A 50,396-nucleotide genomic window follows, 5' to 3' on the forward strand; every position below is an offset into this window, starting at 1 on the left:
CGGTGGCGCCATCAACTCGCCCCAGCTTCTTCTGCTGTCGGGCGTCGGCGATCCCGCCCATCTGTCCGAGCACGGCATCGCCGTCAACGCCGCGGTGCCAGCGGTCGGCCGCCATCTGGAAGACCACCTGATCGTGCCGATTCAGTTCTCGACACCGCCCGGCGTCTCTCCCGCCGGCAAGTTCAAGGGGCTCGGACGCTATCGCATCGGCGCGCAGTGGCTGTTCTTCAAATCTGGCCTCGGCGCGTCGACATTCTGCGAGTCCGGCTGTTTCTTCAAAAGCTCCGACGACGTCGACTACGCGGATATCCAGCACGAGTTCTATCCGGTCTGCGCCCAGATGGGTGAGGCCGAGAGCAATGTCGCCGAGGGCTTCATGTTCTCCATGGGCATCATGCGGCCGAAGAGTCAGGGACGCGTCTGGCTCAAATCCGTCGACCCCCGCGCCCACCCGGCGATCCTCTTCAACTATCTGGACGACGAGGACGATCGGCGCGTCATGATCCATGGTCTGCAGCGCACGCGCGAGATGGCCGCCCAGTCCGCGTTCGATCCCGTGCGCCGTGCCGAGATGTCGCCCGGGCCGGATGTGCAAAGCGATGCGGAGATCCTCGCCTGGCTCGCCGCCGAAGGCTCGACCGAATACCACCCCTGCTCGACCTGCCGCATGGGCACCGGCGACGACAGCGTCACCAATGGCGAGGGCCAGGTGCACGAGACCGAAGCGTTGCGCGTGATCGACGCCTCAATCATGCCCGGCAACGTCACCGCCAACCTGAACGCGCCGGTCATCATGATCGCCGAAAAACTCGCCGATGCCATCCGCGGCAAACCGCCGCTCTGACCTGTTCGCGAAGAGGCTAGATTTACCCTGTGACCGCCGTCACCGATCACGGCGCTTTCACGGGTATTTGCGCGCGCCCTGCCCATCTTGTTGGCATCAAGCCTGACTGCCTGGACATGGAGCGCCAACGATGACCAGCAAAACCGCCAACACGACGAACACCGCCTCGTTCAAACGTGTCGCCACGAGCGCCAAGACGCTCTATCGCGAGGTCATCATCAACGCGCCGGGACGGTCCCGCGGCTACTGGGAAGGCCCGCCCACCTACTAACCGGGCTCTCTCCACCCCCCATCATTCCTTCCAAAAACTGTCGCTATAGGCGGGCAGCGCCTCGACCATGCGGATCTCGTCGATCCGCCGTTCGTGCACGGTCATCAGGAACGCTGCGTGGTTATGCAGCGACCGCCCCTTGCGTTCGGCCTTGATCTCGACCATCGCCATGACCTGACGCAGCCCGACACGTGCCGTCTGGGTAATGGCGACACTGAGATTGACCTGCTCGATCTTCATCGCGCGCACGCTCTCCATGAGGGCGTCGCTACCCTCCAACCGGTTGACGCCACCGTCGGCGTTGGTGATGTAGCTCACCGCGTCCGCCGCCAGCAGCGCCTCCATGGACGCGAGATCGGCACGGTCGAACGCCGCGATGAACGCGGCGACGGTGCTCTCGGGCTCGGGGTCGGCAACGTCATCAAAAGGCTCGGCCGCTTCGGCCAGGATCGCTTCGATCTTGGGAATGCGGCATTGGAAGAAGCGGTGGACATCGAGTGCGGCGAGACCCGGCGCCAGATCCTTGATGGCCTGCATCGCGGCTGCTTTCTCGTCGGCCGAGCCTGACTCCAACATCGCCATGTTGCGCATGGATGCGGCAATACTGCCCTTGCGTACGCGCACGCCCTTGATCGTCGCGAAGTCGTCGCCATCCGGCAACACGTCTTCCGGCTTCACACCTTTATCGGTCATGGCTTCCTCCTTAATCGGGTTGCCGCGATAATGTGGCGGCGCAAGGCTACTTGTGGCCGACTTCATCACGAGACGGGGAGATTTGCCATGCCGCAGAACGCGCTGGTCGGCTTTGTCGGCCTGGGCAACATGGGCTGGCCCATGGCGGGCAACCTGTGCAAAGCGGGTTTCAGGCTGATCGGCATGGACGCCGATGCCGAACGGCAGGCCGCGTTCGCCGCCACGTTCGGCGCCGAGATCGCGGACGGGCCGGACGCCTTCGCCCGGACGGACCGCCTTATCACCATGCTGCCGGATGGCCGCATTGTCGCCGACGTGCTGGTCGGCGCGGGCGACCTGCTGCGCCACCTGCCGCCGAACAGCCTCATCATCGACATGAGCTCCGGCGACCCCTCGGCCTACGACGCGATCACACCGGAGGTCGATCGCTTGGGCCACGCCATGATCGACGCGCCGGTCTCCGGCGGCACCGGCGGCGCGGAGGCAGGCACGCTGACCATCATGACCGGTGGTGGTGACGCGGCCATCGACCGCGCCATACCGTTGTTCGAGGTGATGGGCGGCAAGATCTTCCGCACCGGCGGCCTCGGCAGCGGCCAGGCCATGAAGGCACTCAACAATTTGGCCTCGGCGACCGCGTTGATGGTGACCATCGAGGTCCTGATCACCGCCCAGCGCTTCGGCCTCGACCCCGCCATGGTCAACAGCATCCTCAACGTCTCGACCGGCCGCAACAATTCGACCGACAAGAAGATCGCGCCACATGTCTTGAGCCGCACCTTCGACTCCGGTTTCGGGTTATCGTTGATGGCAAAGGACCTGCGCACCGCCCATGCTATCGCCGAGCGCACGAAAACACCCGTGCCGCTCAGCGATCTCGCTGTACAGATGGCGCAGCAGGCGTCCCAAGCGCTCGGTCCCGACGCCGACCACACCGCAGTTGCGCTGTGGATCGAGGAACGCGTCGGCGAGGCGCTCAAGGCAAGCTGATCGCAAGCCCCTAAAGACGCCTGTCCAACACGGCCTGCAGGGCGGTGATCAGTTGCAGCTTGCCATCAAGGCCCATGCCTGAGCGGTCGATGTGCGAAAAGCCATCGATCACAAAGACCTCGCTGCCGGCGACCGCGTCGCCCAGGGCGATGCTTTGCGTATAGGGGATCAACGTGTCCTCGCGGCCGTGGATCAGGATCAGGCGGCCTTCCAGATGGCTGAGGTCGTAGTTTGACGGCGACAATGTCTCGAGTTGGCCGCGAATCGCCGGCGGCAGGTCCTGCAACAGGTCGCCAACCGCTTCGGGATCGTCGTTGATCATGACGTCCAACAACGCCCGTCCCTCCGGCCCCAAGCCGGCGACGAGGTCATCGATCGGCACGTTCTCCGCCCGACTGCGGCGTTCCGCGATGGCCTGCAACAGGGCGCGGTCCTGCGCATCGTCCAAGAGTTCGGTATTGCTCGACAACAGACGCCACTTGGCGGCGGGCACGGGATCCTTTGTCGACCAGCTCTCACGTGTTTCCAGCCGATAGTGACCGGTGGTCGCGAAGGTAACCACGGCCTGCGTGTCGTGGTAACCACCAAGCCCGACCAGAAAGTCGATCTTGTCGCCGGCGTCCGGCTCCAGACTCGCCAGGAGCGCCAAACCCACCGCATAGGAAATCGCCGCGACGCCGACATCGTGACCCGCCGGCAAGAGATCGCTCTCGGCCAGGAAGACGGCACCGTCGGCAATGGTGCGCGCGTCATCCAGTTGGATCTCCTCCGCGCGCGAGCCCGCGAGATCGGGCACCAGAACCAGAAACCGCGCACGCGCCAGCGACATCGCCAGGTCGATCACACGGATGTCGTCCTTGCCGTCCTCCGTGAAACCCGGCACCAGAACAAGACCGGCGCCGATCGGCTGCAAGGGCTCGTAGATATCGGCCACCAACGACCGGCCGTCGATGGCATAGGTGACCAGACTGCGCCGCGGCTGAGGCGTTGTTTCCTTAAGCCTGCTCGGGCCGCCGCCGGCATCGATATCCTGCAACACCCGCGTCGCTTCCCAACTTTGCTTTGAAACGCAGGCCGCCGCACCGAAGGCCAGGACGAGCGCCGCCACGACGGCGATGACGGCCGTGGTGCGGCGGGCTATCCAGGGTTCTCTCAACACGTGGCCGTTAGTTTAGAACGAACCCGGGGGCATTCGCACGACCGTTGGCTGTTTGTACAGGCAATGCAGACCCGCTACGCTCCACATTGGGATTACGGCATCGGCTTTGCGCGGCAAAGCCGCCCTCTTTTTTGGGCCAGGGTGCGGCCTCGCATTTGAATGAACATGAATGGGAGAGCATGTCATGGAGAGCAAAGCGCTTATTGAACGTTTGCAGGATAAGTCGCTTACCCGACGCGAGTTTAAACAGATTCTCGCAAGTGCCGGCGTCGGCCTGTTGACCCTACCAGTTCTGCGCCGGCCCGCACGGGCCGCCGGCGAGGTGATGTATTTCGGATGGGCAGGCTACGAGACGCCGGAGTTTCATCCGTCCTATACGGAGAAGTACGGCGGTTCGCCGGAAGCGACCTTCTGGGCCGCCGAGGACGAAGGATTCCAGAAAATGCGTCAAGGCTTCACGCCGGACGTCATGCACCCGTGTACCTATGAGCTTGTGAAATGGCGCGAGGCCGGCCTGATCGCCCCGCTCGATCCGGACCGCCTGGAGTGGCTGCCCGACATGTTCGAGGGCCTGACCGACATCGAAGGCTCGCTTCACGACGGCAAGCGCTACTACATGCCGATGGACTGGGGCAACTCGACCGTGCTCTACCGCAAAGACCTGGTGGCGCCAGAGCATGCCGGCGACAACCTGAGCTGGGCGATCATCTTTGAAGACTGGTACTCCGGCCGCATCGCTTCCTACGACTCCACCGCAAACGTGCAGATTGCCGGCCTGTTGGCGGGCGTCGACGATATCTTCGCAATGAACGAAGAACAGCTGACGGAGATTCGCCCGCTTCTGGAAATGCAGCGACAAAACCTACGTTTCTATTGGGGCGACGTCTCCGAGATCGATCAGGCCTTGGCCTCTGGAGAACTGGTCGCGGCCTATGGTTGGAACGACTCCTATGTCCGCCTGCGCGATCAGGGCGTGGATATCGAGCTGGGCGTGCCAAAGGAAGGCATCTTCACATGGTGCTGCGGTCTGACCATCCATCCCGAGACCAAGAACCTCGATGCCTCCTATGACTTGATCAATGCCATGACCAGTCCGGAGGCTGGAGCCTATGAGATCGAGAGCTGGGGTTTTGGCCATGCCAACAAGAAGGCCTTCGATCTGGTGCCCGAAGACGTGCTGGTCGCACTGGGTCTTTCCACGCCGGAGGCCCTGCTCAACAACGGCATCTACTTCGCCGCCATGCAGGCCAATGTGGAAGAGAGCTACATCCGCCTCTTCGATGAGGTGAAGGCCGGTTTCTAGTTTGGCCTGGATTGGTTCCATTCAACGCCCCGGCGCGAAACCGCCGGGGCGTTTGATTTCGTGAAATTGACCTCACGATGCGCAGCTGTGCATCGATCGCGCATTCCCAACCGCGCACGCTCTCTTCGGGCGCGGCGAAGATCCGGTCGGCGACCGCTTCGAACGTTTCGGACGGAAGAAAGCCGGTCGCCGAGCGGTCGTTTTCATGCATGGCCTCGCGTACCTCGATAGCAAGACCCGACATACGCGCGATGACGTCGGCGGTTTCGACCGCCTTCACCTCACCGCTCGCGACGATGCGCGTTGTATTGCGCAGGCAGGGGTATCCGGCGAAGGTTTCGGCGCGCGCTCGGCCCACTTCGTTCAACGACCACAGGGGCACCGGAACGGCGGGATCGATCGTGACCTGCGGGTGCGTCAGATAGCGGACGATGACGGCCATGACGTCCGGTTGGTTAGCGGAAACGTTGGCGGTTGATCCCCACATTGCACGCGGGATTCGGGGTGACCTGGAACGTGGTCGTGTCGTTGAAGATGCCTTCGGTCTTGATCGAGGTGCATACCGTTGTCGTGTGAACGTTCAGCCGCCGTTCCAACCGATAACCCTAGGTGGATAGCAGCGACGCGTTCGTGACAGTCTCGCCGTTGGTCGGCGACCAGGCTACGGCCCGCTCGTCCAACGGCACCCATGCGACATCTGCCCGGGAAGTCGATTGCCCAAGATGCCCATGGTGGCCACTCTCGCGCCCGGCGTGGCTGTACCGGCGAGCGAAGAGGCCCCAATAGTAGTCGCGTGGATACATCGCGACCAAAGACGTGTTGCGAACGCGCCAAATTACTCTCTATACTTGTATGAGAAAGAGCTAAAGATCTACGTGAAGTTGTAAGACAAGTTTCCATCAAGCCAAAAAGTACTTCGACCTAAGCCGCCGCGCCCCATGGATTCGAACATGTGGACGACGTCGGTTCGGCGGCCATCCACGGGATCGGCAAGGCTCGGGCGCGGTTCTAACGACGCAGTGTGGCGACCATGATCGATTTGCGTATTGTTCCCGAGATCACGCTCACGCCGGCTTTGCGCGACGGCGTCCGACAGCTCATCGATGTCAGTTTCGACAGCGCTACGTTCCATGACGTCTCCGAGATCGAAACACCGGTGTTCCGCGTTCTCGGGCTGACCGACGGTCGGGATGTGGCCGCCCATGTCGCGGTCTATGAGCGCGACGTCACCATCGGTGGCGACCCCAACCGTATCGCCATGCTGGGCGATGTCGCCGTCGCGCCTGCCCTGCGCCGCCAGGGCATTGCGCGGCGCGCCATCGACATCGCGCACCGCGAGCTTAAGCAGCGCGCGATCGAGTTTTGCGTTCTCTTTGCTTACGAACCGGCGGTCTACCACGCCAACGGTTACCGCGAGATGACGAACGAGATCCGCCTGCTCGACCGCGACAGCATGTGGCGAACCCTGGTCTATCGCGGCAGCATGGTCTGCGCACTCGGCAACCGTCCCTGGCCCGACGATCTCCTTGATCTCAAGGGCATCGTCGTTTGATGCAGCCTCCCCTGCACCTCGACCAGGCGTTCACAGAGGCAACCACTTTCGATGTCTAACGCGTGAAGCCGCCGGCGCTTTCCATGAACACGGGATCGGCCCCGGCTAAAGTCTCTCTCAAGGCTTCATCGGGGTTGCCGTAGACGGTCATGCGCTGCGGCTCGACCAGAGCCATCAGGCGGTCGGCGTAGTTCTGATTGAACGACTCAAGGTGGGTCAGCGCTGCCTGCGAATGGGCATAGCGCTCGTGGACTTGCGCCGTGGCACCGTCCGCGCTGATCGACCACTGGAACGACAACGTGTCGGGCTCGTTCGCTTCCGCCCGCTCGGCCATTTCGGCGATCAACTTTTTGAGGTTGTCGGCCTCGCCCGCCTTGACGGCAACCTCAAACACCCACGATACACTCGACGTCATTGCCCACCCTCTGTTGTCACCACGTCAGCACAGCCTACCAGCTCACCGTCGCGCGACAAGCGCGTCGGTATGCAATCGTGGACTAACGCGGCAAACACGGCATCGCTCAAGATCGTCCATGTGTACGATAACAGGCCCGAACGCGGCGTCGGGCGTTAGACGCGGAAGAGCGCCAATGCGAGCTCGTCGAGCGTTGCGATATCGCGGAATGGATACCGCGCCGCGATCGGTTCGAACACGTCCATCGTGCGATGCTGAGCCAGACCGATTGCCTGTCGATAGAGTGCAAGACCCAGCGTTTGGTGCGGGAAGTGGGGCGTCACCGGCCAGTCACTGGCGTCCAGAAAGACCCGAAACAACGCCTTGTCGCAATCGAACATATCGCGATAGAGCTGGATCAACTCATAGTGACGATCGGTCACCAGCGCATCGCCCCAGTCAATGATGCCGGCAACGCGGCCGTCGTCGATGAAGACGTGGTTGGCGCAGAGATCGCCGTGCACGAAGGTACGGTCGAAGGGCGCCAAACGCGCGATGAAATCGTCGGCCTGCTGGACAAGGTGGTGTGGCAATGAACTCGCTTGCAAAGCCGATGTCATGTCGATGGGTAGCCAATCATCGTGCACAGCAACACCTTGCGGCGACAGCCGGTGCAGACACCGAACCTGCTCCCCCAACCGCATGGCAATGGCGCGTCTTTCTCGGAGCGTCAGCTCCACGTCACACGACGCACTTCCGGCCACGCGCGATGTGATCAGGTATGGCCATGGCTCGTCTGGGTCCTCAAACAGCCTACCATCGCCCAAAAGCGCCGGTGCGCTGACTTCAGGAACGGCGGCAAGCGCCATGTGTGCCGCGCGCTCGTTCGCGTGGCTTTGCGCTGCGCTATGCAGAAAACCAAAGAACTTTACGACGACATCGTCACATAGAAATGTTGGATATGTAGCATTGAACCCGGCGACCATCGCGGCATGACAATTGTCGAGGTCATGCCGTCGAAGGGCTTCTGCGACCCACGATGACCAATAGTCAACATTGCCGAGGTTGGCGTGATATTCACGATCAGAGGCGAACATTGGTCGGCTTATCTTGCACATTATCTGTCGCAGTTCTGCAGAATGCGGGCTGAAAGCGCGCGCCAGTTCAGCTTTGCCACGACGCGCAGGAGCCCAGCACCTATTCTAACGCCTCACACAAGCGTTGGAGATCATTCGATGCGCTTCCTCGTCACGTTGTTGATTGCCCTGTTCATTTCGACTGGCGGCGCGTCCGCGCAGTCGGTTCTGCCCACCAGCGCGCCGGACGGCGCCGAGCCACTGACAGGCGATCAGATCCGCGCTCTGCTAGGCAGCGGACAGAATTTCAGCTTCGTCGGCGTCGGCGCTCCGATCACCGGCACGACATACTGGGACCTCGCGACCGGCACCGCGTCCGGTAACTTCGCGATCGCCGACAGAGTAAAGGGCCATTGGGGCATGCCGTGGTCGATCGATGGCGACCGCAATTGTCTGACGTATTCGCCCACCAAGACGGTGTGTTCCCACATCTACGCTCACGGCGATGGCGGGTTCATGGAAGTGTATCCCAACGGCACCGTGCACACGGTGTACACGCCGATGGTCGTTCAACCACTGCCCGTTCCGCTTGAGCCAGACGAAGTGAAGGGTCTGCTCAGCCGCTTTCTTGACTGGAACCAGCAACCGGAGATTTCGGTCCAGGACGTGCGCGTGTCGGGCGACAGCCTGGTGGCCGACTTCGTGCACGAAGACGGGTCGCCCGCATGGTCGCTGCAACTCGACCGCGCAACAGGGTGGAGTCGCGTTCCCGACGCGTCGGGCAACTGAAACCCGACTGAAACACAATTCGGTCCGTCACCGCGGAAACGCGAGGTTGATCCGACACGGTCGGCCCCTATCTTTACGTCACATTTGCCGCCATCCATTCTAACCGGCGATCCGTCAGGCACAGAAAGCGTGGCGGCGCGAACGCAAAGGGGGCTTCCATGACCACATCAGGTATCCGTACGACCAACGGCCGCGGCCGCCGCTTCGACAGCGTGCTCGACACCATCGGCGACACGCCGGTGATCCGGGTCAACAACCTGGGGCCGGACAACGTGACGATGTATGTGAAGGCCGAGGCCTTCAACCCGGCCGCGTCGGTCAAGGACAGACTGGCCGTCAACATCATCGAGGCCGCCGAGCGCAACGGCACGCTGAAGCCCGGCCAGACCGTGGTCGAGGCGACCAGCGGCAACACCGGCATCGGTCTTGCCATGGTGTGCGCGCAGAAGGGCTATCCTCTCGTCGTCACCATGGCCGACAGTTTCTCGATCGAGCGGCGCAAGCTGATGCGTATGCTGGGCGCAAAGGTCGTCTTGACGCCGCGCGCGCAGAAAGGCTTCGGCATGTACCAGAAGGCAGCCGAGCTGGCGGAGGCCAACGGCTGGTTCCTGGCCCGTCAGTTTGAGACCGAGGCCAATGCCGATATCCACGAAGCGACCACCGCGCGCGAAATCCTGGCCGACTTCGACGGCGAACGGCTCGACTATTTCGTCACCGGCTACGGCACCGGCGGCACGCTAAGCGGCGTCGGCCGGGTGCTGCGCAAGGAGCGCCCAGAGACCAAGATCATCCTGACCGAACCGGCGAATGCTCAGCTCGTCGGCAGCGGTTACGTCAACAAGCGCGGCGCCGACGGCTCGCCAGCCGAAAGCCATCCCAATTTCGAACCCCATCCGATCCAGGGCTGGACGCCCGACTTTATCCCGCATGTGCTGCAGGAATCGCTCGACAGTGGATTCTACGACGAGCTGATCCCCGTCCCCGGTCCCGAAGGGATCAAGTGGGCACGTGATCTTGCGGCCAAGGAAGGCATCTTCACCGGCATCTCCGGCGGCTCGACCTTCGCCGTCGGCGTTCAGGTCGCCGAAAAGGCCGAACCCGGCTCCGTCATCCTCGTCATGCTGCCCGATACCGGCGAACGCTATATGTCGACGCCACTCTTCGAGGAGATCGGCGAGGACATGGACGAGGAAGAGCTGGCACTGTCGAAGTCGACTCCCGGCTTCCAGATGGAAGCGGCATAGCGCCAGTTATGGTCAGGTGAGGTGAGTATGCTCTCCATCTATGCGTAGAGCAGATTTGCCCACCTTGACGGAAAGGCGAGGCGTCAGTTCGACATGTGCTGGTGATAGAGGCGGCGGGCTTCGCCGATCTCGTCGATCGTCATGCGAAGCGACAGGTCGTCGCGGTATTGATCCGCCGCGCCGAAGCCGCTGGCCGCGGCCAGGTCGAACCACATGTGGGCGCGCACCAGATCCTGCGGCACGCCGTCACCACGTTCGTACATCATGGCCAGCATGTACTGGGCGCGCGCGTGGTCCTGTTCGGCGGCCAGTTGGAAAAGCCGCGCGGCCTCGGCGAAGTCATGCTGCGGGCTCGTGCTGTTCAGGTGATAGGCGCCAAGCCGGAACTGCGCGTCCGACACGCCGCCAGCCGCCGCGGCCTGAAACAGCGCGGCTGCCTTGGCATGATCGAATGGCATGCCATGACCGGTATAGTACTTCATGGCGAGGTCGTATTGGGTGCGCGGGTCGACGTCGTCGTGAACGACCGTATCGTTCACGGCTGCCTGCACCGTGCCGGTGCTCGCGCCGTCATAGCGCGTGCCCTGCGGATCGGCCATCGCCGGTGCCGCGAAACAAACAAGGAAAGCCATCAGAGCCAAGCGCTGCATGCCGGCCTCATGATTTCTGCGCAGCCCCAAAAGAGCCGCCTAGCGCCCGCGAACCATGACATACGCCCGGGCCCCCACCGTCTGTGACGGACCGCACGATCCCGTCGAAATGGCCTTCCTGTTGCCGGACCGCCGTTATGGCGCCAAACGCGCGGTCTGCCTTCGCCTAAGGGCCATTTTGACACCTTGGTGACGCGACGCTTTTTGTCACGCCGTCTCGCGTCGTGCTAGTTCTTCGGTCTGGCGATTCAACCGGAGGAACACGATGAAGGGGTCTATTCCTGTGCTCGGCGACCAGGGCCTTTCCGACAGCGATGTCGACGCCATCAAGCAGGCGGTCGAGACCTGGTCCAACGACCTTGTCGTCGGTGATATCGATACCTGGCAAACCTATTGGGACGCGAACGGCATGCTGATGCCGCCCGACCAGCCGCGCGTCGTCGGCCGCGACAACATCACCGCGTTCATCACCGCCAACTTTGGCGGCCTGAAGTCCCTGACTTTGACCGATTGGGTTGTCGCCGGCCGCGACGATCTGGCCGTTGCCGTCACGACCGTGTCGTGGGTCACGGCCGATGGTGAGGCGTCGGACCCCGCCAAGCAGGTCATCGTGCTGCGCCGCCACGACGGCGGCCGCTGGCTTGTGCAGACCGTTATGTTCAACAGCGACGGCAAGAGCTGAACACAGCCGGACCGGTCACATCGCGACGATGATCAGCGTGCCGATACCCCAAAGGGCGGTCAGGAAGTGAGTCATCTGGCCGTGGTTGCCGTGCCAGTATTGGAACCACTGGCCGCCGATCAGGAAGGCGGTCCAGATCATGATGAAGCCGAGCACGGCAAGGATGGCGAAGCCGCTTGCCAGATCGTGGCCGATGACACCGGTCGCCGCCAGCAAGAGACCCAGCCCGGCGAACCAGAGCGCCAGGGACACGACGCACTCCGCGGCAACGATCAGCGCGAAGACCACACGCACGGTCCGCGGACTGTGGATGCGACGCCAAGCCATCATCTCGTAGTACTTCGGTTCGTGCTCGGCCAGTGTATCCAGGCGCAACACACGGCCGACATCGTCACGGTTGATCGCGGGATAGCGCAGGTTATCGAGCGCGCCCATGCTCAGCCACGCCGCCTGCGCCGATATCAACACAATCTGCGCGATCTCAATCGCCAGACCCTGCATCGCCTTCCCCCGGATGCTCCAACAAAATGGTCCGGCGATGGTGCCCAACTCGGCCTTTGGGGACAACCGGCTTTGATCAGACGATCTTCTCCGGCAGTCCGCGTCCGTCGTTCCACCAGCGGTTCGGGTTGTCGCTGTTGGGGTCATAGGCCGCCCGGCTCGCCCAGTCCTCACGCACGAAAATGGCCGGCTGTTCGTAGTGATGGACGTCAAGGATCGCGTCCATCACCTGTTCCAGAGCTGTGCGGTCGCGCTCTATCGAGATTTTGAGCTCGACCATAGGGTAGGTCTCGGTCGCGCCCGCCTCGAACCCCGCGACATGGGTGGTCGTCGTCGAGTTCGCTTCCGGCTGCGTCGTCTCCTTGCCGACAGCCGAAATGCTGGCCGTACGCTGATAGCGCCCATAGCTCAGCGGGTGGACCGCCATGATCGCGTCCAGGATGCGGTCGGTGTCGTCGGGACGGGTCTGGATCTCCAGAGTCCAGACCGGCACCAGCGTTCCCGATTGGGCTTTGTAATCGACGAGGTCACTCATGGCGGTCGTCCTTTTCTTCTCAAGTCCTGACGAACACCCTGCCACACCACTCCTGACACCATCGTGTCAGGAGTCGATGTCAGCCCTTCGTGCCTAGCGGCGATCCGTCGCGATGGGTGAAGGCCGAGCCCTCCTTCGTCTTGGTCAGCAGCAGATCGACGTCGCTGTAATGACAGCGATCTTCTTGCGCGCGCGTGCCGACCACCAGATAGGTCGCCGGCTTGTCGCTCGTGTTCTTGAAGTGGTGACCGTTGGCGTCGCCCGCCTTGAACGCGGCGGCGTCGCCCGGCGCCATCACGTGCTCGCCATCGTCGTCGACCAGCACCAGCGCGCCTTCCAACAGATAAAGGAACTCGTCCTCTGTTTCATGCCAATGACGCAGCGATGACGTCGAGCCCGGAAACAGCGTCTCCAGGTTGACGCCGAACTGCGTCAGACCGCCCGCGTCGCCCAGCGGCCAATCCCTATAGCGGCCCAACTGGCCGTCAAACGGGGCGGGGTAATCGCCACCTTCGCGAGCCTCGACTTCGTCGCGTCGAATGACCGGCATCGTGTTCTCCAGGGCTGAGGTCGCGGCAGCACGACCATAACAGCGCCCCAGAGACGGCCGTGTCAACGCATGCGCCACGCGCGCCTGACAATCTCCGTTCACGGCAGCGCGCTTGTGACGAGCGGGCATTTGCGGTTAGCTCATTGTCTTCTTCAGGACTGGGGGCACCGTCATGAGCGAATCCCAACATTTCGACCAGGTGACCGGGTTCTACGACACCCATCCGATCAACGAACACCAGATCCTGGAGAAGCTGGAGCGCGACGGCGTCGATTTGGGCGCGCTCAGCGAAGACCAACTTCAGGCCTACGACCAAGACCACTATGGCGGTCTGGCGGCCAATGACAGATTGGCGGAACTCGCCGGCATCACGGCATCCTCGCATGTTCTGGACGTCTGCTGCGGCATGGGTGGGCCGGCGCGCTATCTCGCCCACAAGTACGGCTGCCGCGTCACGGGAAACGATCTGACCCAAAGCCGGATCGACGGTGCGGCCAAGCTGACCGAGCTAGCGGGGCTGGGCGATCGCGTTGGTTTTCGCCAAGGCAACGCGCTCGATCTGGCGTTCGACGACGGCACCTTCGACGTCGTGATCAGTCAGGAATCGTTCTGCCACATTCCCGACAAGGACCGGCTCATTGCCGAGTGCGTGCGGGTCATGAAACCCGGCGGCCGCATGGCCTTCACCGACATCATGACGACGGAACGCACCACGCCCGCGGCGCTGGAGCGCCTGTCGCGGGAAATGGCGTTGGCCGAACTCAGTTCGCCGGACACCTACCGCCGCCGCTTCACCGACAACGGCTGTGAGGTCGAGGTCTTTGAGGACCTCAGCCAAGAGTGGCATGACATTCTGGTCGAACGCCTGGCCATGTACCGCAGCCTGGAAGACCAGACCGTCGCCCGCTTCGGCCAGGCGCACTTTGACAAATGGGACAGCGCCTACGCCTTCTTTGTCGGCCTATATGAGACCGGAGAAATGGGCGGCGGCCGCATCCTCGCGCGGCGCGGCGACTAGATCAGCTGCCTGACGGTCGGCGCCTCAACATGATGAACGCGACCGCGCTCAAGTAGAGACCCGCCAGCAGGATCGCGACCGCGGTGCCCCAATACATCCCCATGGATTCGAACACGTAGCTTCCGGCGAGCGCGAAGATCAGCAGGCTGCCGATTCCAAACGGGAAGTTCTTGATGATGCCGTGCACCTGGCGCTCCGAATAGGTCACGTGCACGATCAGCAGGACGGGGTAGAGCGTGATTGGGAAACCGGACAGAAGGCCGGACCACGCCTCGCCGACCGCATCGGCAAGTCCGGTGATCACCAGAACGATGGCCGAGGCGATCGCCGCGCGGATCAACAGCGTCAAGGGCGTCACCGCGACAGCCTGGGTCGCGTCGGCTTCGACATCATCGATGCGGCGGAACACAACAATGGCGAGGCCCGTGATGACCAGCGTGATCACCGTCAAGAGCCAGCGCTCCTGAGGCAGGACCGCCAGGATCCCGGCTGCGATCACGAAGACGACGAACGACCCCAGCGAGGTCAGAAAGGCGCTCCACAACACCGGCGATCCACGGACCTTCCAGTACGAGAACCAGTGGACCAGCGAGCCGCCCAGGAACTTTGAGATCTGCCAATAGGCGAAGCAAAAGATCAGCGCCGCGCCCAGTCCCCCGATTGTCGAGGTCGACGCAACGGCGGCGAAGGCGGAGCCCTGCTCGACGCCGATGAAGAACAGGCTGACACCGATGCCCAGCGGGAAACCGGCCAGCACGCCGGCGGTCTTCGGCCCAGCACGCTCACTGAGCCACGCCAGGCCCAACACCATGACCGACGTCACGACTATCTTGATCACGACCATCAGCATCGCGACATGGCCCTCGCCCCCTCACCCGACAGCGCCCTCGTCCGAAGGCGCCATCATCCTAAAGCACTTTTGATCGGATGGGCGATTGGGTTGCGCGGCCTTCTATGCGATCACGCACCCTTGCCCAATGGAACCGGAGGACACACACGATGCAACTTGGAAACTTCTCCGTCAGCCTTGCCGTCAAGGACCTAGCGGCCTCACGCGCCTTCTATGAAAAACTCGGCTTTCAGGCGATAGGTGGCGATGCCAGCCAAGGCTGGCTGATCATGCGCTCTCCAAGCTGCGTGATCGGCCTGTTCCAGGGCATGTTCGAGAAGAACACGCTCACCTTCAATCCCGGCTGGGACGCGTCAGGTCAGCGTCTGGAAGGCTTCACCGATGTCCGTGATATCCAAAAGGCGCTGAAGGCCGACGGCATCGTCCCGATCAGCGAAGCCGACGAAACGACAACCGGCCCCGCCAGCTGCATGGTCATCGATCCCGACGGCAACCCCATCCTGATCGACCAGCACGTCTAGGAGACCTCAGTCGTCGGCGACACGAAAACAGCGAGAATGCGTTCTCGTCCGGGCCTTGCCGTCGGCGCTCACCTACCTTTGGTGACTAGGGGCAAGCAGAGGCAGCCACTCGTTCATGCGCTCTTTCAGCGTGTAGCTCTTGGCGCGAAACACAAACCATCCCATCAGCCGAACGGCCAGGTAGATGGGAACACGCGTCGAGGTCTTGGAGACTTTCAAGCCGGCAAGAAAGACCGAGTCGGCGAAATCCCAGTCACGCTTCCGCGCCTCATCGCGATAGTCTGTCCACGCCATGTAGAGGTAATCGTGGATAATGCTCGCTTCTAGGTGAGAGCCGATCGGCCCGATGAACAGCCAAAGCGCTTGCGGTACCGAAGCGAGATCGGTGTACATTCCACGCGGTGCCGTCAAGGTCAGATCATACGAGGTGCCATCTTTAAGATGGACCCGCATTCGAGCGCGAAAGTCACCGGCTAGCTGCCAAAGGGACTCCGGCGTTTTTTGAACATGGACCCTCGCATGCCTGACGAACTTCAGCTCGTCGAGATATTCGAAATCCGAGATACGTTTGACGTCACCCTTTGGGAAAGGGTCTTCGCCCGGCTCCCAAGTCATCGTCGCCCCCTATGCCCCTTAAGGCGAGCGCTGTGTCATCAATACACGTCAAAGATACTTTGTCATCGATGCGACGTCTACGTTTCTCGTTTGCCTCTAATGATCACCAATAGTTGATCGACCGGCTTCGACGTGACTCGTTTGGCTCGTCCATGGCGCGGTTCAATCGGCCGATAGGGACGCGCGAAAACCCGCGACAAACGCGTCGACATCGGGCTCGATGCAAACGATGACCCAGGCGCCTTTGGCCATGTCCCTGACCAGGCCGCCCGCATCCGCCGTCGCCAGATGGTGGCGCGGTTCGCCGCGCCAGTTCGTTGCGGGAAAGTCGTCCGCCGTGCCGGGATAGGACCAGCCGCTTGCCGCCGTTTCGGCCATGACATGCAGCGGCAGCAATGTGAACCGGCAGACCGACCCGTCGAACGCGATGCTCGCCGTCAACGGATCCCAGAAGTAGAACCCGCCGGATGCGATGGCGCCACTCAACACGTCATGGGCCCAGCGCGCCGGCGCCGTCTCGATGCCGTTGAAGATGCGGTCGGCGAGCGCGCTGTCGACCGGCGCGAGGTTGGTGGCGTCCAGGGGCACCAGGCGGATCGTCACGTCGGACGAAAACACCGCGTCCGCCGCCACGGGATCAAGGAACATGTTCCACTCAGCGACCGTGTTGGCCGGCATCGTGCTGTCGCTGGGATCACCAACATTGCCGGATACATAGACGGCGCCGCCCATGACGACGACCTCGCGCACGTTCTCGACGATGTCAGGTGCCTTGTCGAAGGCAAGTGCGATGTTGGTCAAAGGCCCGATGGCCAGGATCCCGATCGGTTCGTCGGCCGCGCGCACCGTTTCGATGATCAGATCGACACCGCCGCGCGGATCCGCCACCGCCTCAGCGACCGGCAGGGGTTTGAAGTTCTTCGGGTTCGCGGCGTCGCGCCAGGCCGGTGGCATGGCGTGAAACCCGTCGAGTGGACTGGTCGCCCCGCACGCGACAGGGATGGCGCCGTCCTCGCCGGTGGCGAACAGAGCAAGCGCCAGCGCCATCGCCTCGGACCCCGGGCACCGCCCGACGCCGTCACCGACGATGCTGATCGCCCGGACGTCGATATCGGACCGGCCGAGCGCATAGAGCAGCGCCATCCAGTCTTCCTGGCCCATATCGGTATCGATAATCCAGGCACGGGGAGCACCGGCATCGTCCGATTGCGCCTCCGCAAGGCCGCTTAACCCGGACAGCACCAACCAAACCCCTGCCCAAAGTGCGGCAATGCGACATCCCACCGACACTAGGGCGCGTCCCCCAGGCCCCAGCAGGGATTGCGGTGGGTCGCCTCGTGTTTGGCGATCCGATCGGCGGTCGCGTCGTCCAGACCCATCCACGCGGGCACGCACGGCAGCACCAGATAGAAGACGTTCTCTTCCTCCTTGGCGATGCGGATCTCGACGCCGTCGGGGATCGTCTGACCGGGCTTGGCCTTGGCCAGTTCCTCCGCATAGACCGCCCTTGGATCGTCCAGAAGGCGTTTTCGGAAGGCCTCGTCCATGATCGCGCGGGCGATCAGACCGTCATCGAACGTGTTGCGTTGAAAGTGTTTCTCCGTCATCGCGACCTCCTGCCATCATGCAATTCCATCCGCAAGACCCTGTTGCGATGCTGACGCACACGGTATCGTCATTCAACCGGCAGGAAGTTTGAAGGGGCTGAAGCGTGTAGGTCCTTGGACTTGCCAAGGAGCGCCCCCATTCTTCTGTTGCGCGGTGGTCAAGGCACGCGCCTGGGAACTGCCATGCCCGATACCGTCCCGTCACCCAAACCCAAACGCGGCGAGCGTTCGTCGCGGCGCAAGCACGCCGACAAAACGCCCGCGCCCGCCGTCATCGCCGGCGTCCGGCGCCAGATCCCGCCCTATGTGCTGATGGCCGAGGAAGGCCTCGACCTCATCGAGCGTCACACCGACAGAATCCTCAAGGAGGTCGGCATCGAGTTTCGTGGCGACGAAGACGCGCTCCGACTCTGGCGAGACGCCGGCGCATCGGTCGACGGCAACCGCGTGCGCTTCGACGAAGGCCATCTCAAAGCCATCATCACCGCGACCTCGCCCAAGTCGTTCACCCAGCACGCGCGCAACCCCGACCGTTCGGTCGTCATTGGCGGCGACAACGTCGTCTTCGCGCCGGCCTATGGCGCGCCCTTCGTGCACGACATGGATAACGGCCGGCGCTACGGCACGCTCAAGGATTTCCAGAACCTGATCACACTCGCCTACGCGTCGCCCTGGCTGCACCATTCCGGCGGCACGGTGTGCGAACCCGTCGATATTCCGGTCAACAAGCGCCACCTCGACATGGTCTACGCGCACCTGACCTGCGGCGATAAACCGTTCATGGGGTCGGTCACCATGCCCGAACGCGCCGAGGACTCGATCGATCTCGCGCGCATCGCCTTCGGCGAAGACTTCGTCGACAAGAACTGCGTCATCATGGGCAATATCAACATGAACTCGCCCTTGGTTTACGACGGCGCCATGTCCGGCTCGTTGCGCGCCTACGCCCGCGCCAACCAGTGTCCGGTGGTCGTGCCCTTCATCCTGGGCGGCGCGACCGGTCCCGTCACCATGGCCGGCATGATCGCGCAGTCGATGGCCGAGGTGATGGTCGGCATTGCGCTCGGCCAGCTCGAGCGGCCGGGCTCGCCAGCCGTTTTCGGCAACTTCCTGACCACCGTCGACTTAAAGACCGGCTCGCCCACCTTCGGCACGCCGGAGCCGGCGCTGGGGTCTTACGTCGCCGCGCAACTGGCCCGGCGCATCGGCCTGCCGCTACGCTGCAGCGGCGCGTTCTCCTCGTCCAAGCTGCCGGACGCCCAGGCGATGCAGGAAAGCGTCAACTCCATGAACACCGCCATCCTGTGCGGCGCCAACTTCGTCCTGCACGCCGCCGGCTGGCTCGAAGCCGCGCTCACCATCGGCTACGAAAAACTCATGCTCGACGCCGACTATCTGGGCGCCCTCCACACGTTCGTGCGGGGCCTTCCCACCGACGACAACGCGCTCGCCATGGATGCCTTCGCGGAAGTCGGCCCCGGCAACCACTTCTTCGGCTGTCAGCATACGCTGGCCAACTACGAGACCGCCTTCCACCGCTCCGACCTCGCCGACACCCAGGCCTATGAGAACTGGCTCGACAACGGCGCGATGGATGCCACCACCCGCGCCAACGCCGCCTGGAAAAAGGTGCTGAAGGAAACCGAACCGCCGCCGCTCGACTCCGGCATCGACGACGGGCTCAAAGACTATATCGCGCGCAAGAAGGAGACCCTGCCGGACATCTGGCACTGAGGGAGCTTCGTCACGCCACCACCGCCTCAATGTCGATCGGGTCGGCCCGGACGCCGGCGCGACGGAACGCGTCGGGGCCGTCGGCGCCTGGTTCGAGCGTCGAAAAATAGAGCTCAACCGTGTGACCGTCGGGGTCCAGCATATAGATGCCATAAGCAACGCCGTGATCGGCGGTCCCGGTCACCTCGACGCCGCGTTCCTTCAGCCGCCGGTAAGCTGCCTTGTAGTCGTCGAGGGAACCGTCAAACTCGAAGGCCAGGTGGTTGAGGTCCTGTGGCTCGCCGCCAGACGCATCCTGTTTCTCGAACAGAGCGAGATCATGGTCGCGCGTGCCAAATGACAGGAAATTCGCCCGAAATCCCTCTGCAACACCCACGAGGTCCATGTCGAAGAGATCGCGATACCAAGCGGTCGATGCATCGAGATCGCGGACGTAGAGGACGATGTGGGCCAATTGCTTGATCTTCATGGTTTTCTTCCTCTCCCCTGGATTGCGACAGCATAACCCCTCACCTTGGGTACGCCGCAAGAAGGGGGTGACATCGGCCCCTGATCTCTGTATCTACCCTGCCCCATGACCTCGACTGGCCGCCATACCGCGTACTTTTGGTACTTTGGCTATCCGACGCCCCTGGCGCCGGCAGAGGATCGTTCGGCTTAAATTCAAGCAGCAGCCGATCTCCCCGAACCGCCGCCAGGGTCCTTGGCGGCGTTTTTTGTGGCCGCCGGCACCCCAACACCCCGGAGCCATACGATGAAAACCGCCACCCAGTTGACCGACGACCTTCGCATCGAGCGCCTCGATACGCTGAGCACGCCCGCCGAGGTGATCGAGGAAGCGCCGTCCAACCCGGCCATCGCGCACACGGTGGATGGCGCCCACCGGGCGATCCACAGGATCCTGCATGGCGAGGACGACCGCCTGGTCGTCGTCATCGGCCCGTGTTCGATCCACGATCCCAAAGCGGCGATGGAGTACGCCAACCGCCTGATCGCCGAGCGCCGGCGCCATGCCGAGGATCTGGAGATCCTGATGCGCGTCTATTTCGAGAAGCCGCGCACCACGGTCGGCTGGAAGGGGCTGATCAACGATCCGCGCCTCGACGACAGCTTCCAGATCAACGAGGGCCTGCGCCTGGCGCGCCGCCTGCTGCTCGACGTCAATTCGCTCGGCCTGCCCGCGGCCTGCGAGTTTCTGGACGTCATGACGCCGCAATACATCGCCGACCTCGTCGCCTGGGGCGCGATCGGCGCGCGCACGACCGAAAGCCAGGTGCACCGCGAGATGGCGTCGGGCCTCTCCTGCCCGGTCGGCTTCAAGAACGGCACCAACGGTGACGTGAAGATCGCCGCCGACGCCGTCCAGGCGGCCACCAACCCGCATCACTTCCTGGCGATCACCAAGGAGGGCCGCGCCTCCATCGCGACAACCACTGGCAACGCCGACGCGCACGTCGTGCTGCGCGGTGGTGCGGCGCCCAACTATGACGCCGCCGGTATCGAGGCCGCCGCCACGCAATTGGTCAAGGCCGGCTTGCGGGAGGCCATCATGGTCGACGCCAGCCACGGCAATTCCGGCAAGGACCACACCAGGCAGCCCGGCGTCATCGCCGACATCGCGGGCCAACTCGCTGGCGGCGAGAAACGTATCATCGGCGTCATGATCGAAAGCCACCTGGTCGCCGGCCGCCAGGACATGAAACCGGGCGAGCCGCTCACCTACGGCCAGTCGATCACCGATGCCTGCATGGATTGGGAAACCTCGGTCGCGGTGCTGGACGACCTGGCGGCGGGCGTGCGCGCGCGGCGGGAGGCGTAGGCGCCGACCCCACCACGCCCTCTCACCCAGCTCCGGCTAGGACGCTGCCGCGCCCAAACCTGCGCAACCCTCTCCCCCACCGAAGCGGGGGCGAGGGGACGTGGCGACGGTCCTTCTTCCCCTCTCCCGTGAACGCGAGAGGGAGGGTGAGGGTCGGCCGGCCGCATCGACGACACCAGTCATGCCTTAGCCGCCCGCGTACTTCTCCAGGAACGCGCTCATACGCGCGTAGGCGTCATCGGCCGCGACCGGGTCATACGTCATACCCTGGATCGGCGGGCCGTCCAGCAGTTCTTCCAGGTCGAAGCCGTGGCTGGCGCCGGGATAGACGACGAGACCGTATTCGTGATCCAGCTTGCGTGGCATGAACATGGCGATGCAGCGTTGTGCGGGTGTCCAGACATCCGCGTCGCCGATCATGATCAGAAGCGGCGAGTCCAGGTCCAGCATGCTTGGCGCGCAACCGGGATAGATGGCAATTGCCGCGGCGAACGGACGCTGCCGGTCCGGCTGTTCGCTCTTGATGCTCTCGATCGCGGCCAGCACGGCCGAGCCGCCATGGGACCAGCCGATGATGGCGATGGCGTCCGGGTCGACATAGTCGAGACCCTCCAGGAACGTCTTGCCTGCATGGGCGTCGCGCGCGCGGATCGCCGGGCTGGCGACGGCGCGGTGCTCGCGGCACACCCCGTCGATGCCGCGCGGCCCGTAACTGTCGATCCTCAGCGCGACGTAGCCCAGCGCGCCAAAAAACCGCTCCGCCCACGCCGCGGTCGGATAGGTCCCGCCGCAGCCGTTCAACAGCACCACCGCCGGGAACGGCCCCTCGCCCGCGGGTCGCGCCAGTGCCGCCGACAGCACCGTCGTCTCGCCGGAGAACTCGGTCATCGGAAACTGGACGGTCTCGATCTCCGCACGCGCGTCGGGCACGAACGTCATCAGCAGACACAACGCCACAAGCGATCTACCGATCGCGGCGCCCGTCGTCCAACCATGTCGCGCTTTCGCCATGCCCCAGGCTCGGCTTATGTGGGGCTTTCCGCAAGCTTCTTCAGTCGCGCGAGATCCCGGTCCGGCTGATGCCAGATCAAAAGCCCGATGACCGACGAGGCGGCGAACGCCGCGATCAGCACGAACGCCGCGTCGAAACTGCCGGTCGCGTCCAGCGCGAAACCGGTCAGCGCCGGGGCAAGGAAACCGGAAATCGCCAGGCCGCTGTTCATCACACCCATGCATGTGCCGGCCGCGCGCGGCACGATGTCGGCGATCACGGCGTAGAAGACGGGGTTGGCGCCCAAGCCGGCCGCCACGGCAACCGTCATGCAGGCCAGGGCCACGGGCAGGCTGTCGGCAAAAAGCAGGGGCAGGACCGCAATCGCGATCAACGCGTGCGACCCGGCCATCAGGTAACTCCGCGCAACCCGGGTGCGCCCGGTCCTAACCAGCAGCCGGTCAGACCAACGCCCGACGAGATAAAGCGATACCGCGGCGGCGGCCCACGGCAGCGACGCCAGCCAGCCGATTTGCGTGAGATCCAGGTGATAGGTCGTGCGCAGAAAGTCCGGCAACCAGGTCATGACGAAGAACAACAGATAGCCGAAGACGAAGTAGGACCAATAGCCCGCCAGCAAGGTCGGCGTCGTCAGGATGATGCGCCAGTCAGCGCGCGACAGACCGCTGTTACCGGCGGGCGTGGCCTGCGCCTCACGGCCCTCGGCGATGTGGTCCCGCTCGGCGCCGTTCACGAAGCGCGACTGCGATGGAAAGTCGCGTCCCAGAAGATACCAGGCCGGCAGCCATGCCAGACCCGCCGCCGCCAGAATGAAGAACATTACCCGCCAGCCGAACGCGGTGATCAGATACGTCACCAAAGGCGCGCCGACGGCAAGCGCGACCGGGATCGCGACCAGCGCGATCGCGACGGCGGTCGCCCGTTCGTGCGGCGGCAGCCACCGCTCGACGATGCGCGAGTGCGCCGGGAACGACGGCCCTTCCGCCAGGCCCAGGACCATGCGCGCAAAATAGAGCATCAGAAAACCGGTCGCCACGCCTGTCCAGCCGATGGCGAGCGACCACAGCACGACGGCGATCAGAAACGTCACGCGCGCGCCGAAACGGTCGGCGACATAACCGCCTGGAAAGGTGGTGATGAGATAACCGATGCCGAAGGCGCCGAGGACCAGACCCAGCTCGGATGCCGACAGATCGAACTCCGCGCTGATCAGGTGGGCGGCGAACGCGATCGCCGAGCGATCGACATAGTTGACAGTATTGATCGCGAAGAGCAGCAGAATGATCGTCCAGCGGAACCGGCTGGCCGATGCGGACGCCGCGTTCACGACACGGTCCGGAGGAGCGTACACATGGCTGGGTTCGATGCCGCCAAAATCAACCTGCTTTGGGCAGCCTGCCGTTGATGGCGTAGTCCAGAATCTGCACGACCTGTTCGGGCTCCTCGGCGACGGCCAGCGCGGCGGCGTCAACCTCCTTCAGCGCGTGTTGATGTTCGGACGGATGCAAGACGATCAGGGGTTTGCCCAGCGCCGCCGCGTAACCGGCGTCGAATGCCGCGTTCCACTGTTTGTACTTCTCTCCGAAGCGCACCACGACCAGATCCGCGTCACCGATCATGGTGCGCGTGCGCAGCGCGTTCACCTTCGCACCCTTGTGATCGTGCCAGAACGCATCGTTCTCGGCGCCCAGGATGCGCACGCCGCAATCATCCGACGAATCGTGATCGGTCACCGGACTGGTCAGCCTGACCGGCAGGTCGGCCGCCTTCACCGCGGCGGCGATGCGCTCGCGCCAATCAGTGTGGATTTCACCCGACAGATAGACATTCCAGGTTTGGCTCATTGTGCGGATCCTCTTCCTTTCGTTCGCGCGCGCCCTTTATCGCGGCTGGCGGGTGGCGTCGCAATAGCGTGATTCGCCGTGGAATGAACAACCGAACTCGCCGGTCAGACAACCCAGGATCTGGTTCTGGCCGGGATCGGCAACATGGTAGTGATAGCCAAGCACGTCGTTATGGTGTCCGCGGCAGGCGTCCAGGCCCTGCGGCTCGCGCCCATTGGCATCCAGTTCGGCGAACAGCGCGTAGCCGTCCATGGCGATACCCAGCATCGGCGCATGGCCGTCTTCGACCGCGACCTCTTTCAGACAATCGGTCACGGCGTGGATGTGATAGCCGGCGTTCAGGTTCACATGACCGCCGCAGTCGTCGAACGGCGCCAGCGTGTGGGCCGAAAGAATCGCGTCGAGCGGCGCCGGCTTGTCCAGCCGCACGCCGTTGAAGGCAAGGCCGGCCCCCGGCCCGCCCAGCGGTGCGGGTTCGGATGCCTTGACCGGCTCGACGGGGATCACGACCGTGATCGTGAAATCGTCGGGCAGATAGGTAATCTCGCATTCCACGCAGTGGTTGTAGAGATCGGGGTCAACATCCGGGCGCGCCGCCGCCGCGCACGTCTCCCGCGTGTCGGTCACCTTGATGTCGCCAGTCGCGGGGTCGTAGAGCTGCCAGGTATCGTCGTCGTAGAACGTGGCGAGGTTGGCGATGAACGCGCCGTCGGCGTCATAGACGACACCCTGGTCGAGCCAGATGCCCGAGAGCTCCGGCCCGTCGGCGATGTTGCGCGGACACCACGGCCCCACGTCGTACCCGGTCGGGTACTTGCCGACAGTGATCGAGACGCAGGTCGTCTCGGTACCGCCCGACAACGTGCAGTCGACCAAGCCGGGTTCGCCGATGATCGCGCCCGGCTCGAAATGCGCCGTCAACCGTTCGATGATCTCGTCATGCTGGGACTGCGCCTGCGCGACGTCATGCGCCAGGGCGCCGCCGCCGGTCATGACTCCGACAAGAACCGCAAGCGCGCCCGCTACGCCAAACCGCATTGTCACACCCCCCGCCGGTCCACAGGATTGGGAGCGTACCATGTCGGGCGCACGTTGTGGCGGCGTCGCAACCCGGCGGCCCCGTGCTAGAGCAGCCCGGTGGTTAGAGCGGATAATCGCGCCCAGGATCGATGCCGGCGCTTTCCAGGAACTTTCTGATCTGCTGCACGTGGGCAGGCTTCAGCGAGTGGCTGTCGTGGGCGATCTCGACGAAGTGGCCGCTGAGATGCAGGCCGACCCGCCCGCCATGGCGTTGGTCGATTTCACCACCCAGCTCTTTGATGACCGACTCCACCGCGCGGGGCGCAATATTGGCGCTGACAGGATGGGCGAAGAGCGCGTGAAGAACTTTGCGATGTCTGTGGTTCATGGGTCCTTCGGCATTGTGTTGCTTTGACGTGCCGCCAGGGATGTACGACCTGGCGCCGGCACATGCAAAGCTTATTGCCGCCAGGCATCGCGTAATCACCGGTTTTCATGGCCTTGGCGCGAAGTCCGGGCATGATTGGCCGGACGGGCGGCAAACCGTGATCCATTGACACGGCGACCGGTCGTAGCAACTTGAAGCGGGAGGGCCATCAACGCGGAGACGGGCGGGATGATGCACGGCATGACGCAACAGGATTGGACGGTTCAGACCCTGCTCGCCGACATGGCCGGACGCGGCGATCATGCGGCGGTCATGGCGTTCCACGGTGGCGAGGTGACCACGGTCTCCTACGCCGCCTTGGCCGCCGACGCCCTGGCTTTCGCCCGCGGCCTGCGACACGCCGGCGCGCAATCCGGCGAGCGTGTGCTGCTGATCGGACCCAACGGCGCCGACCTGATCGCCGCGCGCCTGGCGCTTGGCGCTGCCGGCCTTATCAGCATGTCGGTCGATGATCTGTCACCGCCGACAGACATCCAGGTTCTGGCCGCCGCCGCGCCGCCCGACTGGGTGATCGGCGCCGCCAAGCATCTGGACACGTTAAGGCCGCTTGCGCCCGCCGGCCGCCTGGTGTGCCTTGATGCCGACGATCAAGACGGCGCGCCGTCCTGGCGCACGTTGCTGGCCGAGACCGGCGACCTGCCGCCGGTCGATCCGGCGGCGCCGACGGCGCTGTTGCAGACGTCCGGCACCACCGGCGCGCCCAAGCTCTTCAACCTTAATCACCGCCATATCGGCGCCAATGTGCTGGCGATCGCCGCCGAGGGCCTGATTTCCCAGGACGACCGTCTCGTCCTGCCGTTGCCGCTGCATCACGCCTATCCCCAAGTGGTCGGCCTGTTGACGCCGCTTGCCGCCGGCGCCGTGATCGTGCTGCCGGAATCCGTCACCGGCCCGTCGCTTGTCGAAGCGCTCAAGGGCAGCGAGGCGAGCGGGCTGATCGGCGTGCCGCGGCTTTATGACGCCATCATCTCCGCCATCGAGCAGAACGTCGCGGCCAAGGGCGGATTGGCGCGCACCGTCTTCAACACCATGATGTCGGCATCGATCGCCGCGCAGCGTCATCTCGGCATCAAGCTCGGCCGCGTCCTCTTCCGGCCGCTGCGCGGGCGCCTGTCGGCCAATCTCCGGCTGCTGGTCTCCGGCGGCGCCAAGCTCGATCCGCTGCTGACCTGGAAGCTGGCGGCGATCGGCTTCAACGTGCATTCCGGCTACGGCCTCGCCGAGACCGCCTCGACCACAACCGGCAACCTGCCCGGCCGCGACCGCCTGGGCAGCGAGGGCCGGCCGTTCCAGGGTGCGGAGGTCAGGATCTTCGAACCCAACGAGGAAGGCATCGGCGAGGTCCAGTTGCGCGGCCCCAACGTGTTCGACGGATATGTCGATCCGGAGGCCAACAAAACCGCGTTCACCGAGGACGGCTGGTACCGCACCGGCGATACCGGCTATCTGGACGCCGACAAGTTCCTTTTCATCACCGGGCGCATCAAGGAAGCGATCGTGCTCGGCGGTGGCAAGAAGGTAAGTCCGGAGGATCTTGAGAGAGTCTATGGCGAAAGCGCGCTGATCGCCGAGATCGCGGTCCTGGAGAAACAAGGCGGACTGGTCGCCCTTGTGCGCCCGGACGAGGCGGAGATCGCCAAGGGCAGCCACGCGAAACCCGATGACGCCATCCGCATCACGTTAAGCCAGGCGGGCGAGACGCTCGCGCCCTATCAGCGCCTGGCCGGCTACGCGCTGACCCGCGATGAGCTGCCGCGCACGCGGCTCGGAAAGTACCGCCGCTTTATGCTGCCCGAGCTCTATGACGAAGCCAAACGCGGCCCGGCGCGTCGCGCGGCATCCGCCGAGCCGGTCGTCGAGCCGCAATTCGACGACCCGCGCGACGCTGCGACCTGGCAGGTGCTGCGCGATCATTGCCGCGACCAGTTGCGCGGGCTCGACGACCACCTGGCGCTTGACCTTGGCATCGACTCGCTTGCCTGGATCACGCTTTCGCTGGAGATCCAGCAGAAGATCGGCGTCGATCTGAGCGACACCGACACTGCGCAACTGATCACCGTTCAGCATCTGCTGGATGCGGTGCGCGAAGCACCCGACGCCGCGCCCGCCTCCGGCGCCGAGGTCGCGGCCCGCTGGCTGCGTCCGCCCGCGCCACTTTACCGTACGCTAGCCGGCCTGCTCTATGGCGCCAACCGGCTGCTGATGCGCATGGTGTTCCAGCTCAAGGTCACGGGCACCGAACACCTGCCGGCCGCCGGCCCCTTCGTCATCGCCTGCAATCACTTGAGCGATCTCGATCCCCTGGTGGTCGCCGCCGCCCTGCCCGGCGCCACGCGCCGCCAAACGCGCTGGGGCGCGGAGATCACCCGGCTGTTCGAAGGACCGCGCTGGGACGCGCTCTATCTGGGCCTGCGTCTGTTTCCGATGTCGGACGTGCAGCCGGCCCAGGGTCTGGCCTGCGCCCGCGCGACGCTGGACAATGGCGACGTGCTCGTCTGGTTTCCGGAGTCCTGGCGCAGCCCCGACGGCAACTTGCAGGCTTTCCAGCCCGGTATCGGCCACCTGCTCGCCGGCACCGAAGTGCCGGTCGTGCCTGCCTGCATCAGGGGCACGTTCGAAGCCCTGCCCCGCACCCGGCGCTGGCCACGCCCCCATGCCGTCGCCATCCGCTTCGGCGCGCCGGTCATGCCGGGCGACCTGGCCACGCGTGGCGAGGGCAGCACCGATATCGAACGTGTCGTCAACGCGCTGCGCCCAGTGGTCGCCGAGGTCTGCACGACCGTCTAGAGCGGCACGATCGCGCGTCAGCGATGACGCTCATCGGGCGTGCGTGCGCGCCACGCAATGCCGTCATTGTCCTCACCCAGATTGGGCGCCGCCTTATCGGCCTCCGGCGCCGCGCCCTCAACCCGGAACGGCGAGCGCAAGGCGGTCAGATCGCCCTCGGTGGGATGGTCGTGATCGACGAAGAAGCCGACATCGCGCAGGTGCGCGTCGTCTTCCAGATCGGCCAGACCCTGGACCGGCGCGCAGGGCACATCGAGCTCGCGCAGAACCTTCAGCCACGCCTCGCTGGTCCGCTCCGGCATGACGTCGGCCACGACCTCATAGAGTTCGCCGACCCGTTGGCTGCGTTCGACCATATCCAGGACCCATTCGGCCTCGGCCAGATCGCTTCGGCCGATATGATTCAGGAACCGTGTCCACTGTCCGGCGCTATAGGGCACGACGCAGATGAACCCATCCTTTGTCTTGTAGGGCCGACGGTGGGGCGACAGCAGCCGCTCATACCCAATGCCGCCCAGCGGCGGCTGGAACGTCCGTCCGGCGAGTTGTTCGACCATCAGGAACGACACCATGCTCTCGAACATCGGCGCTTCGATCAGGCAGCCCTTGCCCGTCGTGCGCTGGTGGATGGCGCCGGCCAAGACGGCGAGCGCCAGATGCAGGCCGCTTACCTTGTCGCCGACGATGGTCGAGAGAAAGCGCGGCTCGCCCTTGTCGTTGGTGTTGAGCGCGGCAAGACCCGACACTGCCTGGATGACATCGTCATAGGCCGGCCAGTCGGCGTAGGGCCCGTCGCTGCCGAAACCGGGCGCGGCGCAACAGACGAGCCTGGGATAACGCTTGGTGAGATCGGCATAGTCCAGGCCCAGCCGCGCCGCCGCCGGCATGCGCATGTTGTGGACCAGAACATCAGCGTCCTCCAGCAGCCCCGCTAGAACCGCCCTACCCTCATCCGTCTTCAGATCAATCGTCACCGAGCGCTTGTTGCGGTTGAGGTTCAGATACCCCGCGCCCATGGTCTCCGAATGGCCTGGCCTGACGTAACGATAGATGTCGCCGCCGGGCGGCTCGACCTTGATGACATCGGCGCCTAGGCCACCCAGAAGCTGTGTCGCATAGGGTCCCAGCACGACGGCCGTCAGGTCGATGACGCGAAGGCCGTGTAAGAGATCAAACATCCAGACAGCGCTCCTTTATTCCAACCCGCCATCGTTGGCGGCGCGCCACCTTAGCCTGGAACCCGGCCGATCGTGAAAAGGAGGAGAACCGCCTTCAGCGTTTGATGATGACCTCGCGGCTCAGGTTCGAAAACCGCTCGCAGCCGGCCTCCGTCACGACGATCGATTCGGAGAACCCGATGCCGAACTCCCGGTACTTCAAGCACAAGGGCGGCATGTGAAAGGTCATACCCGGAACCAGCGGGCGATGCTCCTCCTGGCGCAGCGAGATGATCTCGCCCTCGCCCCAGTCGGGCGGATAGCTGACGCCGATCAAATAGCCCAGCCGATTGCGGTGATAGTCGCCGAAGCCGGCCTTCTGCGTTACCGCGCGCGCGGCGGTGTCGGCCTCGTGCGGCGTCGCGCCCGGTTTGATCGTCTCAAGTGCAGCCTCGACCGCGCCGATGCAGGCCTCGGCCGCGCGCACCCATTCGTCCTTTGGATTGCCGACGAAGATGGTGCGCATCAACGCCGCCGTATAGCGGTGCTTCGACGCCGAGATCTCGAAATACATCAGGTCGTCATCGGCGAGCCGGTTGGCACCGCCGGTCTGATGCGGCAGGCACGAACGCTCGCCGGCCAGGATGAACGGCGGCAAGCCCATGTATTCGCCGCCGTTCTCGAACAACGTCTTGTTGACGACGGCATTGATATCGTCGCCGCTGGCGCCCGGCTTGGTCGCGTCCCAGCCCGCCTGCATCGCCAGATCGACCAGGTGCGCCGACTTGCGCATCACCGCGATCTCCTCATCGGACTTCACCATGCGCGTGTCCCACAGGATCCCGGTCGCATCGACATAGGTGTTGTCCGGCAGATCGGCCAGCAGCGTCTCGTGCTCATCGACCGTATAGAAGAACCCGTGCTTTTCGACGCCGATACGTTTGCCGGCATCCAGACCCAGTTGACGCAGCACGTTGACCGTGACGCTGGGCGGATGGTCCCAGTCATAGACCTTGGCGATCTTGGTGCTCCAGGCGAACTCCGGCGAGTTGATCCATTCGAAGTCGCGGAGCAGGAACACGGGCTCGCCGTCCTTGGGCACGACGACGCAGTGGTACTTGTAATAGCCCGGCGTTTCGTAGCCGCTGAAATAGGTAATGTTCTCCGGGCCACGAACCAGCAACGCGTCCAGATCGTGTTTGGCCATCGCCGCGCGGATGACGTCATAGCGACGGACATACTCCTCCGGCGAAAACGCCAGACGGTCGTGCACGATCATCGGCAGCTCGTATCCGGACTCGGTCCGCCGCGTCGTCTTCTGGAACGTGACGTGTTCGGTGTGGTCGGCGACGTCGAAGATTTCGCGGTCGCTATCCAGGGCCATGGCAATACTCTCCGAGCGCTGTGTGACGCCGACATGCTAAGCGACGAACGCACAGCCGGGTACCGCCTTCATCGCACACTTACGTTTAGCGCTATCGACGTAAAGGGGCAGCGCCCGCTAAGCGCGCCGCTTGGCCTTTGGCGCTCCGGTCAGCGCCAGTACGGACGTCTTCAGTGTCGCCAGCAGCTCTTTTAGATGTGCCGGGTCTCTCGCCGATTTCTTGATCCCGTGGCCAGCCTGTTCAACAAAGTCGGCATATTGCGTGATGCTCAGCCCGACCTTTGTCAGCGCCGCCTTATGGGGCTTGAGCGCTTCCTCCAGCAACTCCCTGAAACGATCGCGCGCGCGCGCGATCTCGTCTTTGGCCGCGTCGTTGAAACCGCTGATGATGTCCTCGGCCTCCGGCGAGGCATGGGCCATCTTGTAGTGCTGGATGATCGTGTGCTCGAACAAGATGTCGAGCTTCTTTCCCAGATCCTCGGTGTCGGCCCAGGCGGCCCGCACCGCCGTCAAGGCGGTCTCGGCGAAGTACTCGATCGTCGCGCGCAGGACATCTTCCTTGCTGCGATAGGTGTTGTAGAGCGTCTGGCGCACAATGCCTGCCTCATCCGCGATGTCCTGCATGGTCGTGCGTTTGACGCCATAGCGTGAGATCACGCGGATCGCGGCCTCAACGATGTTGGTCTGTTTTTCGTCCATCGACTCGTCTTTTTCTTGCCGGGTCAGGGTTGACATTCCGCGCCGAATGTCAATTTAGACAAAGCGACGTTTTTTGTCGTGTTGTTGTATCCCTGGTCCGTCTCCGTCAACCCTCCACTCGCACGCCTCAACGCGAAAAGGACACCAATCATGCCACATACCATCCTCGTCACCGGCGCCTCCTCGGGCATCGGCAAGGCCACCGCCCGGTACTTTCAGGAACAGGGCTGGAACGTCATCGCCACCATGCGCAACACCGATGCCGGCCAGGATCTGGCCGAGCTCGACAACGTACTGGTCGCCCGCCTGGACGTCACGGACTCCACCTCGATCGAGACTGCCGTCAAGGCCGGCGTCGAGCGCTTCGGCGGCATCGACGCCCTGCTCAACAACGCGGGCTACGGCGCGTTCGGTCCATTGGAAGCGTTTCCCATGGAAAGCGTCCGACGCCAGTTCGACACCAACGTCATCGGCCTGATCGAGGTGACCAAGGCGGTCCTGCCGCTCTTCCGCGCCCAACAGTCCGGCACCATCGTCAACGTCTCCTCGGTCGGCGGCAAGATCACGATGCCACTCGGCACGCTCTATCACGGCACCAAGTTTGCCGTCGAAGGCATGTCGGAAGCGCTGCACTACGAACTCGCGCCGCTCGGCATCAAGGTCAAGATCATCCAGCCCGGCGCCATCGAGACCGATTTCGGCGGCCGCTCCTTCGACTTCAACAACGATGAATCGCTCGTCGAGTATCAGGCGACGGTGGACCGTGTCATGACGGCGGTTGGCACCATCATGGGCCAGGCATCGCCGGCGCGCGAGGTGGCCGAGGTGATCTGGCAAGCCGTCACCGACGGCTCCGACCAGATGCGGTATCTGGCAGCCGGCGGCGCCGAGGATTTTATCGGCGAGCGGCAGGCGCTTGATGACGCCGCTTACTTCGACACCATCAAGACGCGCTTCAGCCTGCAGTGAGACACTATGCGCGGCGCCGGCACCGGCGCCGCGTCAGTCCGTCTCGATGGACAGATTGTCACCGCCGACATCGATGTTGATGCCGGAGGAGCGCTGCTCATTTTCGTAGATGATATAGCCCAACACCGCCACAACCACGACAAGCGCGCCGATGATGAACCAGGGAAGATTGCGTTTCATGGCAGAGTAACCTTGCTCAGGTGCTGGATGGACGACAGGCGGGTGTTTTAAACCCTTCGGTCCGGGAAGCCCAACCTTTGTCGCATCGGTGACCGCGCCGCCTTCGCCCTCCCCCTACCACGTTCCGGCCCGGCGCGATAAGCTGGCGCCATGAAGCCCGAAGGAGGCGTCATGGCGACCAGCACGCAAGCCAACCCACCGGCACCGTCAGTCGACGGTGACAGGGCGGGACTCACCTTTGAACCGCTTAACGGTGCGGCCTTTGGCGCGGCGGTGCGCGGCCTTGACGCGGGGGCGATCACCGAAGACCAGGAAACGGCGATATGGCGGGCCTACAAGGCCGCCCACGGCCTCTTGTGCTTCCGCTTCGACCGGCTGCTGGAGCGCGAGGAGCTGCACGCGCTGACCGCCATATTCGGCGACAACGAGTATGCGCCGGGGGTCGTCAACGGCATCGGCAAGCGCGCCCTGCCCGGCGAGGAAGACCAGTCGATCGAGGACCAACTCGAAGCAGTACGCGCCCGCGGCGAGGACCCGTTCATCTCCTATATCGGCAATCTTAATCCCGCGACGCTCAAACGCGTGGCGACCGACCCCAATTTCTTCGGGGAATGGGAATGGCACACCGACATGTCGTACATTGACGTGCCGCCCACGTTCAGCCTGTTGCACGCGCGCCGCATTCCAACTGATGGCGGCGATACCGGTTTCTGCAGTCAGGTCATGGCGGCGCGCCATCTGCCCGATAATCTGCGCCGCCAGATCGAGGGCCGTCGGCTGAAACACGATTCCACTTACAGCAGCAACGGCACGCTGCGCCCCGGCATGACGGTGCCCGCCTCACCCATCGAGGCCGAGGGCGCCATCCATCCGATCCTGCGCGCCGTTCCCAGCACCGGCGAGGAAGCCTTGTTCCTGGGACGGCGCACCAACGCCTATGTCGTCGACATGCCACTTTCCGAAAGCGAGGCGCTGATCGACGCCCTGTGGGCGCACGCGACCCAGGATGCCTTCTGCTATCGCCATCACTGGCGCGAGGGCGAGGTTGTCGTCTGGGATAACCGCATGCTGCTGCACAAACGATTTCCTGTTGACGAGAGCCTTGACCGTTTCATGTGGCGCACCCAGACCAAGGGCGAGGCGGTGATCGCCGCCGACTAAGGACGGCGCCCGATCGTTACACCAAGAACGCGAGGAAATCATGCCGTCAGATGTTGATGTGGTGATTGTCGGCAGCGGCCCGCTCGGCACAGCGGCCGCGCGCCGGCTTGGCGAACACGGTCTCAATGTCCTGATCATCGAGCAGGGCCCGGCGATCTCCGACCCCGCAGGCTCTCACACCCGCAACGCCGCGCGCTTCCACACCGATCCCGACGCCTATCTGGAGGTCGCCACCGCGCATCTAGATTTTTTCGACGACACGGTGCCACGCGACAATCTACCCGGCGCCGCCGTCACGCCGGCGCGCGGCGGCCAGGGCGTCATCTGGACCAATCTGTGCCCGCGCGGTGACGCACTGTGGGGCGCCCTCACGCCCGATGAGTGGGCGACCTACTACGGCCATGCCGAAGCCTATCTGGATGTGCACGCCGCGCCGTTTGACGAATCGACGCGCCAGCAACGGATCAAAGACAGGCTTGGCGGCGCGCTGGCGCCCGATGGCCGCTCGATTGAGACCCTGCCCGTCGCCGCGACGTTCGATGGCGACGGTTTTCTGCACTTCACCGCGCCCTACGACACCCTGGCGGCTTCGGTGGAAGCATCAAAGCGGGTCCAGGTCATCGAAGCCCCCGTCGAGACCCTTCTCCACAAGGACGCTAAGGTCACCGGCGTCGTGGCCGGCGGCAAGACGATCGAAGCGCCGGAGGTGATTGTCGCGGCCGGCGCCATCGGCACGCCGCAGTTGCTGCACCGCTCGGGCATCCGGCCTAAGGCGCTGGGCCGCTGGCTTTCCTATCATCCGATCCTGGTGGCCCAACTGGTGCTGGACGCCGATCTCTGCGCCGCGCCGGGTGAGGCGGACCGCGAACCGCGACTGCAGATACCGCCCAGCGCGGCAGCCGACTGGTATTCGCTCGTGCTGCGCGACGTCTCGCCATTCCAGCCCGAAGCGCCTGACGACACGGTCGACCCCAACCGCCTCGTCGAAATCCAGGGCATCTGTCCGGTCGACCCTGTCGAGGAGAACGGCATCGCATTCGACGCCGACAGCCGGCCGACATTCCACGTGCCGCTATCGCCGGCCGACAACGCGCGGCTGGACGGCGCCCGCGCCGACGCCGACCGGATCACCGCCACGCTCGGGCGCTACCGCGCCGGCTGCGAACCCATCTGGATGCCCTTCGGCTTTGCCCACATGACGGGGACGACCCGCATGAGCGCGTCCGACGACGGCACCGGCGTCGCCGATTACCAGGGCCGCGTCTGGGGTTTCGACAACCTGCGCCTGGCGACCAACGGCCTGATCCCGACCCGCCTCACCGTCAATCCGACGCTCACGGGCACCGCACTCGCCATCGCCGTCGCCGACAGGCTCGTTACTCGGCAAACGTGACCCGTTGCCCCACGCCAATCTCTGCCTTCGCCCACTGCCATCAATGGTTGAGTAAGCTCTGGACGTCGCCGATACTGGCGCCTTCGTTGAACGACGAGTGATCGGCAGCCGGTTTGAACCGCCGGCCCCAGATGAGACCAGACATGGACGTTCCAACGGACCGGGTTGACCTTTGGACCTTCTACGCGGTCGTGACCGTATTGAGTTTCATCCTCGTTCGATTTGCTTCCGGCTTGCTGCACAGCACCAAGGTCCCGGCCCTGGGGTTCGCGCACATCCTGGTTGCCGGCGTTTCCGTCGTCGTGGCGGCACAGATATTCACCGGCGACGGGACGGCCCGCTACGGTTTGGCGGCACTCGTCTGCGTACCGCCGGTCATCGTGTGGTTTCTCCTCGATTGCGTGATCGCGGTTCGCATGCGCGCCGTCGAACGCGAAAAGGCCGAACGCGACCTCGAGGAATAGGCGCTGTCGCAGCGCCGCCCGCCTGGGTGGTTACGACGCCGCTTCGAACGTGCCTCTGATCGGATAGCTGTTGTCGGGGTTTCGGATCCAGGCAAGGCCGGACGTCAGCGCGTCCAGTTCGGGCCGCACAAACGGATTGTTCGACAGATCGACCACCTGCACCTGGCGATCCGCGTTGACGACAAAAAGACCAGGTTCCGCGAACGGATGATCGGTCTCCTGCTCCGAGCGCGGGTGCGAGATATAGAGGCCCAGCGCCTGCATTTGTTCGATGCTCAGGCCATACAACAGCGGGAACGTCACGTTCAACTTCTCCAGGTGCCCGGTCAACTGTTCCGCGCTGTCCGCCGACACGGCTACCAGATCGACATTGATGTCGCGCAACTGCTGCCGGTAATCCTCCAACGTGTTCAGATACTTCGTGCACATCGGGCAGTGCCGCCCCCGGTAGACCACGACCATCATCCAATCGTTGTCACCGGTGGGTGAGCCGATATCGATCTCCTGGCCGTCAAGACTACGCGCGGCAATCGCCGGAAACATCGATCCCGCCTGAACTTTGGTGCTTGTCATGGTCTCGCTCGATCCTCCTGATGGTTCTTTGCATGCCCCGGCGCCGGCGCGGCCGGTGATGCGGGAAGAGACGTGCTAACCGCGGCATGGAATGTCAGCCAGTAAACTCTTGGTAACCTGCTACGGAAGGGCGGCCTGTAGATAGACAAACGCTCTCCCGCAGCTACCGGGACTTACGATGTTTCATAATCCCTCAGCTCGTCCGGCGCGTGAAGCAACGTGCCCTCGTACTTCGGAAGATCGTCGTCGATCCGAAGCCACGGCAGCTTGCTCTCCCAGTTGACGTGGAACGCCGGTTCGAAGTCTTCCGGGTCATCCAGGGAGGCAGCATAAAGATGCATGCCGCCGGGGTAATGATCGGCTTCGAATCCCATCGGCGAACCGCAGGTCGCGCAGAAGTGCCGCCTGACGCCTTTGGAACTCTCCAGCGTCTTCGGCGCGTCACCCAACCATCGGAAGTTTCTTAGTGGCACGCCGAGCCACGCCACCAGGGGTGCCGCGCAGTTACGCCGGCAATCATCGCAGTGGCAATAGCACGCCCATGTCACCGGACCGTCAAACGCCCACCGTGTCTTGCCGCACAGGCAATGGCCTTGCTTCGTCATGGTGCCCCTCTGGTGTTGCGAAAGCGCAGCTGGCACGCCGCCCCGCCTCCAACTGAGCCATTCATTATCGGACGGATTGCTTTCGGCGCACGTGTCCATGGGCCCGGCGGGCCCACCGTGTCAATGCGCTTTCGCAGCTTCTCTGAACTGACGCTAGCGGCGGGCAACGATCACTTTGCGGTCGTGAGCGCCCAGATCGCCGCCTGGACCATCCATTGGCCATCGTCCTGCTTACGCATCACGATGATCTGGTCGACTTTTTGAACTTCACCGCTGTCGCCCGGCATGAAGTGGGCGTTGTTCGTGACTACCGCGAGGTCGTCACGCCCTGCGAACTCCCAATCCGAAAACGTGACTTCCGTACCCTTCGTATAGTTCGCCTCAACAAACTTGACGATGTTCTCGCGGCCAACCAGACGCGGATGGTTCATCGGCATCAGGACGCCGCCTTCGACCCAGTACTGGGCATAGGCGGCAAAATCACCTTTCGCCAGGTCATTCGCCGTCGCGACAATGACCTGTTTGATGGCCTCGGTCTCGGCATCGGATATGCCTTGCACGCCGAGCTCCCCGACCTCGTCGGCCGACGCCGTCTCGGCACTGGCGGCCAGCGATACAATCGACACAACAGCAGCAATCGAAAAGACGAAAAACCGACGCGTCACATAGTTCATTTTGGATCTCCCAAGTTTCTGTTCTCTCAATAACATTCGTGCCCGTACAAATCCCGCCCAGCGTTCACCACCGACCCTGCGGCGCAAACACGTCGACCCGCGCCGGGCTGTCGCACGGATGGCAATGCACCAAGGGGCGGTTGGCGACGCCGTCATGCATAGGCCGGCAGCCCGAACTTCGCCTGCAGCATCGAGTCTGTCGTTTCGATGGCGCCTTCGACCCAGCCCTGGGCGACGGACCAGGCCTCGCCGCAGACGTGCAGGTTCGGCATTGGCTGTTGCATGTAAGCGATGGTCTCGGCGGCATCGACACCGATCGTCCACAGGTGATAGGCGGCACCCCACGGTGCGACACCCCAGTTCATGTGGGTGGCGGCATAGGGGGCGCTCACCACGCCGGGCCCGTGCAGCACCTCCAGCTGGCGCATGGTTTCCTCCACCAGCAGGCGCGAAGCAGGCAGCCAGCGCGCCATGGAAGGAGCCAAGGGCTGACCGTCCGGGCCCTCGGCCCCGGCGAGCCATTCCAGATCGCCGTAGCGCGGGCCACCCGCCAGTTCCTGCCAGAATGAGAGAGCCCGACCGTCATGATAGCTGGCCATCATCAGGCCATGGCCGCTCTCGGGATCCTTTCCCCAGTAGTAGGCCTGACGTAAGGGCAGATCGGTGATCGCCCGGCCGGTGGTAAAGCCCAGCTTCTCCCACCAGGCGTCCTTGAAGGCGAAGTGAACCTTGGAGAGCGGAATCGAGTTCACGGTGGCCAGGGCCGCGCGAAAGTCAGCGTCGCGCAAGGGGTCGCTCTCGACATCAAGCCGCTCGATCGCCAAGCGCGGTAAGGCGAGGATGACTTTTTCTGCGGTCACTCGCTGCGCGCCGTCCGGGGTTTCGAAGTCCAGCACCCAGATTCCGTCGGCGCGGCGATGCAGGCTCCGCAACCGATGCTCCAGATGCAGTCCGCCACCCAGGCTGATGAAATCTTGTGACAGAGCATGGGGCAGCCGCTCGTAGCCGCCCTTCAACACGTGATAGCTGATGCCCGGACGGAAGTCGGCGTTGAACCAGGGCACGATTTGGCTGAGGTTCCAGTTTCGGACCGGCGTGTAATAGCCCAGGCTGTCGGAGATGAAGTTGTAGGCCTCCTTGCTGCGCGTTTCGAGAAGATACTGCCAGAGGCCGCGGTCCATTTGGCCGCTAGTCTGCGCATCGCGCCGATACTGATCCAAGGTCTCGACCAAGAGGTTTTTGCCGGCGCGCACGATGTCGGCTTCCTCCGGGTCCAGGTGATAGGGCAGGCTCTCGGGATCATCCAGGCTCGTCAATTTTTGGCCCCGCAGGTGCCAGAATCTCGTGGGGTAATCGAAGGGGGCAAGCTGATCGGTGCCGATGTAACTCTCGATCAGCTTCAGCAGATTCTTATCCAGATTGGTAAAGCGCATGCCGCCGACCTCGGCGACCAACCCGTCAAGGCCGGGAATCTTGACCGAAAGCAGGCGCCCGCCCAGGCGGTCGCTGCTTTCAAACAACGCGACATCCTGCTGGCCCTCCTTGCGCAGACGCACCGCCGCGAACAGTCCGGCCACGCCGCCACCGACGACGGCGACCGGCACATGCCGCGGTGACGTTTGACCGAAGACCGCGCGCGGTCCAGCCAACAGCGATCCACCGGCGGCGGAAACAAAACCCAAGACATGGCGCCTTGTGTGTTTGATCATGGCACCGGGCTCCCTACCCGAGCGCATCAGCAGCCAATCGGGCGACGATGCTTCGTGTTCCTTTTATCACGTCTGTCGTCAACGAGATTAGCGGCGGTGCGCAGCGATATCTATGCCGTCGAGGCGGCGGTCCGTGACGGCTTGTCGCGAAGAGCGGGCATCTCGTTGGCTCCTTCATCTGAACGAGGGAAGAACCGCATAGCGGTCTTTCTTGCGATTGGGCAGCTCCGCTCGCGAGACACAAGTTTGACAAGGGGTCGTGCTTTCCGGAATGGTAACCAGTCGAGCGGATATGGGGTGACATGAAAACGGGTGAGGCCAGCACCAGGCGAATCATCGCCGGATCGGTCGGCAACACGCTCGAGTGGTATGACTTTGCCGTCTACGGCTTCTTCGCACCGGTGATCGGGCGACAGTTCTTTCCCAGTGATGACCCGCATGTCAGCCTGATCAGCGCGTTCGGTGTGTTCGCGGCGGGCTTTCTTATGCGGCCATTGGGCAGCGTGTTTCTCGGCCACGTCGCCGATAAGGCGGGCCGCCGCAAGGCGCTGATTCTCTCGGTTGCCTTGATGGCCATTCCAACGACGCTGATTGGTGTGTTGCCGACCTACGAATCCATCGGCATAGCGGCACCGATCGCCCTGACCCTGCTCCGCCTCCTGCAGGGTCTTTCCGTCGGCGGCGAATACACCGGGTCGTCTGTCTACCTTTATGAAATCGCGCCGAAGAACAGGCGCGCTTTTGTCGTTTCATGGGCTCTTGTCGGCGTCGCACTCGGCATCCTGATGGGGTCCGGTGTCGCAACCCTGGCCACAAGCCTTCTGCCCGATGACGACCTGGCAACTTGGGGGTGGCGCATACCGTTCCTGTTCGGCCTTGTCGTCGGCATCACCGGTTTCACGATCCGCCGACGCAACACGGCCTACGCAAGCGATCGGCCTCTGTCGCCCTACGGTCCCACGGACATTCCCGTCGTTGAGATCTTTCGCCACCACCGCACGGCTCTGCTGCGCACGATAGCGTGCAACACGTTGAACGGCGTCAGCTTCTACATGGTGTTCGTTTATCTCACCACGTATCTGCAGACCTATAGCGGCCTTTCGGAACCCGATGCCCTGGGGATGAACACACTCACGATGGTTCTCTACATGGCCTTGTTGCCGCCGATCGCCTTTCTTGCGGACAAGACGAGCAGGAAGAGTGTCATGCTCTTCGGCACGGGCCTGACCGCGCTGGCCGGTCTCCCTCTCTTCTGGCTCTTAAGCCACGACAATCTGACACTCGTCATGATTGGGCAATTCGGTCTTACCGTCGCGCTCGCCTTTTTCTTCGCGCCGTTGATGGCGACGATGATCGCGCAGTTCCCAAGCTCGGTTCGCGTAACCGGCTACTCGATCGGCTACAACATTCCCCTCGCCATCTTCGGCGGCACATCACCGCTTGTCGCAACCTTTCTGATCGACAAAACCCATCTGCAGCTGTCGCCGGCGCTCTATCTGATTGCGGCCGCCATACTCGCCTTTGTCGTTATCTGGCGCATGCCCCACACCGAAAACGCGCCCGATTAGGCGGAGCGCGGCTTGGCGGGCCGGGCCAGCAAGTCGACAGGTGTGACCGTTGCGTAAAGCCATTGAGCTTGCTTCTACGGGGATGCCGGGGCAGCAATCCGCTGCGGCAGCAACTCAGTGCGGTCCCGAGTGCTCCGCTCAGCTTTCGTGCTCACTGAAAAAGAGACTCTGATCTCGGTTCAGGGAGTTTCGGACCGAGAGGACTTCACCACACTCAAAGGCGTGCCGCTCAAGCACACCTTGAGGGACCCGGTCGTACTTCATGCGGACTCATGAAATCCCGGCGCGATGCATGGACCAACCCGACCTCTGCTTTTCTGCTCGGCGCTTCCGAAGACTTGAGGGAATGGTAATGTAAACGAGCCGTTGGAGATAAGCCTCGTGTCGATGAACATCTGGGTCCTGTACGTCGTGACGGTCTTTGTTTTGATGGTCACACCAGGCCCGACCCATTTCCTCATGTTCTCAAACAGCAGCACCCATGGTTTTCGGCGCGCACTGTCTACGGCCATGGGCGACATTTCGGCCAATGTCGTTCAAATGATTATTGTGGGCTTGGGCATGGTCGCACTTGTTGCCGCATGGGGCGATGCGTTCTTGGTCATCAAGTGGGGAGGCGTCGCTTATCTGGTTTGGCTCGGCATTCGTATGATACGCGATGCGAATGCAAGAGCGTCGGAACTCGATGAACCCCGGCCAAAAGTTCCGCTGTACAAACTCTGGATGCAGGGGTTGTTGACCTCGGCGGCAAACCCGAAGGAGATTGGTTTTTTCGCGGCGTTTTTTCCCCAGTTCATCACGGCCGACATTGAGTTCTGGCCGCAGTTTCTGATTTTGTCGGGCACCTACATCGTCATGGATATGATGTTTCTGACAGCTTATGGCCTCGTCGCCGTTTGGTTCGCCGTTCGTTTTGCGCGATCTCATAAAGTCTGGACCGAACGAATTGGCGGCTGCTGCATGATCGCTGCAGCGATTGCGCTGGCTATCCTTCCGCCCTAGCACGCGGGATAACTTATCGGTCAAGGATCAAGCGCTCGCACAAAGCAGGCATTGCCTTCAGTGATGCCGTGACGATCTCGAAAGGTGCATGTGCTTCGATCTGTAGAACGGCCTGGCGCAGTTTCGCCGCAGTACCGGTGCGTAAGGATCCGCAACGCCTGAACCGAGAGAGGTCGCGCGTGCGCGCGTCTGTTTGGCTTGTGCCTAGCTGGGTGAGGGAACTTCGATCGGCCTCGGCACCGGCGCAGTGTGATCGTGCGTGCTGTACGCGGCCGTCGTGCTCGCTGGAAAGGAGACCCTGACCTCGGATCGAGGACGGTTCCGGACCGAGATTGTCGCTTGGTGAATTTCCGCAATTCTGCTCACCATGGGCAAGCCGAGACCGTATCCGGGAACGTTCTGCTTATCAGCAGCACGGTAAAATGGCTCGAAAACCTTGCTTTGTTCAGAAGCTGGAATGCCTGGTCCCCCGTCGGAGACGATCAGGTCAACGCGCTCGCCGTGCTGTTCGAGCACGACCCTGACCGGCGACGCGCCATGAACTTGGGCGTTATCAACCAGATTTCGGACCAGGTGCTGCAGCATGCGAAAGTCCCCGGAGATTTCCGAGACCTTACCAACAAACGCGCAATCGGGATAGCGAGCGCACTCCTCCGCCACAAGCGCGACAAGGTCTACAGGTTCAAAGTCGCCATGCGCGAATCCCGAATCAAGTCGTGTCATCAAAATCAGCTCGTCTATGAGCTTGTCCAACTCCTTAATGTCGTCCTGAAGGGCCAATCGCCTGTACGGATCATCGACCTTCTGGATCATCTCGATACCGAGACGAATGCGAGCCAGAGGTGTCCTCAATTCGTGAGAGGTGTTCGCAAGTAGCATGCGTTGCGCGTTGACCAGTTCTTCGATCCTGTCGGCAGACTCGTTAAAGCTGTGCGCGAGAAGTGCGATTTCATCGGTCCCGCGGACATCAACCCGAGCCTTCAGATCGCCTTGCCCAATGCGGACCACTTGCTGTTGAAGGCTCTCCAACCGGCGCGTCAACCTTCGGGCGAATGGAAGCATGATAACCGCAATAAGAACGGCCAAGACGACCAAGATGATCGCAACGCTCGTTCGATCGCTGGGGACAGCAATGCGGTCCAGGTCTACGACAACCCATCGACCGTCCGATAAGACCGTTGTCCAGTAGGTCTCTCCTTCGGTTGCGATCCATTCTCGTTTTGAGAGCTGATCGACAGCGGGTTCGTTGACCGGCCCGCTCGCAGCGATGAGCTGCCGGTCCTCGCTCCAAAGAGTAATGTCGAGCTCGAGTATCCTGGCAATCTCTTGAATCGCCTTTGCTTGTTCATCGCGTGTCGAATCCGGCGGCGGCAAAAGCAATGTGGCGAGGTCGGAACTCTTGTCAAAAACCGCACCGTTGTACTCCTCGTGACCGACCATACTCCAAAGCAAAGACCCAGCAACGGCGAAGACAAGCAAGCCGGCCACGACGACCATGCAAATCTGCATGTAGAGATAGCGTCTGAACATCAGATCAGTCCTGCGTACGGGCGAACACGTAACCGGCGCCCCTTACCGTAATCACGCGACGCGGGTGCTTGGGATCATCTTCGATCTCCGCGCGAATGCGGGAGATATGGACGTCGATCGATCTGTCAAACGCACCAGCGTTCGTGCCCTTTAGTCTGTTCATAAGATAGTCTCGCGTCTGGACACGTCCCATGCCCTGCGAGAGCAGATCGAGTAGCTGGAATTGAAAGGCGGTGAGATCACAACGCCGTCCATCGATCCGCGCCTCCATGGCATCGCGATCAATCTCCAAGCGGCCGTGGCGTTCCAGGTTGACCGAACCACCACTCTTGCTGCGCCTTAGCAGCGCCCGCAGCCGCGCCAGCAACTCTCTTGGTTCGAATGGCTTCGGCAGATAGTCATCGGCGCCAACTTCCAGTCCGACAACACGGTCCATGGGATCTCCCTTGGCGGTGAGCATCAGTATCGGCGTGTTGTCGAAGCTTCGCAGCGCCTTGCAAATTTCCAAACCGTCAATGTCAGGCAGCATGAGATCCAGGATCACGGCATCGATGGTCTGGGTGCGCTGCATGCGAAGTCCATCGGTGCCTGTCGCTGCGATTGACACGGAAAATCCGTGATCCCGCAGATAGTCTCGGATCATGCCGGCCAGCTTCGCGTCATCGTCAATCAACAGGATTTCGCCCTGAGAGGCACGATCGCGGTCAATGGGTGAGACAAGATCTCCCCCACTAGAGTCATTGCGCGCATCGGCGGTCTTGCTGTCTGTCACCGAAGTTCTCAGTGCTCCTGGGTCGTTCTCTGTCGGCGGCTAGAAGTCATAGGTCAATCCAAGTAGTCCCGTCACTTGGTTTTCATTTTGGACCAGAGGGCTGTCTGCGGCATCGCCAACCAGTCGTTGGTAGATTACCGCGCCGCGAAGGCTAAGGTTGTCTGTCAGCAAGTATGACATCCCAAGGGTCGAACCAACGGACCTTACTCCGGCTCCCGGGCTGTAAACCGGCAAGCCGCTCCCCGCGGACTGACTCGAACTCACACCAAATTGGCTCTGCATGTAGTCGCCATCGGCGACTGCGATTCCAGCCGATGGTCGAACGAAGAACATGTCTGTTACGGCGAACCTGTAGCCAATATCTGTCTCGAATAAAAGGCCTTCGTCGCCGGTGAATTGATACTGAAGCCTCGAACCGACCGAAAGACCCGGTATCCGTATCGCACCCAGAAAATTGTACTCCAAGGTACCGACAAGTGCGGCTCCCCCGTCGACGTCGCCGAATCCGTCCAGACCATCCAGATCGTCCTCATCTCTGCCAAACGCGTATCCTATTCCACCGCCGATGCGTAGCGTCTTGTCGCTATAGACGTACGCTCCAAGCCCGTTCCTCATGTTCAAGTAGATCGAGTCGTCCCAGACAATGTCGACGACGGGAAACACGCCGAACTCTTGCTCATCTGACCCCAGGTATTTTGGCCCATACGTGGTGACGGCACCCAGAACGACATCCCAGTCACCGTCCTCCGGCTCAACCGGTTCCTGAGCGAAAACAATCTCACCTGAATCGTCACCACCGGCGGTCATCTGTGCGGGCGCGCGTATCGGCGAGATGACAAGAAACGCGAAACTGAACAGCGCAAACACAACAAACTTCATGATCGAGCCTTCCTTGCGCGAGTGCCTAAGGTGGAGTGCTGAGAGGGCCGGTGATGACCTGCCCTGATAGGTGTTGAGAGCACGAGCGGCGAGAGAATCAGCGCTAGGACTGCTATGTGATCCACATTGCTGCCGCATGCTTTTAATGCGCGCCAATCGATTGCCGTCGACCTCGTTCGGTTCGGGACGGCAATGTGGATCACAAACGTTCAGTCGATTTGTCTCGAACGTAAAGAATTGTAAAGACCGCGAGCTCGAACGTGTTGCCAGAAGCTCCCGATGGACATCGGCAGAGAACGCGCCTGGACGAACGTCGCCCCGATAAAAGGACAATATCTGCAAGCACTCGATGATTGGCGCACACGGGAGCGAGACCGCGACTGGCCGCCAAGCGGCTTGGCGGGTCGAGCCAGCGACCCCGTGTCAGATCGCAATGTTTGAATGGCCTTGGGTGGTGGGCGCACCTGGGGGCGAGGCCGGCAGAAGACGCGGAGCGTCTTCGACGGTTGAGCCATGGCCCCTACGATGATCAACGTAAATCGGCGTTCCGGCCCCTCTCCATAGCGTCTTACTATTCAACGACTTGGCTTCCGTTCAGAAGCCAGATTTTTCTTCCTATGTGATTGGTTTGGGGCACAGCTCGGCAATACCTGGCAACAACCAGAGCAACCTGTCGAGCGCTGGCGAAGCCTCGCGGTACTGAAACCTCTTTCTCGTTCTATGCCGAATAGAGGGGTCATCCGTGTCGGTTCGACGCCCACTCAACGCTCGAGTATGGAACTCTTCAGAGTCGGCCAATTTGCGTGCTCACAGCCATCATTGAACCAACCCACATCACACAGCCAGGTATCTTGTTTGGGCCGCCGATGCCGCAGAGTTCACGAAGCCTAACCGGTGATCTCCTGTACTTTCATGACAAGCTCGTTCCAGTTCCTCTGGTTTTCGATGTCATGCTCAAGGCCTTGCTCATCAGCAATCGTGAAACGCTTAAGGGCAGGTGTTTTGCTCGTCGCCTGGTAGAGCCAGTAGGCTTCGGCCTTTAGCGCCTCATCAATGGGCTTGTCGATGGACTCATAGACCATCTGTTTGCACGCGTTGATCGATGCGGCCGGGAACCGGGCTATGCGCTTCGCCAGATTGTCCACGTAGTCGCCGATCTCATCGGGCTCCAACGCCTTGTTGATTGTGCCCATGGCTTCTGCCTCGTCGGCATCGAAGTCGCGGGCGCTGAGGATGATTTCGAGCGCGCGGCCCAATCCGGTTTGCCGCGCCATCCGCGACGCGCCGCCGCCACAAGGCAGAATACCCATGGCGACTTCCATTTGCATGAACTTGAACTTGCCGCGAGCGGCAAAGCGCATATCGAGTGCGAGCGCCAACTCGTGCCCGCCACCACGCGCGAAGCCTTCCAGTTTGGCAATGGTCGCTTGCGGTACTCTACTGATCCGCTCACAGACAGCCTGCAGGTCGAGTAGCTCGGCTTCTTCGCGCGATACAGCTTCGTCGGACATATCCTTCAAAAGCTCGGTGTCATAGTGACAGACCCAGATTTCCGGGTTGGCTGACTGAAAGACGACGACTTTCGTCTCACGGTCCCGTTCGAGACGCATAGCGAGGCTATTCAAGTCGGCCAGCATCTCCTGGCCTTGAACGTTGACAGTGCCGAAGTTGAACGTGACGGTCAAAATGCCGTCCGATTGTTCGGTCGTGAATGTGGTGAATCCTTCGTACTTCATGGCTTCTTCTTTCGATGGCTGGTGTCAGGATTGACGTCTGATGAGGCTGTTCAGCCGCCCAACTCGGAAATGACCTGCTCGATCGCGGTCACAAGGGCCGCGTTCCCATCCGGATCGAGTGCGTCGGGATGGGGATCAGCAAACTGTCGGCGGTCATTGTCGTAGTAGCGACCTGAGGATCCCGCGAACTCGTCGCTCAGCGCGGCCCTAAACAGGATGTCTGCGCCAATTGAGAGGTCATTGCCGCTCGTACCGTAAGCATCCTTGACCATTTTGCTCCCGAGGAACGACGCCGGGTTCACCGCAATGAATGACGGTCCGGCCTCTCCCAATGACCGCGCCAAATGGAACGACCACATGGTGATGCCAAGCTTGCTTTGGGCATAGGCGTCGCTGTCGGCCAGCGGTTGCCTGTCGACAAAGGCATTCACATCGACTGGAGCCTGCGCCGCGGACGAGAGATTGACGACCCGGCTATCTTCATGGAACAGAGACGACAGTTCCTGTGTGAGGAGATAGGGGGCGACCATGTTGACGATGAACCGGACATCGTAGCCCCCGCCGGTCGTCGTGTTCGGCACCTTGAAAACCCCCGCATTGTTGATGAGGACATCTATCTGCGGATGATCTCTTTTGACGTCGGCGGCCAGGGCTTTCACTTCTGACAATATTGAGAGGTCTGCACGATAGGTCTGCACGGCATCGCCGCGAGCTATCGTCGAGAGTTCTTCTTTGGCTTGCGAAAGTTTGGACTCGCTGCGGCCATGCAGTAGTAGCTTGTGGCCTTCCGCGACCAGCAGTTTTGCCGTCTCGAGTCCGATGCCGTCGGTCCCGCCGGTCAGCAATACGGTTTTGGTCATATCTGTTCTCCTAGAGACTCGATGCGGTAGAGAATCTTTGCTAACTGCCTGGGGCCTCTCGCTGATCTCGGGCATGATCAATCGCGCCGTTACCGATACCGAACCAGAGTGCGGCTCTCGATGCTCTTTCTCGGCGCGGTGACATCGATGGCGTCTGCCATGTCGAGTGCGCTGTGCCCCAGGAACGGCCGACCAGCATTGTCATAGATGTTAAAGATCGCGACATCCGTCGGCGTCATTCGGGACATGTAGAACCAGTCGTGATTGTGATTTGCTGCGACACCGAGGATCTGGCCGACCCGGTCGGGATAGATGAGCTCGATCGTCATCCAATCGTCGTCGGCCATGGATCGGGGACGAATGAACCCCAACGGAGAGGTCAAGATCGGATGTTCAATAGGACGCCAAACGTTGACGAAAGCGTAGTGGCCGGCACGGAACGCGCGAGCGCGGTCTTCGCCGACGATGTCGATCAGGCGTTGCTCCGCGCCGGCCCGGCTATAGTCCGTGTGGACGTTGCGTGCCGGTCTGCGTTCCGCATCCAGCGCATCGATCCGTACAGTGTGGTCGAAGACAATGACGTCTTTGGCGCCGATGCGGTCTTCCAGGAGGAGCTTCAACTCGGTGTCGTACGTATCCCTCCAGTCCGAGGGATCCGAGTAGTCCTCGATCCGTGAAGCATGACGCTCGAACGTTATGCTGTCGGTTTCAAAGTTGATGCTGGATCGGTTGTTCCGTACGTCCGTTACGCTGATCCGCGTCGGTAGAAGTTCCGGTGACACGAGATTGCCCACGATGCCATCGACGTCGAAATGGAACGCCTGATTGTCCGCACTCTTGATGTGATAGTTGACGATTGCTGACTCAGACATCTGCCCACATCCCGAATGTTCTTTCTGCAAGAGCTGTCACTCAAGCGATCGAACAGGCATATATTCAATTGAATAGTCGATATAAATTGATCAAGAATTGGAACTGTTTTTAGATATTGGATATAATTGCCATGGATACCGAAGGCCTACGGCTCTTTGTGATCGCCGCTGAAACGCTGAACATCAGCGCGGCCGGACGCCAACTTGGACTATCTCCAGCGGTCGCCGGCGCACGGTTGTCCAAGTTGGAGACTCAGATCGGTGCAGATTTGCTGCATCGATCGACACGAAGAGTGTCGCTGTCGCGCGAAGGTGCGGAGTTTCTTCCCTTTGCCAAAGAGGTCCTGGCCCAGGTCGATGCTGGTCTGGCTGTATTGGGTCATGGCAGCGCGGAAGTACAAGGGACGTTGCGGTTCGCCGCATCAAGCACGTTCGTGCAAATGTACATCGCACCGATCCTGCCCGAGTTCATCACGCGGTATCCGCGTGTGAACCTCGAGCTAAAGCTGTCCGACACACAGATGAACTTGATTGAAGGTGGATTTGACCTGGCGCTCCGCAACTATGCTATCGAGGACAGCAGTCTTAAGGCGCGGAAATTGGCCAGCGACCGTCGCATTCTCTGTGCGTCGCCAGACTACTTGGCAAGGTATGGGACGCCGACCGTGCCCGAGGATCTAACAAACCATCAGATACTGGCCTTCATGGATAGTCGTCCCAGAAAACTGGAGGCATCGACAGACAAACCTGCCTGCACGTTTCCACCACCGGACGCGGAGAACCGGATCGTATGTGACGACGGTGCAAGCATGCGCATTGCCACCTGCGCCGGTGCCGGTATCTCGATGAACTCGCTTTGGAGCGTCCATCCACAGATCAGTGACGGCTCGCTCGTGCGTGTGCTGCCCGATTACGAGGTCCGGGACCAATCGGCAATCTGGCTCGTTTACCCGAAGTCGAACGTTCTCACGTCAAAGGTTCGGGTGTTTATTGATTTTCTCCTCGAAAAGATCGGAACCACACCGGTTTGGGAACGTTCGCTGCGCCGCTCCTAATCAGCTTACGGTCTCTCGCCAACCCGTTGGCATGCGATATCATTTGCATCAAAATCAAAAAACTGTCTATCCAAACTGACCATTTATATCGAAATACTGTTGCATATGTTGACGGTCATCCAGGCGGCTAAGCGGAGATGACCGATGAAAGCGATGGCCCTCAACGCCTACGGCGACAGCGCAGCGTTCCAGCTCACGGAGCTTCCTCAACCTGACGCGACACCCGGTCATGTGGTCGTGCGTGTCGTCGCGACCAGCGTGAACACAGTCGACACGATGATCCAACGAATGGGGCAGGAGGAACTCCCGATATCACCGGACCTGCCAGCCGTTCTAGGAATGGACTTCGCAGGAACGGTCGAGTCGGTTGGAGAGGGCGTTGTTGGCTTTGTCCCGGGCGACGAGGTCTATGGGTGTGCCGGCGGCCTGGCGAATCTGCAAGGCGCACTTGCCGAGTACATGCTGGCCGATGCCAGGTTGATCGCCCACAAACCCAAGTCGCTTTCGATGCGCGAGGCGGCGGCTCTGCCGCTGGTTGGCATCACTGCCTACGAAGGACTCCATCGGGCAGGTGTCAAGAAGGACCAGAAGGTCCTGGTCCATGGCGGCGCCGGTGGCGTCGGACACGTCGCCGTGCAGTTGGCCA

At 62.4% G+C, this 50,396-nt stretch carries 54 protein-coding genes; 21 read left to right on the forward strand and 33 right to left on the reverse strand.

All coding sequences use genetic code 11. The annotated features are described in order from the left end of the window. Both AAF563_17160 and AAF563_17165 read left to right on the forward strand, forming a co-directional pair. On the forward strand, positions 1–844 hold an 844-nt coding region (locus AAF563_17160), incomplete at its 5' end, for a GMC oxidoreductase (GenBank protein ID MEM7123013.1). Positions 845–974: 130 nt separating this feature from the next. Beyond that, positions 975–1,115: a hypothetical protein gene (locus tag AAF563_17165; protein MEM7123014.1), complete on the forward strand. Its 141-nt coding sequence runs from the start codon at positions 975–977 to the stop codon at positions 1,113–1,115. 21 nt (positions 1,116–1,136) lie between these two features. Here the strand turns inward: AAF563_17165 and AAF563_17170 are convergent, their stop codons facing one another. Further along, positions 1,137–1,808 (reverse strand): nuclear transport factor 2 family protein, encoded by a 672-nt coding sequence (locus tag AAF563_17170; GenBank protein MEM7123015.1) that lies wholly within the window; start codon positions 1,806–1,808, stop codon positions 1,137–1,139. A gap of 87 nt (positions 1,809–1,895) precedes the next feature. On the opposite strand from AAF563_17170, the gene AAF563_17175 reads away from it, so the two are divergent. After that, positions 1,896–2,798 carry an NAD(P)-dependent oxidoreductase gene (locus tag AAF563_17175; protein ID MEM7123016.1) on the forward strand — a complete coding sequence of 301 codons (903 nt, stop codon included), beginning with the start codon at positions 1,896–1,898 and terminating at the stop codon, positions 2,796–2,798. Positions 2,799–2,808: 10 nt separating this feature from the next. Here the strand turns inward: AAF563_17175 and AAF563_17180 are convergent, their stop codons facing one another. After that, positions 2,809–3,915 carry an RNA methyltransferase gene (locus AAF563_17180; GenBank protein MEM7123017.1) on the reverse strand — a complete coding sequence of 369 codons (1,107 nt, stop codon included), beginning with the start codon at positions 3,913–3,915 and terminating at the stop codon, positions 2,809–2,811. Between the two features lie 226 nt (positions 3,916–4,141). Here AAF563_17180 and AAF563_17185 point away from each other — a divergent pair, with 226 nt between their 5' ends. Next, the gene (locus AAF563_17185; GenBank protein MEM7123018.1) at positions 4,142–5,260 is read left to right on the forward strand and encodes an extracellular solute-binding protein; all 1,119 of its coding nucleotides are present in this window, start codon (positions 4,142–4,144) and stop codon (positions 5,258–5,260) included. On the opposite strand, the gene AAF563_17190 is transcribed toward AAF563_17185, so the two are convergent. Next, positions 5,172–5,702: a histidine phosphatase family protein gene (locus AAF563_17190; GenBank protein ID MEM7123019.1), complete on the reverse strand. Its 531-nt coding sequence runs from the start codon at positions 5,700–5,702 to the stop codon at positions 5,172–5,174. The genes AAF563_17185 and AAF563_17190 overlap by 89 nt on opposite strands. A 588-nt stretch (positions 5,703–6,290) precedes the next feature. On the opposite strand from AAF563_17190, the gene AAF563_17195 reads away from it, so the two are divergent. Continuing rightward, positions 6,291–6,812, forward strand: a complete 522-nt coding sequence (locus AAF563_17195; GenBank protein ID MEM7123020.1) for a GNAT family N-acetyltransferase — start codon at positions 6,291–6,293, stop codon at positions 6,810–6,812. A 55-nt stretch (positions 6,813–6,867) separates the two neighbouring features. Here AAF563_17195 and AAF563_17200 read toward each other — a convergent pair whose 3' ends face one another. Together AAF563_17200 and AAF563_17205 are read right to left on the reverse strand one after the other, a co-directional pair. Next, complete coding sequence (locus AAF563_17200; GenBank protein ID MEM7123021.1) at positions 6,868–7,227, reverse strand: antibiotic biosynthesis monooxygenase; 360 nt, start codon at positions 7,225–7,227, stop codon at positions 6,868–6,870. 155 nt (positions 7,228–7,382) lie between these two features. Further along, positions 7,383–8,324, reverse strand: a complete 942-nt coding sequence (locus AAF563_17205) for a phosphotransferase (GenBank protein MEM7123022.1) — start codon at positions 8,322–8,324, stop codon at positions 7,383–7,385. Between the two features lie 117 nt (positions 8,325–8,441). Here AAF563_17205 and AAF563_17210 point away from each other — a divergent pair, with 117 nt between their 5' ends. Together AAF563_17210 and cysK are read left to right on the forward strand one after the other, a co-directional pair. Beyond that, a complete protein-coding gene (locus AAF563_17210; GenBank protein ID MEM7123023.1) occupies positions 8,442–9,071 on the forward strand; it encodes a hypothetical protein in 630 nt (209 codons plus the stop codon). A gap of 158 nt (positions 9,072–9,229) precedes the next feature. Next, positions 9,230–10,315 (forward strand): cysteine synthase A, encoded by a 1,086-nt coding sequence (gene cysK / locus AAF563_17215; protein MEM7123024.1) that lies wholly within the window; start codon positions 9,230–9,232, stop codon positions 10,313–10,315. Between the two features lie 83 nt (positions 10,316–10,398). On the opposite strand, the gene AAF563_17220 is transcribed toward cysK, so the two are convergent. Continuing rightward, positions 10,399–10,965 (reverse strand): tetratricopeptide repeat protein, encoded by a 567-nt coding sequence (locus AAF563_17220; GenBank protein ID MEM7123025.1) that lies wholly within the window; start codon positions 10,963–10,965, stop codon positions 10,399–10,401. A gap of 265 nt (positions 10,966–11,230) precedes the next feature. Between AAF563_17220 and AAF563_17225 the strand changes: the two genes are divergently transcribed. Then, positions 11,231–11,647 (forward strand): DUF4440 domain-containing protein, encoded by a 417-nt coding sequence (locus AAF563_17225; protein MEM7123026.1) that lies wholly within the window; start codon positions 11,231–11,233, stop codon positions 11,645–11,647. A 15-nt stretch (positions 11,648–11,662) separates the two neighbouring features. On the opposite strand, the gene AAF563_17230 is transcribed toward AAF563_17225, so the two are convergent. The 3 genes from AAF563_17230 to AAF563_17240 form a co-directional block, all read right to left on the reverse strand. Then, complete coding sequence (locus tag AAF563_17230; protein MEM7123027.1) at positions 11,663–12,148, reverse strand: DUF2165 family protein; 486 nt, start codon at positions 12,146–12,148, stop codon at positions 11,663–11,665. Positions 12,149–12,224: 76 nt separating this feature from the next. After that, positions 12,225–12,683 (reverse strand): hypothetical protein, encoded by a 459-nt coding sequence (locus AAF563_17235; protein MEM7123028.1) that lies wholly within the window; start codon positions 12,681–12,683, stop codon positions 12,225–12,227. 79 nt (positions 12,684–12,762) lie between these two features. Continuing rightward, positions 12,763–13,233 carry a cupin domain-containing protein gene (locus AAF563_17240; protein ID MEM7123029.1) on the reverse strand — a complete coding sequence of 157 codons (471 nt, stop codon included), beginning with the start codon at positions 13,231–13,233 and terminating at the stop codon, positions 12,763–12,765. A gap of 172 nt (positions 13,234–13,405) precedes the next feature. On the opposite strand from AAF563_17240, the gene AAF563_17245 reads away from it, so the two are divergent. Next, positions 13,406–14,251, forward strand: coding sequence for a methyltransferase domain-containing protein (locus AAF563_17245; protein ID MEM7123030.1), 846 nt, complete (start codon positions 13,406–13,408; stop codon positions 14,249–14,251). A gap of 1 nt (position 14,252) precedes the next feature. Here the strand turns inward: AAF563_17245 and AAF563_17250 are convergent, their stop codons facing one another. Further along, a complete protein-coding gene (locus AAF563_17250) occupies positions 14,253–15,101 on the reverse strand; it encodes a hypothetical protein (protein ID MEM7123031.1) in 849 nt (282 codons plus the stop codon). 149 nt (positions 15,102–15,250) lie between these two features. Here AAF563_17250 and AAF563_17255 point away from each other — a divergent pair, with 149 nt between their 5' ends. Further along, positions 15,251–15,622: a VOC family protein gene (locus AAF563_17255; protein ID MEM7123032.1), complete on the forward strand. Its 372-nt coding sequence runs from the start codon at positions 15,251–15,253 to the stop codon at positions 15,620–15,622. 72 nt (positions 15,623–15,694) lie between these two features. On the opposite strand, the gene AAF563_17260 is transcribed toward AAF563_17255, so the two are convergent. The 3 genes from AAF563_17260 to AAF563_17270 form a co-directional block, all read right to left on the reverse strand. Beyond that, a complete protein-coding gene (locus AAF563_17260) occupies positions 15,695–16,237 on the reverse strand; it encodes a DUF1353 domain-containing protein (protein ID MEM7123033.1) in 543 nt (180 codons plus the stop codon). 162 nt (positions 16,238–16,399) lie between these two features. Further along, positions 16,400–17,479: a nucleoside hydrolase gene (locus AAF563_17265; GenBank protein MEM7123034.1), complete on the reverse strand. Its 1,080-nt coding sequence runs from the start codon at positions 17,477–17,479 to the stop codon at positions 16,400–16,402. Positions 17,480–17,526: 47 nt separating this feature from the next. Next, a complete protein-coding gene (locus AAF563_17270; protein MEM7123035.1) occupies positions 17,527–17,844 on the reverse strand; it encodes an NHLP leader peptide family RiPP precursor in 318 nt (105 codons plus the stop codon). Between the two features lie 183 nt (positions 17,845–18,027). Here AAF563_17270 and AAF563_17275 point away from each other — a divergent pair, with 183 nt between their 5' ends. Continuing rightward, positions 18,028–19,578 carry a trimethylamine methyltransferase family protein gene (locus tag AAF563_17275; GenBank protein ID MEM7123036.1) on the forward strand — a complete coding sequence of 517 codons (1,551 nt, stop codon included), beginning with the start codon at positions 18,028–18,030 and terminating at the stop codon, positions 19,576–19,578. Between the two features lie 10 nt (positions 19,579–19,588). Here AAF563_17275 and AAF563_17280 read toward each other — a convergent pair whose 3' ends face one another. Beyond that, the gene (locus AAF563_17280) at positions 19,589–20,047 is read right to left on the reverse strand and encodes a VOC family protein (protein ID MEM7123037.1); all 459 of its coding nucleotides are present in this window, start codon (positions 20,045–20,047) and stop codon (positions 19,589–19,591) included. Positions 20,048–20,332: 285 nt separating this feature from the next. Between AAF563_17280 and AAF563_17285 the strand changes: the two genes are divergently transcribed. Then, positions 20,333–21,397, forward strand: coding sequence for a 3-deoxy-7-phosphoheptulonate synthase (locus tag AAF563_17285; protein ID MEM7123038.1), 1,065 nt, complete (start codon positions 20,333–20,335; stop codon positions 21,395–21,397). Between the two features lie 186 nt (positions 21,398–21,583). On the opposite strand, the gene AAF563_17290 is transcribed toward AAF563_17285, so the two are convergent. The 5 genes from AAF563_17290 to AAF563_17310 form a co-directional block, all read right to left on the reverse strand. Beyond that, positions 21,584–22,408 carry a dienelactone hydrolase family protein gene (locus tag AAF563_17290; GenBank protein ID MEM7123039.1) on the reverse strand — a complete coding sequence of 275 codons (825 nt, stop codon included), beginning with the start codon at positions 22,406–22,408 and terminating at the stop codon, positions 21,584–21,586. Positions 22,409–22,422: 14 nt separating this feature from the next. Next, on the reverse strand, positions 22,423–23,736 hold the full coding sequence (locus tag AAF563_17295; GenBank protein MEM7123040.1) for an MFS transporter: 1,314 nt from the start codon (positions 23,734–23,736) through the stop codon (positions 22,423–22,425). A gap of 49 nt (positions 23,737–23,785) precedes the next feature. After that, entirely contained in the window at positions 23,786–24,253 is a 468-nt protein-coding gene (locus AAF563_17300) for a YtoQ family protein (protein ID MEM7123041.1), read from the reverse strand. 36 nt (positions 24,254–24,289) lie between these two features. Beyond that, positions 24,290–25,291, reverse strand: a complete 1,002-nt coding sequence (locus AAF563_17305) for a YHYH protein (protein ID MEM7123042.1) — start codon at positions 25,289–25,291, stop codon at positions 24,290–24,292. Between the two features lie 103 nt (positions 25,292–25,394). Further along, complete coding sequence (locus tag AAF563_17310; protein MEM7123043.1) at positions 25,395–25,661, reverse strand: hypothetical protein; 267 nt, start codon at positions 25,659–25,661, stop codon at positions 25,395–25,397. A 240-nt stretch (positions 25,662–25,901) separates the two neighbouring features. Between AAF563_17310 and AAF563_17315 the strand changes: the two genes are divergently transcribed. Further along, on the forward strand, positions 25,902–28,508 hold the full coding sequence (locus AAF563_17315; protein MEM7123044.1) for an AMP-binding protein: 2,607 nt from the start codon (positions 25,902–25,904) through the stop codon (positions 28,506–28,508). 17 nt (positions 28,509–28,525) lie between these two features. Here the strand turns inward: AAF563_17315 and AAF563_17320 are convergent, their stop codons facing one another. The 3 genes from AAF563_17320 to AAF563_17330 all read right to left on the reverse strand — a co-directional run bounded on the left by AAF563_17320 (position 28,526) and on the right by AAF563_17330 (position 31,748). Beyond that, positions 28,526–29,686: a CoA transferase gene (locus tag AAF563_17320; protein MEM7123045.1), complete on the reverse strand. Its 1,161-nt coding sequence runs from the start codon at positions 29,684–29,686 to the stop codon at positions 28,526–28,528. Positions 29,687–29,780: 94 nt separating this feature from the next. Continuing rightward, positions 29,781–31,049 (reverse strand): Xaa-Pro peptidase family protein, encoded by a 1,269-nt coding sequence (locus AAF563_17325; GenBank protein MEM7123046.1) that lies wholly within the window; start codon positions 31,047–31,049, stop codon positions 29,781–29,783. 117 nt (positions 31,050–31,166) lie between these two features. Next, positions 31,167–31,748: a TetR/AcrR family transcriptional regulator gene (locus tag AAF563_17330; GenBank protein MEM7123047.1), complete on the reverse strand. Its 582-nt coding sequence runs from the start codon at positions 31,746–31,748 to the stop codon at positions 31,167–31,169. 150 nt (positions 31,749–31,898) lie between these two features. Here AAF563_17330 and AAF563_17335 point away from each other — a divergent pair, with 150 nt between their 5' ends. Beyond that, positions 31,899–32,717: an SDR family oxidoreductase gene (locus AAF563_17335; GenBank protein MEM7123048.1), complete on the forward strand. Its 819-nt coding sequence runs from the start codon at positions 31,899–31,901 to the stop codon at positions 32,715–32,717. A 33-nt stretch (positions 32,718–32,750) separates the two neighbouring features. On the opposite strand, the gene AAF563_17340 is transcribed toward AAF563_17335, so the two are convergent. Beyond that, the gene (locus AAF563_17340) at positions 32,751–32,897 is read right to left on the reverse strand and encodes a hypothetical protein (protein ID MEM7123049.1); all 147 of its coding nucleotides are present in this window, start codon (positions 32,895–32,897) and stop codon (positions 32,751–32,753) included. Between the two features lie 171 nt (positions 32,898–33,068). On the opposite strand from AAF563_17340, the gene AAF563_17345 reads away from it, so the two are divergent. The 3 genes from AAF563_17345 to AAF563_17355 all read left to right on the forward strand — a co-directional run bounded on the left by AAF563_17345 (position 33,069) and on the right by AAF563_17355 (position 35,915). Next, entirely contained in the window at positions 33,069–34,058 is a 990-nt protein-coding gene (locus AAF563_17345; GenBank protein MEM7123050.1) for a TauD/TfdA family dioxygenase, read from the forward strand. Positions 34,059–34,098: 40 nt separating this feature from the next. Continuing rightward, on the forward strand, positions 34,099–35,451 hold the full coding sequence (locus AAF563_17350) for an FAD-dependent oxidoreductase (GenBank protein ID MEM7123051.1): 1,353 nt from the start codon (positions 34,099–34,101) through the stop codon (positions 35,449–35,451). A 143-nt stretch (positions 35,452–35,594) separates the two neighbouring features. Continuing rightward, entirely contained in the window at positions 35,595–35,915 is a 321-nt protein-coding gene (locus tag AAF563_17355; GenBank protein MEM7123052.1) for a hypothetical protein, read from the forward strand. Between the two features lie 30 nt (positions 35,916–35,945). Here AAF563_17355 and AAF563_17360 read toward each other — a convergent pair whose 3' ends face one another. The 4 genes from AAF563_17360 to AAF563_17375 all read right to left on the reverse strand — a co-directional run bounded on the left by AAF563_17360 (position 35,946) and on the right by AAF563_17375 (position 39,476). Next, a complete protein-coding gene (locus AAF563_17360) occupies positions 35,946–36,488 on the reverse strand; it encodes a peroxiredoxin-like family protein (protein ID MEM7123053.1) in 543 nt (180 codons plus the stop codon). Between the two features lie 173 nt (positions 36,489–36,661). After that, positions 36,662–37,093 (reverse strand): GFA family protein, encoded by a 432-nt coding sequence (locus tag AAF563_17365; GenBank protein MEM7123054.1) that lies wholly within the window; start codon positions 37,091–37,093, stop codon positions 36,662–36,664. A gap of 170 nt (positions 37,094–37,263) precedes the next feature. After that, positions 37,264–37,767, reverse strand: coding sequence for an SgcJ/EcaC family oxidoreductase (locus tag AAF563_17370; protein MEM7123055.1), 504 nt, complete (start codon positions 37,765–37,767; stop codon positions 37,264–37,266). Between the two features lie 152 nt (positions 37,768–37,919). Continuing rightward, entirely contained in the window at positions 37,920–39,476 is a 1,557-nt protein-coding gene (locus AAF563_17375) for an NAD(P)/FAD-dependent oxidoreductase (protein MEM7123056.1), read from the reverse strand. A gap of 302 nt (positions 39,477–39,778) precedes the next feature. Here AAF563_17375 and AAF563_17380 point away from each other — a divergent pair, with 302 nt between their 5' ends. Beyond that, complete coding sequence (locus AAF563_17380) at positions 39,779–41,044, forward strand: MFS transporter (GenBank protein ID MEM7123057.1); 1,266 nt, start codon at positions 39,779–39,781, stop codon at positions 41,042–41,044. Positions 41,045–41,431: 387 nt separating this feature from the next. Beyond that, positions 41,432–42,046, forward strand: a complete 615-nt coding sequence (locus AAF563_17385) for a LysE family translocator (protein MEM7123058.1) — start codon at positions 41,432–41,434, stop codon at positions 42,044–42,046. Between the two features lie 204 nt (positions 42,047–42,250). Here AAF563_17385 and AAF563_17390 read toward each other — a convergent pair whose 3' ends face one another. The 6 genes from AAF563_17390 to AAF563_17415 form a co-directional block, all read right to left on the reverse strand. Next, positions 42,251–43,576 carry a HAMP domain-containing sensor histidine kinase gene (locus AAF563_17390; protein ID MEM7123059.1) on the reverse strand — a complete coding sequence of 442 codons (1,326 nt, stop codon included), beginning with the start codon at positions 43,574–43,576 and terminating at the stop codon, positions 42,251–42,253. A gap of 4 nt (positions 43,577–43,580) precedes the next feature. Beyond that, positions 43,581–44,255: a response regulator transcription factor gene (locus tag AAF563_17395; protein ID MEM7123060.1), complete on the reverse strand. Its 675-nt coding sequence runs from the start codon at positions 44,253–44,255 to the stop codon at positions 43,581–43,583. 132 nt (positions 44,256–44,387) lie between these two features. Beyond that, positions 44,388–45,227, reverse strand: a complete 840-nt coding sequence (locus tag AAF563_17400) for a MipA/OmpV family protein (GenBank protein ID MEM7123061.1) — start codon at positions 45,225–45,227, stop codon at positions 44,388–44,390. An 887-nt stretch (positions 45,228–46,114) separates the two neighbouring features. Further along, positions 46,115–46,963 carry an enoyl-CoA hydratase/isomerase family protein gene (locus AAF563_17405; GenBank protein ID MEM7123062.1) on the reverse strand — a complete coding sequence of 283 codons (849 nt, stop codon included), beginning with the start codon at positions 46,961–46,963 and terminating at the stop codon, positions 46,115–46,117. A gap of 50 nt (positions 46,964–47,013) precedes the next feature. Beyond that, complete coding sequence (locus AAF563_17410) at positions 47,014–47,823, reverse strand: SDR family NAD(P)-dependent oxidoreductase (GenBank protein MEM7123063.1); 810 nt, start codon at positions 47,821–47,823, stop codon at positions 47,014–47,016. Between the two features lie 89 nt (positions 47,824–47,912). Beyond that, the gene (locus tag AAF563_17415) at positions 47,913–48,695 is read right to left on the reverse strand and encodes a CmcJ/NvfI family oxidoreductase (protein MEM7123064.1); all 783 of its coding nucleotides are present in this window, start codon (positions 48,693–48,695) and stop codon (positions 47,913–47,915) included. A 131-nt stretch (positions 48,696–48,826) separates the two neighbouring features. On the opposite strand from AAF563_17415, the gene AAF563_17420 reads away from it, so the two are divergent. Beyond that, the gene (locus AAF563_17420) at positions 48,827–49,750 is read left to right on the forward strand and encodes a LysR family transcriptional regulator (protein ID MEM7123065.1); all 924 of its coding nucleotides are present in this window, start codon (positions 48,827–48,829) and stop codon (positions 49,748–49,750) included. A gap of 144 nt (positions 49,751–49,894) precedes the next feature. Further along, positions 49,895–50,396, forward strand: a 502-nt coding sequence (locus AAF563_17425) for an alcohol dehydrogenase catalytic domain-containing protein (GenBank protein ID MEM7123066.1), incomplete at its 3' end; no start/stop codon positions are given.

This window comes from Pseudomonadota bacterium (genome assembly GCA_039028155.1).
GTDB lineage: Bacteria > Pseudomonadota > Alphaproteobacteria > SP197 > SP197 > JANQGO01.

Bases quoted from the DNA above. Each gene is read 5' to 3' on its own strand.
- AAF563_17220 (MEM7123025.1), bottom strand. From the start codon at position 10,965: ATGCAGCGCTTGGCTCTGATGGCTTTCCTTGTTTGTTTCGCGGCACCG.
- AAF563_17260 (MEM7123033.1), bottom strand. From the start codon at position 16,237: ATGACTTGGGAGCCGGGCGAAGACCCTTTCCCAAAGGGTGACGTCAAA.
- AAF563_17225 (MEM7123026.1), top strand. From the start codon at position 11,231: ATGAAGGGGTCTATTCCTGTGCTCGGCGACCAGGGCCTTTCCGACAGC.
- AAF563_17255 (MEM7123032.1), top strand. From the start codon at position 15,251: ATGCAACTTGGAAACTTCTCCGTCAGCCTTGCCGTCAAGGACCTAGCG.
- AAF563_17335 (MEM7123048.1), top strand. From the start codon at position 31,899: ATGCCACATACCATCCTCGTCACCGGCGCCTCCTCGGGCATCGGCAAG.
- AAF563_17380 (MEM7123057.1), top strand. From the start codon at position 39,779: ATGAAAACGGGTGAGGCCAGCACCAGGCGAATCATCGCCGGATCGGTC.
- AAF563_17345 (MEM7123050.1), top strand. From the start codon at position 33,069: ATGGCGACCAGCACGCAAGCCAACCCACCGGCACCGTCAGTCGACGGT.
- AAF563_17210 (MEM7123023.1), top strand. From the start codon at position 8,442: ATGCGCTTCCTCGTCACGTTGTTGATTGCCCTGTTCATTTCGACTGGC.
- AAF563_17340 (MEM7123049.1), bottom strand. From the start codon at position 32,897: ATGAAACGCAATCTTCCCTGGTTCATCATCGGCGCGCTTGTCGTGGTT.
- AAF563_17165 (MEM7123014.1), top strand. From the start codon at position 975: ATGACCAGCAAAACCGCCAACACGACGAACACCGCCTCGTTCAAACGT.
- AAF563_17175 (MEM7123016.1), top strand. From the start codon at position 1,896: ATGCCGCAGAACGCGCTGGTCGGCTTTGTCGGCCTGGGCAACATGGGC.
- AAF563_17315 (MEM7123044.1), top strand. From the start codon at position 25,902: ATGACGCAACAGGATTGGACGGTTCAGACCCTGCTCGCCGACATGGCC.
- AAF563_17400 (MEM7123061.1), bottom strand. From the start codon at position 45,227: ATGAAGTTTGTTGTGTTTGCGCTGTTCAGTTTCGCGTTTCTTGTCATC.
- AAF563_17185 (MEM7123018.1), top strand. From the start codon at position 4,142: ATGGAGAGCAAAGCGCTTATTGAACGTTTGCAGGATAAGTCGCTTACC.
- AAF563_17245 (MEM7123030.1), top strand. From the start codon at position 13,406: ATGAGCGAATCCCAACATTTCGACCAGGTGACCGGGTTCTACGACACC.
- AAF563_17385 (MEM7123058.1), top strand. From the start codon at position 41,432: ATGAACATCTGGGTCCTGTACGTCGTGACGGTCTTTGTTTTGATGGTC.
- AAF563_17370 (MEM7123055.1), bottom strand. From the start codon at position 37,767: ATGAACTATGTGACGCGTCGGTTTTTCGTCTTTTCGATTGCTGCTGTT.
- cysK (MEM7123024.1), top strand. From the start codon at position 9,230: ATGACCACATCAGGTATCCGTACGACCAACGGCCGCGGCCGCCGCTTC.
- AAF563_17170 (MEM7123015.1), bottom strand. From the start codon at position 1,808: ATGACCGATAAAGGTGTGAAGCCGGAAGACGTGTTGCCGGATGGCGAC.
- AAF563_17360 (MEM7123053.1), bottom strand. From the start codon at position 36,488: ATGACAAGCACCAAAGTTCAGGCGGGATCGATGTTTCCGGCGATTGCC.
- AAF563_17355 (MEM7123052.1), top strand. From the start codon at position 35,595: ATGGACGTTCCAACGGACCGGGTTGACCTTTGGACCTTCTACGCGGTC.
- AAF563_17305 (MEM7123042.1), bottom strand. From the start codon at position 25,291: ATGCGGTTTGGCGTAGCGGGCGCGCTTGCGGTTCTTGTCGGAGTCATG.
- AAF563_17195 (MEM7123020.1), top strand. From the start codon at position 6,291: ATGATCGATTTGCGTATTGTTCCCGAGATCACGCTCACGCCGGCTTTG.
- AAF563_17235 (MEM7123028.1), bottom strand. From the start codon at position 12,683: ATGAGTGACCTCGTCGATTACAAAGCCCAATCGGGAACGCTGGTGCCG.
- AAF563_17290 (MEM7123039.1), bottom strand. From the start codon at position 22,408: ATGGCGAAAGCGCGACATGGTTGGACGACGGGCGCCGCGATCGGTAGA.
- AAF563_17325 (MEM7123046.1), bottom strand. From the start codon at position 31,049: ATGGCCCTGGATAGCGACCGCGAAATCTTCGACGTCGCCGACCACACC.
- AAF563_17190 (MEM7123019.1), bottom strand. From the start codon at position 5,702: ATGGCCGTCATCGTCCGCTATCTGACGCACCCGCAGGTCACGATCGAT.
- AAF563_17275 (MEM7123036.1), top strand. From the start codon at position 18,028: ATGCCCGATACCGTCCCGTCACCCAAACCCAAACGCGGCGAGCGTTCG.
- AAF563_17350 (MEM7123051.1), top strand. From the start codon at position 34,099: ATGCCGTCAGATGTTGATGTGGTGATTGTCGGCAGCGGCCCGCTCGGC.
- AAF563_17240 (MEM7123029.1), bottom strand. From the start codon at position 13,233: ATGCCGGTCATTCGACGCGACGAAGTCGAGGCTCGCGAAGGTGGCGAT.
- AAF563_17405 (MEM7123062.1), bottom strand. From the start codon at position 46,963: ATGAAGTACGAAGGATTCACCACATTCACGACCGAACAATCGGACGGC.
- AAF563_17200 (MEM7123021.1), bottom strand. From the start codon at position 7,227: ATGACGTCGAGTGTATCGTGGGTGTTTGAGGTTGCCGTCAAGGCGGGC.
- AAF563_17205 (MEM7123022.1), bottom strand. From the start codon at position 8,324: ATGTGCAAGATAAGCCGACCAATGTTCGCCTCTGATCGTGAATATCAC.
- AAF563_17420 (MEM7123065.1), top strand. From the start codon at position 48,827: ATGGATACCGAAGGCCTACGGCTCTTTGTGATCGCCGCTGAAACGCTG.
- AAF563_17320 (MEM7123045.1), bottom strand. From the start codon at position 29,686: ATGTTTGATCTCTTACACGGCCTTCGCGTCATCGACCTGACGGCCGTC.
- AAF563_17310 (MEM7123043.1), bottom strand. From the start codon at position 25,661: ATGAACCACAGACATCGCAAAGTTCTTCACGCGCTCTTCGCCCATCCT.
- AAF563_17390 (MEM7123059.1), bottom strand. From the start codon at position 43,576: ATGTTCAGACGCTATCTCTACATGCAGATTTGCATGGTCGTCGTGGCC.
- AAF563_17230 (MEM7123027.1), bottom strand. From the start codon at position 12,148: ATGCAGGGTCTGGCGATTGAGATCGCGCAGATTGTGTTGATATCGGCG.
- AAF563_17300 (MEM7123041.1), bottom strand. From the start codon at position 24,253: ATGAGCCAAACCTGGAATGTCTATCTGTCGGGTGAAATCCACACTGAT.
- AAF563_17270 (MEM7123035.1), bottom strand. From the start codon at position 17,844: ATGACGGAGAAACACTTTCAACGCAACACGTTCGATGACGGTCTGATC.
- AAF563_17250 (MEM7123031.1), bottom strand. From the start codon at position 15,101: ATGCTGATGGTCGTGATCAAGATAGTCGTGACGTCGGTCATGGTGTTG.
- AAF563_17410 (MEM7123063.1), bottom strand. From the start codon at position 47,823: ATGACCAAAACCGTATTGCTGACCGGCGGGACCGACGGCATCGGACTC.
- AAF563_17415 (MEM7123064.1), bottom strand. From the start codon at position 48,695: ATGTCTGAGTCAGCAATCGTCAACTATCACATCAAGAGTGCGGACAAT.
- AAF563_17365 (MEM7123054.1), bottom strand. From the start codon at position 37,093: ATGACGAAGCAAGGCCATTGCCTGTGCGGCAAGACACGGTGGGCGTTT.
- AAF563_17375 (MEM7123056.1), bottom strand. From the start codon at position 39,476: ATGATCAAACACACAAGGCGCCATGTCTTGGGTTTTGTTTCCGCCGCC.
- AAF563_17280 (MEM7123037.1), bottom strand. From the start codon at position 20,047: ATGAAGATCAAGCAATTGGCCCACATCGTCCTCTACGTCCGCGATCTC.
- AAF563_17330 (MEM7123047.1), bottom strand. From the start codon at position 31,748: ATGGACGAAAAACAGACCAACATCGTTGAGGCCGCGATCCGCGTGATC.
- AAF563_17285 (MEM7123038.1), top strand. From the start codon at position 20,333: ATGAAAACCGCCACCCAGTTGACCGACGACCTTCGCATCGAGCGCCTC.